This is a genomic window from Methylobacter tundripaludum SV96, from assembly GCF_000190755.2.
GTDB classification, from domain to species: domain Bacteria; phylum Pseudomonadota; class Gammaproteobacteria; order Methylococcales; family Methylomonadaceae; genus Methylobacter_A; species Methylobacter_A tundripaludum.
This window is the reverse complement of the sequence record NZ_JH109153.1, coordinates 1,088,148-1,145,818: the sequence shown is the minus strand read 5'-3', so window position 1 is coordinate 1,145,818 and position 57,671 is coordinate 1,088,148. Positions and strand designations below refer to the sequence as shown.

Here is a 57,671-nt window from a genome sequence, read left to right as displayed (position 1 = left end):
ACGAAGACTTTAAACGATCATTCAAAACCTGTATGCGTCAGCGCGGCCATACACTGGTCAACTAAACGGGCCATAGGCTGAAATAACTGGGGTCAGAGAAATAACTGGGGTCAGAGTAAAATTAAATGCCTAACATGGCACTCAACCGGAGCGCGGTTATAAATCTGTAAGGCGGTTTCGCGCCAGCAAACCGCCATACTCACGCAACGCCGATAACAATCTGTCGAAGTTGTGGCGGATTGCCTGGCGGCGAATCCGTCCTACAGTGCTTAACGGGAAAATATTCGAGACTACTTGATATGGATATTGCAATGTCCGTACAAACGGCGCACAATTAATCCTAATTGGTTTAGGAGATTCCCAATGAGTGCAACAACCGTAAAAGAAAATCGTCTCAACATACGATGCGATAATCACGCCAGACAAATGCTTAATAAGGCTGCCGCCTATGCGCATGTCAGCGTTTCAGAATTTATACTTTCTCATGCTTTGGCTTCAGCGGAACAAGTGATTCAGGCGCATGAATCGATCACTTTAGATCCGGCAGATTTTGAAGCTTTTCTTGCCGCTCTCGATAAACCTGCACAAGCCAATGCGGCTTTAAGCCGCGCATTCGATCGCCATAGTGATCAGGTTGAGCGTTGACGGCCTATATAATCCGGGCTCACGATGGCAAGATCGATACAAAGTCGTTTAGTTGCGGACAATCCGCACTTGATGATTATATTCGTCGCTATGCTTCACAGGATGTAAAGCGTGATCTTGCAAGAGTCTTTGTTGCTACGCCTGCGGATGATTCAGGCTGCTTGGCCGGGTTTTTCACGTTAAGTGCAGGCAGTGTCAATTGCTCTGATTTACCCGAAAAACTGGCGCATAAACTGCCGCGATACCCTGTGCCGGTGGCTTTAATAGGTCGTTTAGCTGTCGATCAAGCCTTTCAAGGCAAAGGGCTGGGTTCAATTTTGTTGGCCGATGCTTGCCAAAAGGTAAGACGGGCAAGAGATACTTTAGCGGTGGTTGGTATCATCGTTGATGCGAAGGATGATTCAGCCGCTGCATTTTATCGACATTTCGGATTTATTGAACTTTCGGGTAAACCTGATCGTCTATTGCTGCCTGCTGCGGTTTTTTGTTCATGAAAATCGGATAGGGCTAAGGCGCGCGCAGCACGCCCTACGAATGATCGACAAAACTTGTCTGGCTAGCCTGCTGATCTATGAAGCGTCCACCAACGCCCGCAAAGCCAAGGCATTAAAAGGCGCGGCGCATTCGGCGTCATTGTCGAAATAAACATGCACGTCCTTACCCTGTTTATTCCATTGGGCGATGCGCTCGGCCCAATAGGCCAGTTCAGGTTTGCTGTAGGATGAGGTGTAAGTCCATGCGTGTCCATGCAGGCGGATATAAACCAGGTTTGAGGTGACGCGATCCCACATCGGCCATGCTTCGGCGTCCGACAGGCAAACGGCAATATTGGCTTGAGCCAGGCAATCCGCTGTTTCATCATCGAACCAGGATGGGTGCCGGAATTCTATGCTGTGGCGCGTTTCAGGCCATTGTTGCAGGGCGTCGATAAAGCCTTGCAGCCGGGACAAATCCTTTTTTAACAGGCCGGGCAGCTGCCATAACACTACGGCTAGTTTTTCGCCCAGCGCTTCGGCATGGGTTTTCTCGATTAGTACCGACGGCTTGGGATCAAGCAGTTTTTTGTTATGCGTTAAGTAGCGATTGGCTTTGATTACGAACTTGAATGTTGGCGGGGTTTCGTCAAACCATTTTTTAAAAGTGGCGGGGCTTTGCAGGCGATAAAAAGTGCCGTTAACTTCCACCGCAGAAAAGCGTTCTGCGTAGAATTTAAGCCAGTTTTTTTGGGCGACGCCGCTGTAAAAACGGTCTTGCCAGTGTTGGTAGCTCCAGCCGCTGGTACCGATGGAAATCACTGGCTTATACTCAGCCCGGATTCAGACAGGGGATGCCGCTGTCTATGCTCATGGATAGCTCGAAGTTTGCCATCCATGGCTACTGGATCCCGGCAATCCCTGCCGGGATGACGAGCTGCGTAGGTGCTTATGCGCTTAAAGCTGGGTACTGCTTTAATCTTTCGTCTTGAGCCTTTAGCCTTTGACACAAATCACCGGCTCCAGTTTGGCGACTTTTCGAGCTAATCCGGCCCGGTCGGCAATATCCACCACCGCACTGACATCTTTATAAGCCGAGGGCGCTTCTTCGGCGACACCGCGCATCGATGGGCTGCGGATAATGATGCCTCGCTCGGCCAGTTCTTCGACCAGCGTTCTGCCTTGCCATTGCTTGCTGGCTTGGGTGCGACTCATCGCCCGCCCTGCGCCATGACAGGCCGAGCTGAATGCTCGCTGTTCGCTCTCTTGGGTGCCGCACAGCACATAAGAACTGGTACCCATGGAACCGCCGATCAGCACCGGCTGGCCGGTCTTTTTGAATACGTCCGGCAAATCGGGATGACCGGGGCCAAAAGCGCGGGTTGCGCCTTTCCGGTGTACGTACAGGGCTTTCTTTTGCCCGTCAATCATGTGATGTTCCAGCTTGCAGGTGTTGTGCGAGACATCGTAGAGCAGGCCGAGATGGATGCCGGGAAACACCGTCGCGACAGCCTGACGGGTCAAATGAGTGATAATCTGGCGATTGGCCAGTGCGCAGTTGATGCCCGCCCGCATTGCGCCCAGGTATTTTTTTCCTAACGGTGAGTTTAACGGCGCACAGGCCAGTTCGCGGTCCGGCAACACGATCCGGTACTGGGCCGCCGACATCGCCATTTCTTTCAGGAATTCGGTGCCGATCTGGTGGCCCAGACCTCGGGAGCCGCAATGAATAGTGATAACCACATCATCGATATGCAAGCCGAAGATCTTGGCGACAACCGGGTCGAAAATCTCCGCGACCCGCTGCACTTCCAGATAATGATTGCCGGAACCCAGAGTGCCCATTTCATCTTTTTGCCGTTCCCTGGCTCGGGGAGAAACATAGTGTGCTTCAGCACCGGCCATGCAGCCGTGTTCTTCAATGCGATCCAGATCCTGCGCTTCGCCATAACCCTGTTCGAGCGCCCATTTTGCGCCGCCTGTTAACATGCCGTGCATGCGATCATGATTCAAGTGTATCTTGCCCCGGCTGCCGACACCGGCTGGAACGGTGCGGCATAACGCATCGGCCAGCGCCTGTTTGTGCGGCTGCAACTCGGCGATATTAAGGCCGGTATGCAAAGTGCGGACGCCGCAGGAAATATCGAAACCGACGCCGCCTGCCGAGACCACTCCGCCTTGTTCAGGATCGAAAGCGGCGACGCCGCCGATCGGAAAACCGTAACCCCAGTGCGCGTCAGGCATCGCATAGGCGGCCTCAACAATACCCGGCAAGGTCGCGACATTGGTGAGTTGGTCGTAAACTTTCTGGTCCATATCCTCCAGCAATTGTGCGTCGGCATAAATAATCGCCGGAACGCGCATGTTCCCGTAAGGTTTTATTTCCCAGCAGGTTTCGTCGCGTTGTATGAATTGACGGGTATCCATTGATTCTCTCCTGTAATTTAAAAACAGCAATGGGTCCACGAAAAAACACGAAAAGCATGTAAATTCAAGCGGGGCGAGGATTGCAACCTCGCTCCTATCGTTTCTGCGATGCCTAAGAGGCGCGCGAAATAACGTGAGCAAGTTGCCAATAGCCGGAGTGCAGGCTTCGCCTGCAAACGCAAGCAAAGCTTGCACTCCCGCTACAAACGGTTGTTCAAATTATTTCATTTTCGGACGAGGCAACATGCCCGGACCGATTAAGTGTTGCTTTTTTTCGTGCTTTTCGTGTTTTTCGTGGACAAATCTCTGTATTAAGGTCGAAACGCTTTCTGTATTTAAACGTCGACAACGCATTGGGCAACCCACGCGTCATCGGCTTGTTGATAGACACGCAGCTCGGTAAACGTAGCGCCCTTGATTTCCACGGCGGGTTGGTGTTTTTGCCGGTCAACGGCTTCGCCAAAGGCGGTTGCCGATAATGTGCCGTTATCGATAACGACCTCATAGCGATTGAACAGCAAGCCGTGTGCAGACATTTCATAAATCAGCTCATTGAGCCAGCTGACTAAGAGCAGTTCGTTGTCGGGCGCTTCGCAATAAATGCAGACGACTTTCGATGCCGAAACCAGCTCAAGCGGGGTGACCACCGCCGTCATGGCGACCGCGGCTTGTTCGAAGGCCTGCTCAAGCGTGGGCGCAATGCCGCGTATGCCGATGTCCGCATCGTGTTCAAAATGTTCCCAGTGGGGGATTATCGAGTTACTGTTCAAGGGTCGGCCTCGCTCTATGAAATGTGTCAGACAGGTTTTAATAGTAAATACAGGCCAATTCCCATCATCGTCAAGCCGCTGATTAATTTGAGCCAGCGGCCTTCCTTTTCCTGAAGCCGTCGTTGACTCAGCGTGATGATGCCAATGGCTAAAATAATAATGTCATCGAACATATAGGCCAAGTTGTACAGCAGCAAATAGCCGTAATAGCTCATCGAGCTTAGCTGTTTCAGCGTCAGAATCCGCGTGTACAGCGCCGGAAAACCGGAGGTACACATGAATTCGACAATCTGTACCAAAATAGCCAGCAGTACCGCCCCGATCAGCGCGCCTCCAAGGTTCCTTGCCTGGAGAATTTGCCGAATACGGGTATAAATACCGGGTTTGGCAGTATCCGGAATCGATAATGACATGCCTTGGCCGTAAAACCGGAAATCCTTGAGATTAACCAGTCCGGCCAGCAAGGCGATGGCGGCAATGATGATTTCCGAAAGCCGGGACAGACCGATCAGCAGGAACAGGTTGAGCCAGGCCGCCATGAAAATGAAATAAACCAGGCCTTCCACGGCGACGAAGGTACCGGCGATGGCGAACATCCGTATCCGGTCATTCATCGACGTGAGCAACGAGATCATCAGCATTAATACCCAGAGTGAGCAGGGATTGAAGCCGTCCAGCAGGCCCATTGCCAGCGTGAACAGGGGTAAACCCAGTTCGTCCAACGACAGGCTGTGACCGAGAAAAACGATGTGTTGCGCCGCCTCACAGGGCAAGGCTCCCTGTATTTCGCAACTGCCCGAACTGTCCTGGATTTTGGGTGTTTGGACTTTAGTGAGCGCGTTACGGATAAGCTGATCGGTGCCTGCTTCCTTTGAATAACCGAAGATTAACTGCCCGCCCACCTGAAAAGCAGGCACTCTTATTGCCTTTATGCCCTGATTCCTGGCGAGGATCTGTAATCGTTCCAGTACGGAGGGTTCCTGAATGACGTCATGAATAATGACGCTAAGCGTGGGCTGTTCGTGTTTGAGAGCCTGTAAAAAAGCCTCCGCGTCAGCGCAGTGCGGGCAACCTTGTTGCACGAACACCTCAATATCGGCAGACTCATCGGCTTTGGTCGGCAAAGCGGGTGTTGTTCCGGCGAACGTAATCGAGCACAAGCCAAAGGTTGATAGCCAGACGAAAACAAAAAACCATCGGGTCATAAACAAGCCGGTTATCGATTTCAAGGCTACCCTCCTCAAGCGTTCTATTAAGCAATATTATGAAGTCGGCAAAAATGATTAGATCGAGAGCGGTAGCGGGATACTGAGAATATACTATCAATGAGTCGAAGCAAATACGTAGTTTAACTTATTGAAACGCAATGAAATCAATCTATTATGCTTGTATCGGTTTACCCGAAAATCCATAGTCGACAAATTAACGTAACCTCTCATTGGACTTCATCGTCAATGTGAATATCATCAAAAGAGGAGAACGCCATGAGAAGAATCTATTTTTTAGTCCCCAATATTGCAATCACCCATAAAATCGTCGAAGAGCTTCAGGCTGAGGGCATAGAAGAGCGCCATATTCATATCCTGGCGAAAAGGGACACGCCGCTTGAAGGACTGCCCGAAGCCGGGATCTCGATAAAAACCGACTTTCTGCCCGCAGTTGAACGAGGCGTTGCATTAGGCGGCTCCACGGGATTGTTGGCCGGCTTAATTGGTTTGCGGTTTGCGGGGTTTGCCATCGCGGGCGGGCCGCTTTTGGGGATCATTATGGCAAGTGCAACCATCGGCTCTCTGATGGGGGGGTTGGCGGGAATGAATTCGGGCAATTCAAGGTTAAAACAGTTTGAAGAGGCCATCGAAAAGGGCGAACTTCTGGTTCTGATTGATATTCCCAAGGACCGCATAGAGGCCGTCAGGAAATTGGTAATAAAACATCATCCTGAGGCGGAGTTTGAGGGCATCGAGCCGATTCTTCCGCCGTCTTATTAATTGATGTTACGCATTACGCAAAAAGGTGGTTTGGTAATAGATAACGTGTCCTAATTGAATGGTCGTACAGATGAGCCGACAGTGAGTAGGGCGTGCCGTGCGCGCCTTAGACACCAAGGCGCGCACGGCACGCCCTACGGCGGATACTCCTCTGTGGTCTATCTTTTTCGCAGCTGTAATCGGCAGTGCGTAACATCAGTTTTTAATTAACCATTACGCCTATTATTGCCCCACGGCCTGAATATTTTTTGTAAGGTTTATCGTTCTCCTGACGACTTACGAGTAATATCGTAGACCGACAAAGGAGAACTGCAATGATTACAAGCGTCTTATTCATTACCGTGTGTTTTCTGGCCTATGCCAACGGCGCCAACGACAACTTTAAAGGTGTCGCGACCTTATTCGGCAGCGGCACGGCGAATTACCGGCTGGCTTTAAGTTGGGCAACGCTGACGACGCTGGCCGGTTCGATTTGCGCAGTGTTTCTGGCGCAAACCCTGATGGTCAAATTTTCCGGCAAAGGCCTGGCGCCTGATGAGCTGATTCAATCGCTGCCGTTCATGATTGCGGTAGCCGGTGGCGCGGGGATGACAGTGATTCTGGCGACCCGCTTCGGTTTCCCAATTTCAACCACGCACGCCTTGTTGGGTGCGATGGTGGGCAGCACGCTGTTGGCAACAGCGGGCGAGATGAATCCTGCGCCGTTGCTAAACAATTTCGTCTTACCTCTGCTATTAAGTCCGCTTGTCGCGCTGTTGCTGGCGGCGCTGCTGTATCGGCTTCAACATAAACTGTCTGTGTTTAACCAACCCTTATGCTTATGCGTGGAGGAACCTGACAGCCTTGTGCTTGTAGATTCCTCCAATGCAGCAATGGCATTATCGGTTGATTCATCGTCCACACTCATCATAGCCCCGCAAACGGCTTGCGCCGAGCGTGTCCTTGGCGTCGTATTGGGTTTTGACGCTCGGCGCATACTCGACAGCCTGCATTTTTGCAGTGCCGGGGCGGTATGTTTTGCCCGCGGCCTCAACGACACGCCTAAAATGGCGGCATTATTGTTGCTCGCGCCCGGTTTTAGTTTGCAATGGATAATTGTGGTGATTGCTATGGCGATGCTGTTGGGCGGACTATTCAACGCCCGGCGGGTAGCGGAAACCATGAGCCATAAAATCACCCCGATTACCCCGGTCCAAGGTCTATCAGCCAATCTGACTACCGCATTACTGGTGATTTTTGCCAGTAAACTCGGCATGCCGGTATCCACTACCCATGTTTCGGTCGGCGCCTTGTTCGGTATCGGCCTGACCGGCGGCAAGGCAAATAACGATATAATCGCCTCGATTGCATTATCCTGGCTGCTAACGCTACCCTGCGCGGCATTATGCTCAGCCGTTATTTACGCCGTTAGTACCCGTTTTTAACCTGAAATACGAGAGAATAATAATATGACGACCACCAGCATCGAAATCAACGAATCCGTCCGCCATTATTACGGCCAGGTACTGCAATCCAGTAACGACCTGAAAACCAGCGCCTGTTGCAGCATCGACGCAATGCCCGGTTACTTGAAAGCCTTGCTGGCCGGACTGCACCCGGAAGTGCTGGAACGCTTTTACGGCTGCGGCTCGCCGCTGCCGCCGGTGTTAACCGGCAAGACCGTGCTGGATTTGGGCTGCGGTTCGGGGCGCGACTGCTATTTGTTGTCGAAACTGGTCGGTCCTACCGGTCGGGTGATCGGCGTCGATATGACGCCGGAGCAACTGGAAGTCGCGGTGCGGCACCGCGACTGGCATGCCGAGCGCTTCGGCTACGCCAATGTCGAATTCCTGCACGGCCATATCGAAAACCTGGCGGCTATCGGAATCGACGACAACAGCATCGACGTGGTGGTCTCCAATTGCGTGATCAACCTGTCGCCGGAAAAACCACGGGTGCTGGCGGAAATATTCCGGGTGCTGAAGCCGGGCGGCGAACTGTATTTTTCCGATGTCTTCGCCGACCGCCGTATCCCGACCGCCTTGCGCCAAGACCCGGTTTTGCTGGGCGAATGCCTGGGCGGCGCTTTGTATTGGGAAGACTTCCGGCGGATTTTGCAGGCGCTGGATTGTCCCGACGTGCGCGTCGTCAAACAGAATTCCATCAGTCTCGGCGATCCCGACGTTGCCGCCAAAATCGGCATGGTCAAGTTTCAGTCGGTCACCGTCCGCGCCTTCAAGCTGCCGCTGGAAGACCGCTGCGAGGATTACGGCCAGGTGGCCTGTTATCTCGGCAGCATCCCGGAACATCCTCACGCCTTCGACCTGGACGATCATCATTATTTTGAAACCGGCCGCCCGCTACGGGTGTGCGGCAACACCGCCGACATGCTGGCCGCCAGCCGCTATGCCGAACATTTTCAGGTGTTGGGCGATCAATCCCGTCACTTCGGCTTGTTCGACTGCACGCCGGGGCCGCAGGGCGAATCGGCGGCATCCGGCGGTTCGTGCTGTTGATCGGTTCCCTAGCGATGACAGACACCTTATTGACCGAACAGACGCTGGCCGCACAACGGCCGGTGCTGTTTCGCTACGCGCTGCTGCAATTGCGCGACAGCGAGTTGGCCGACGATGCGGTACAGGAGACGCTGCTGGCCGCCTGGCAATCGGCAGCGGGATTTGAAGGCAAGGCAGGCCTGCGCACTTGGCTGATCGGCATTCTTAAGCATAAAATCGCCGACCATTGGCGGCGTAGCGCCCGTGAAGCCGTCGCCCCGATCTTTGGCCGAACCGACGAAGACGATGGCGAAGCGGAAGTAGACGATTATTTCATGAGCAGCGGCCACTGGAACGGCGGCCCTAAAGTCTGGGCCGATCCCGAAGCGGCATTAAAGCAGCAGGAATTCTGGACGATCTACGAGGTCTGTCAAAACAACCTGCCGCCGAAAATGGCTAACGTGTTCATGCTGCGCGAGCTGGTCGGCCTGGACGCCGACGAAGTGTGCCGGGAAGCCGGGCTCAGCGATGCCAATTACTGGGTCACCATGCACCGGGCGCGGCTCAGGTTGCGCGAATGCCTGGAAATACGCTGGTTTAACAATACAAAACAGGAGAAAAACCATGCGTAGCTGTCGGGCCATTTCCGCCCTGGTTTCCCAGGGGCTGGATAAAGAATTGAGTTTGCGCGAGCGTTTTTCAGTGTGGCTGCATGTGATGATGTGTACCCGTTGCCGCAATTTCCAAACCCAGAGCCGGTTTATCCGCAAGGCGGCGCGTCGTTATACCGACGAGTTGCAAAGCCGGTTAAGCAATAAACCGTAAATTAAGGAGCGCCATGAGCAATGTCATTTTGGAATCCACACTGGTTTGCCCGGAGTGCGGTTTCAGCAAAACCGAACAAATGCCCACCGATGCCTGTCTATGGTTCTACGAATGCCAGGGCTGTCATAGTCTGCTAAAACCCAAAACCGGCGATTGCTGCGTATTCTGTTCCTATGGCAGCGTCGCCTGTCCTCCGATTCAGTTGCATGGCAAACATTCGGGCTGTTGCGGCTGACGAGTCGTTCAGGCAGCTCGCCATATCGGCGCAAATCAACCGTTGCTCCGCCGACCAGCGGCTGATTGTTTTCTTTCCTGTGCCATTGCACAAAAAAGTGTGTAAGGAATGCGGATCAGTCTACGACTGATAAGGTAGGAAGGCTTTACGGCATTTGTTGTTAAGACTCTCCTGGCAATTCATCAATCACTTTTGGAGTATTCAATATGAACAAAAAAACTATAACTTTGACCTTGGGCGGCGCGATTGCATCTTCTTTGTTAAGCATGTCTCCCGCCATTCAGGCCGGTGAAAACCCGTTTGCGATGTCCGCTGTCAGCACCTCGCAACAGCTGGCGGCAGCCGACGAAAAACTGAAGGAGGGCGAAGCTAAATGTGGCGCAGACAAAACCAAAGACAAGGCAGGAGAGCACAGCGCCAGCAAAATAAAAGAGGGTAAATGCGGCGAAGGCAAATGCGGTGCGGACAAAACGAAAGGCAATGCCGGCGCTGAAAAAAAATAAGCAGGCGCTGACCGCCGATGACCCTGTTCAATGCGATTGGCATTGCGGATTCCGGTCTTGGTTTGCAACACACGCTTTTGTCTGCGTTGCAAACCGAGGGCTGACTGCATTGATTTTTTGAAGTGTCGCCGAAAAATTAAAAACATATCCACTATGAAAGATTATTCTTTACCCGATGACTGCGCTACTTGCGCTATGTCCTCGAAGATTAATAACCTGTGCGCTTGTCCCGGCAAGCTGTCCCGGTGGTTCGACAGCAACGCGCAAGGCATGGCCCCGCTATTTCCAAGGTTGCTGCTGGCCTATGAATTCGGCGAAGCCGGGCTGGAAAAACTTAACGGCGACAACTGGTTTACCGACTTGAGCTTTCCGTTTCCGCTGAACCTGTTGCCTGCCGATGTCAGTTGGACCTTGGCTACCGGCCTGGAAATTATTGCGCCGGTGGCGTTGGTCTTAGGTTTGGCAACCCGGTTTTTCAGTGTGGCATTAATGCTGTTGACCGTGGTGGCGATTGCCGCCGTACACTGGCCCGCCGAATGGCACAGTCTTGCCGAACTGTGGAAAGGCTATGCCATTACCGATCAGGGCTACGGCAATTACAAACTGCCATTGATGTATTTGCTGATGTTGAGTTCGCTGCTGCTGAGCGGCAGCGGCCGGTTAAGCGTCGATTTTTGGCTTAAGTCGCTGTCAATCGCCGACAAAACCATTCACAATCAACGTTAAACGTCTGAGGGGGAAATATGCGCAAAAAGTACCTGATCTGGCTGTTGCCGATAGCGGTAGCCGCCTTCTTTCTGTTCGACGGCCCGCAACTGTTAAGCCTGGACAACATCCGCGAGCATCGGCAGGCATTGGCGGATTTTACCGACCGGCATTACCTGTTGATGCTGATCGCTTGCGGCATCGGTTACAGCCTGTCCACCGCATTAAGCCTGCCGGGCGGTACGGTGTTGTCGCTGTTGCTGGGTTTGCTGTTCGGGCGCTGGATGGGCACTTTGTTGATCGTGATTTCCGCAACATTGGGAGCAACGGCATTGTTCTGGCTGGCGCGTTACCTGTTGTCGGACTGGGCCGAACAGCGTTTGCGCAGTAACACGCTCGCGAAAAAACTGCTCGACGGCTTTCAGGCCGATGCTTTTAATTACCTGCTGTTTCTACGGCTGGTGCCTGCGTTTCCGTTCTGGCTGGTGAATCTGGCTCCGGCGTTTACACCGGTATCGTTGCGGATTTATGTGATGACTACGTTTATCGGCATCATACCCGGCAGTTTCGTGTTCGCCAATCTGGGCCAATCTCTGGGCAGTATTCAGCGCCTGGATCAATTGCTGTCAACGCAAACCTTGTTGGCTTTTAGCCTGCTGGGGGTATTGTCGTTATTGCCGGTATGGCTGAAATATAGGACTAACGACTGAGTCGGGAATCGGCATGAGAAGGCTGTTCATTGTATTATTGACAGTTTTAGCGGCACAGAATTTGGCTGCCGAACCGACGCTGATGCTTGGCGAATTCAGCCGCAACCGGCTCGACGGCTGGGAGCGCAAAGATTTTAAAGGCGAAACCCGTTACCGGTTGCAAACCCTGGACGGTATCGAGGTGCTGAAAGCCGACAGCCATGCCGCAGCTTCAGGGTTGTTTAAGGAGCAACGCATTAATCTCGAACAGACGCCGTTCCTGAATTGGTCGTGGCGCATTGCCGACCGCTTGAGCGGGTTGAATGAACAAAGCAAGGCCGGCGACGATTACGCCGCCCGCATTTATGTGGTAGTCAAAGGCGGGCTGGCGTTTTGGCAGACCAAAGCGATTAATTATGTCTGGGTGGGCAACACCGCCAAAGACACGGTCTGGCCCAATGCTTTTGGCGGCGATCATGCGATGATGATGGCACTGCGCGGCCCTGAGGCGGTGCTGAACGTCTGGTACACAGAAAAGCGCAATGTCCGCGCCGACCTGCAAAAACTGTTCGGCGAAGATTTGCGCGCTATCGATGCGGTGGCGCTGATGACCGATACCGATAACAGCGGCGGACACGTTTTGGCCTATTATGGCGACATTTGGTTTTCCAAGGATTAACAACGATGCATGATACCCAACCGCTACTGGCAGGCAGCGATTTCCCCGCCATTTTCCGCAAACCGCTGGAAATTTTGCAAGTCAATCTAGGCTATCTCTGCAACCTGAGTTGCGTGCATTGCCATGTCAACGCCGGGCCAAAGCGCACCGAGCTGATGAGCTTGGCAACGCTGGAACAGGTGTTGGCGGTTGCCGAAGCTGCAAGTATTCATACCCTGGATTTAACCGGCGGCGCTCCGGAAATGCATCCGCATTTTCAGTATTTGGTAACACAAGCGCGCAGCCGGGGCATCAGCGTCATCGACCGCTGCAATTTGACCATCTTGGAAGATCGGCGCTATGCCGGGATGGCGGAATTCCTGGCCGAGCAGCAGGTCGAAATCGTCGCTTCGCTGCCATGCTATCTTGAGGAAAACGTCGATAAACAGCGTGGCAAAGGCGTATTCAAGGACAGCTTGGCGGCATTGCAACGCCTGAACCGCTTGGGTTACGGTGGGCAGGACAGTCCGTTGCAGCTTAATCTGGTTTATAACCCGCAGGATGCCGTATTGCCGCCGGACCAACACAACCTGGAACAGGCCTACAAACAGCATTTGCAGCAACATTACGGTATCGTTTTTAACCGCCTGTATGCGATCGCCAACATGCCGATCCAGCGGTTCGGCAGCATGCTGGTCAGCCAGGGCCGATTCGATGCTTACCTGGAATTGTTGCGCGGCAGCTTCAAAAAGGACAATCTCGACCGTCTGATGTGCCTGAACACAGTGAGCATCGATTGGCAGGGCACTGTTTACGATTGCGACTTTAACCAGATGCTGGATATGCCGCTCGGTGCGGCGGCAGGGCGTATTCATATCGGCGATTTGTTGCCGCAGATACTCAATGGGGCAAGCATTGCCACCGCCGCGCATTGTTACGGTTGCACGGCGGGGCAGGGCAGTAGTTGCGGCGGGGCATTGGGGACAAGTCGGTCGTGAAATGTTTTTGGTTTTACTCACCACGAAGACACGAAGGAAAGCATAAGCTTCGTGTTCTTCGTGGTGGATAATTAATTCATGGCAGGCCGGCGCGATGTGCAGGTCTGGCTCTGCGCGGCCTCTATCTTGCCCTGAATCACCCCCGCCAGGTATTGCGCATCCTCGGCGATCCCCAGAAAGCGGCCGGAACCCCAGGTGTTGAGCCAGGGCAAACCGATAAAATAGAGCCCCTCTTCGTTGGTTATTCCGCGCTGGAATTGCGGATGACCCTGAACATCGAAAGCCGGTAGCTCTATCCAGCTGTAATCCGGCCGAAAACCGATCGCCCACACGATGGAGGTGATGCCCGCGGCATCGGCATCCACAGTCAATGGATCGAATTCGGGTTCCCAGACTTTCCTGAACGGCGGTTCCTCCGGCGCATCGATGCCGTTCTCCGCAATATAGCGGTCAATATCCTTGCGTATACGCACATACACGTCGTCGGCCTCGTCCAGATTTTGGGTTAAGTCCGCTTTGAATTCCAGCGTGGCGCCTTGGATATTGGCCATGCTGCCGTACAGACTGACGCCTTCCAGCGCAAACTTGCGCAGATCGATTTCATGGCCGCCGTCACGCCCGGTCAGATAGTGGTTGGTCTTGTGACGAACCGCATCGCCCATTGGGTGATTATCCAAAGTCAGTCGGTAAAAGCCCAGATCGTACAGCCATTCCGTCGTTTCCCGTCCGCGATACAGGCGCGGCGAACGGGGGGCGTTGCCGACTGCCAAATGCACTTTACGACCCGCCAAATGCAGGTCTTCCATCAGCTGTACGCCGGATTGTCCGGTGCCCACGACCAGCACCTCACCGGCAGGAAGGGATTGCGGGTTGCGGTATTGCACGGAATGGATCTGGGTAATATGGTCGGGAAGATTTTGGGCATAATCCGGGATAATCGGAATATCGTAGCCGCCGGTTGCCACGACCAGGTGATCGGCGGTGAACTCACCGGCGCTCGTCGTTACCTCAAGCCAGCCTTGATTGCCCCGACGGACACGCATTACGGTCACGCCTTCGCTCAGCGGTGCGTTGATCTTTTGGGCAAAAGCTTCGACATACTCGACAATCTGGTCCTTGAGCATGAAGCCTTGCGGGTCGTCGCCTTGATAGGGGAAATCCGGCAACCGGCATTGCCAGTTCGGGGTCACCAGGCAAAAACTGTCCCAGCGATCATTTCGCCAGGAATGGGCGACCCGGTTTTTTTCAAAGACGATGTGGCTGATGTCCAGCTTTTGCAGGTGATAGCTCACCGACAAACCGGCCTGGCCGCCGCCGACGATGATGACTTGATAATGCGGGTGTGGATTGTTTTGTTGATTATTCATGGGGTTCTCTCTTTGTTGTTGTGTGGCGGTTTGTGATTCCTGAGTGCCGGGCCGGAAGCTCACCCTGTTTTTGCTCTCGTTCCCACGCGCTGCGCTCATCGTTATACACATCTCGACGTAGGCCGGAATAAGGCCGCCCAAGCGTAGCGCGAGGTGGCGTTTCCGGCTTGCCGCACAGTTTCGCCGGAAACACCCGCCCTTGCTTACGCCGGGCAGGCTTATTCCGGCCTATGTCCGAGGCGGTTATTCCAGCGTTTATGGCGAAATGACGATATGCTGGTTCCCAAGCTCCAGCTTGGGAACCCAGATAACGAAGCTCCAGCTTCGCGAGACGGGAAGCTGGAGCTTCCCCCACTGAATTCCCAAGCTGGAGCTTGGGAACTAGCATAAGCGCCTGGGTCGTCTTGGCTCTCGTTCCAACGCGCTACGTGGGAACGAGACATTCGATTTTTCTTTACCCAATCTCCTCCTTCTGGAGAGGGCTTAAGTCAACGGTATTGGTCATAAGGCCTTGTTTTGGATGTGGTTACTCTATGAACGCTTCCACCAAAACCTTCGGGTTTTCAGTGTCCGAAAAACGCGCGGCGATAGTTTCAATCTCGGCCAGCTGACTCATTGCGCTGGAACAGGTGTAACCATACTTTTGGCGAACCCGCTCGCTGGCGATTTGCAGGGCTGCACGGCTACGGGCGAGAAAATCCTCCAGCTCGTAGGTTTCGCCCGGATTGAAAAAATCCTTGATCACCTGCGATGGCGAATAGCAAAGGGTGGCGGATTGGTCCGGCCAACGGACGCGAAAACGCATTTCAGGCATGGGTAATACCTCTTACCGTAAAAGTTGCAAAGCGGTTAGCTTAGTAGGGTACGCTGTGCGTACCTTTGTAATCTTCATAAAAATCAATGTGGAAGGTACGCGCAGCGTACCCTACTGCTTGAGTTCCATGCTGCAGCCGGTCAACGGTTCTGCATGCAAGTCCCATAGCAGTTCCTCGCTGTCCGCATCGGCAAGGCGCAGGCGGCCGGAAGCATCGGTTTCGCCGATCACCGCGCAGGCAATGCCGCGCCGCGAGAAGAGTTCAATAATGGCTTCGGTATGTTCGTCTTCCGCGCTCAGCACGAAGCCGTAACTGGGAAAACAGCAAAGCCAGCGCTCCAATGGGATGCCGGGCGGGCAGGGTATGGAGGCCATGTCGATCGTACCGCCCAAGCCGGAGCATTCCAGCAGCATCAGCATTGTGCCGATCATGCCGGCCATGCTGATGTCTTTTGCGGCGGCGCACAGCCCGGTTTCTGCGAGTAGCGGCAATAGTTCCAGATCCTCGCGCAATCTTTCGGGCGGCGAATCGGTGCTGGCATCCCACCAGGCATAGGGTTCGCGAAAATGTCCGCGCAAATCGACCGCCGCCAGCAGCTTTTGCCCGGCTTTTGCTTCGAAGCTGCTGAGCAGTCTGTTGGCGCGGCCGAGAATCGCCACCGACAGCTGCGGCCGGTCGTTGCGAAGATTGCTGTGCCCGCCGACGATAGGCACGCCATAAATTTCGGAGGCGGCAATCATGCCTTCCAGTACCGGCCGGGCTTTTTGTTCGCCGTCGCTCCAGATCGCATCGACCACTGCTACGGGACGGCCGCCCATCGCGTAAATGTCGCTGACGTTGACCATCACGCCGCAGTAACCGGCAAACCAGGGCTGGGCGGCGACAAAGTCGTTCAGGAAACCTTCCGTCGCCAACAACAAAAAACCGTCCTGGTCGGGTATGGCGGCGCAGTCGTCACCCAGCGGAACTGCGCTGTCATGAAACGGTGTTCGCTTGGCAAGCATGTCCGCTACGGCGGCGATGTCGCGCTTGTGCGCCAGGCCGATGCTTTGTTTTATGTGTTGAGTCAGTCGGCTTAAATCGCTCATGCGGCAATCCTGCCGGTAGCAATAAAACCGGTCGCGCCATCGGCATAGGCCGGATAGAAACCCAGATCAGCCTGCATCAGATGATGCGGCCGACCGTGCAGTTCAATTTCCTGTAGCGAACGCCAGTGCAGACGGCGAAACAACGGTACATTGCGGCTTTGCACCTGTGCCAGAAAAGTGTGGCAGTCTTGGGCATGGGCGGTGGTGACCGCCAGACGGATCAGCGCGGCACCCAGGTTGCCCTGTTTACGGTAGTCGGCCGCCACCGCCAGTCGCGAGCCCCACCAGATTCCGGGTTCGGCCTGGTGAATGCGGACGGTTCCGACCACTTCATCGGGCAGTCCGCCGACGCAGGCGATAGCGACAATGGGGGTGGCGATCCGGTCGATGTCATCACGGTCATCGCCCTGAAAAACGCCTTGCTCCTCGCAAAATACCGCCTGCCGCAAGCGCAGCATTTGCTCGCGTTCCCAGTCCTGGGTCACCCATTTGACCAGGTACTCGGTTGGGACAAAATGGTTGCTAGATTCGTTCAGCATGTCAGGCCTCGTAACTGGAAAGGGCCGAGCAAGCGCCGCATTTGGCGCAGCCCGCTTTCATGTCGGCGGAGCGGAGTCCGGCTTGTTTCAGCATAGCGCCCAACGGTTGCAGAATATCCTGCATGAAACGCGGATCGGGAGACGGGTAGTGTGCGAGAGGCGTGCCGGTAATCGGTATGAAAGGCACCACGAACGGATACACGCCTTTGTCTATCAGCTGTTTGGAAACGGACAGGATCGCCTCCACGGTATCGCCAAGCCCGGCCAGTATGTAAGTGCTGACTTCGCCCCGACCGAACACTGAGACGGCCGCATCGAAAGCATCCATGTAACGTTCCAGCGGCACACCGGCCTTGCCGGGCATGATGCGGTTACGGACTTCCGGGGTGACGGCTTCCAGATGCATGCCCAGGCTGTCGATGCCCGCGGCTTTCATGCGTTTGAACCAAACATCATCGTCAGGCGGCTCGCATTGGCCCTGAATCGGCAAGTCAACGGCGGCTTTCACCGCAAGCGCGCTTTCGCACAGAATCGCGGCCCCGCGATCGGTCAGGTTGGGTGTGCCGGTGGTGATCACCATGTGCTTTACGCCGTCCAACTCTACTGCGGCACGGGCGACTTCGGCCAATTGCTCCGGCGTTTTGCGGAGGATGGTGCGGCCTGCGTCCAGCGATTGGCCGATCGCGCAAAACTGGCAGGATTTTTTGCGGTTGCTGTAGCGTATGCAGGACTGCAACACCGTGGTGGCCAGCACATCCGCGGCATGCAGCGTGGCGATATGGGAGTAGGGCACGCCGTCCGCAGTTTGCAAACCGTAAAAACGCGGTTGGCGAGGGAACGCGATGGAAGCTATGTTTTTGCCATTAAGACGAATAACGCTGCCCCCTTGAGTATCCGGGTGGTCTGCGACGAACGGCGAATTGATCGCTCCGGCGGTGGCGATCGGCACCATGATGGTCTTGCCGCCGATAGTAACGGCTTTGTGGTCGGAAGGACCGGCACCGCCGCGACGAACGCCAATACCGGATTCGGCGTCCTCCAGCCGCAATCCCAACGATTGCAGTTCGGTGATCAGCTGTGACGAAATGGCTTCGGCTTTATTCATGGCTGGGTTGCTCGTTGCTGTGGATGGGCGGAAAAGACAGTTCGGCAGTCGATTCCTCGCTGAACATCGGTGCCGCAGGTCTGTCATTGATCCTCAGGCTCAACAGTTCGGGACGGGCATAGTGGCCGACCGAGTCCATCATGCGTTTGCGTTTGGTGATCAGCGACATATCCAGGTCGGCGATGACCATGCCTTCGCCGGAGCGCAAGGGTTCTGCCAGATGCTGGCCTTCGGGCGAGATAATTGCCGTGCAACAACCGCCGCGCAGGGCTTTTTGCAAGCCGGGATCGGGCGTTACCGATTCGATCTGCTGATCGCTCAACCAGCCGGTCGCGTTGATGACGAAGCACCCGGATTCCAGGGCGTGGTGGCGAATGGTGACTTCGATCTGCTCGGCGAAAATCGGCCCGACCAAGGAGCCGGGAAACTGGCTGCAATGGATTTCCTCATGCTGAGCCATCAATGCGTAACGGGCCAATGGGTTGTAATGTTCCCAGCAGGCCAGCGCGCCGATGCGGCCGATGCCGGTCTCGACTACCTTAAGGCCGGAAGCGTCGCCTTGGCCCCAGATCATGCGTTCATGGAAAGTCGGGGTGATCTTGCGCCGCTTCAGCACCAGACTGCCGGTCTCATCGAAAATCAGTTGGGTGTTGTAAAGGCTGCCGTGGTCGCGCTCATTGACGCCCAGCACCACGACCACGCCCAGCGAGCGGGCTTGGGCGGCAACGGCGTCGGTGACCGGTCCCGGCACCACGACGGCATGTTCGTAAAGCTTAAGATGCGCGCCGCCGGACGCGACCGGCGGCAGCACGAACGAAAAATACGGGTAGTACGGCACAAAGGTTTCCGGAAATACCACCAATTGCGCGCCTTCCTTGGCTGCGTCGCTGATGGCCTGACAAACCTTGTCGACGGTGCCGAAGGCCGAATCGAACACCGGTGCAATCTGTACCGCTGCCGCCCTGACGATTTTTTTCGATGTCACAATCTGTACTCCTGTTGCTGATTATTCTGGGAAAAGCAGTGGGTCCACGAAAAGCACAAAAAGCACGAAAATATTAACGGTAGATGTACGCGGTTTATTTCGTGTTTTTTGTGTCTTTCGTGGACCAAACCGCCGTTTTTAGTGTTTCGAATGATTTACATCGTCCAGGTGTCCAGGATGAAAGCGTTCTCGCGGCGATGGATCAGCACGATGTCCAATACATCCAGCGGGCTGACCGGACGGATGCCTTCGATCAGGCTGGGTTCGCCGTGTCCGTACAAGGCTTGCAGCGCGAACCGGCAGGCATAGACTTTGCCGCCTTCGGCCATGAACTTGTTGATTTGTGTGGTGTAGTTCTGGTGTCCCGGAAAAGCCTCGTCGCCCAAGCGCGGAAAGCCGCGTTGAATGCCCAGAGTTACGCCCGGCCCGTACAACAGGATCGAGGTTTCAAAGCCTTTGCGTTGCAAGCGGGTCGCCTGCAACAGATTCACGAAGCCGATGGAACCTTCAAAGGCGACGGTGTGGAATTTCACCAGGGCTTTTTCGCCGGGTTGAGCTTTTACGTCCTCGAATACTTTCTCTTCGTAATCCACAAAAAAATCGCCGTTGACGTGGGCTGGTTTTTGAACTACTGGCATGGAATGCTCCTTGTTATGAGTAAAAAACCCTGCATCAATGGCGCGATGCAGGGAGAGTTATGGCTGTCAATCAATGAGGGGGATTGACGGAAGATAGTTTACGAGCGAGGCAGTATTGCTGACAGATTCAGGAAAAAATGATTTTTAGGGTACAGATTGCGGTTTGAATGATCTGTTCTGCTTAATAAAGCGGATAACTGTTATGGATAAACCGGATTTATCTAATACTTACTGCATTCCCACGCGCTGCGTGGGAATGCAGTTAAAGGCGCGCTGCGCCGCGAGTCACGGGCAGCAGATAGAAGTACATATCGTATAAATATAGGACGCAGCGCGTCCGGCATTGCGTTCCCACGCAGCGCGTGGGAACGAGGGATATGAGAGGGACTGGAGCGATAGAGCGACCCAAAGCCGGACGGGGCATGTTGCCCCGTTCGAAACGTTTGGCGCCTGTTACGTGTTACCACATAGTTTAGATATTGAAAAAACGTTAGGGACGGGGTTGCAAACCCCGTCCCGCTTGGAGGAGGGGCTGGAGCGATAGAGGGAGCGACACAATAGAAAAATTGCGCTAGTTCCCAAGCTCCAGCTTGGGAATTCGGTGTGGGAAGCTCCAGCTTCCCTTCTCGCGAAGCTGGAGCTTCGTTATCTGGGTTCCCAAGCCGGAGCTTGGGAACCAGCGTATTTCTCAACTTAACGGGTCAGTGACGCAGTGCATGGGAACGATGGATACGATGAGCGAGCTGGAGCGATACAATATAAAAAAATTAAATAACTAAGCGGTACAGCTGTGCTAAATTTGCCGGGCAGACAACCCGCAGAGACCTAAAACCGATGAAACATCTTTATGAAACCGTAGCGGAGAATATCCTCGCCCATATCGAACAGGGCGTTTACCGTTCAGGCGAGCGCTTGCCGGGCATCCGTCGTTTAAGCCAACAATTGAACGTGAGCGTGTCGACCGCACTTGAAGCCTACCGGCTACTGGAGGATCAGGGGCGAATCCAGGCGCGTGCGCGTTCCGGCTACTACGTCAGCACCGTTCACCGACTAGCCATCACCGAACCGGATATGTCCGATCCGTCAGCGATACCTTCCAGAGTGACGGGCCAGTCCCTGACTCGGCAGATTTTGCTGGCGGCTAAAGATCCTTACCAGATCAATCTGGGCTCTTCCGTACCTTCACCTGCATTTTTACCGACGCGGGTTCTGCAACAGGCAACCCAAAAAGTGGTGCGCCTGTTTGAAAAACGCTGTTTCGATACCGACGAATTGCTTGGCAATCAGGAGCTTCGCCGCCAGATTGCCAAGCGCATGGTCGAGTTGAACTGCGCCGTCAATCCCGACGATATAGTCATCACCCATGGCGCCAGGGATGCGGTCCGGCTCGCGTTGATGGCGATCTGCAAGCCGGGCGATGTAATCGCTATCGAATCGCCGACATTTTACGGATTGTTGCAGGTCATCGAATCCTGCGGCATGGAAGCGCTGGAAATCCCGACTCATCCGCGCGAGGGCGTTTCCCTGGAAGCGCTGCAAATGGCTATCGAACAGTGGCCGATCAAAGCCTGCCTGTTGATTTCCAACTATAACAACCCGCTCGGTTCCAGCATGTCGGACGAGCGGAAGAAAACCCTGGTGGCATTATTGGAAAAAAACGGCATTCCGCTGGTCGAGGATGACGTGTATGGTGATTTGGGCTTCGGGTTAAGGCGGCCTTCCGTCGCCAAGGCTTGGAGCCAACAAGGTGAGGTGCTGTATTGCTCGTCTTTTGCAAAAACCTTATCGCCGGGCTTGCGCGTCGGCTGGCTGGTTCCGGGCCGTCACATGAAAAAAGTGGAAAATCTCAAATACATGCTGCATCAGGCCACGCCGACGCTAAATCAACTGATCGTTGCCCATTTGCTGGAGCAAGGCGGTTATGACCGCTACCTGCGACATGTCCGGCAGGAATATGCCCAGAGCGTGACGCGCATGGTGAAGGCTGTGAGCCTGTTTTTTCCTGCGGGCACTAAGGTGACCCAGCCGGAGGGCGGTTTCGCGTTGTGGGTCGAACTGCCGGAAAGCGTCGATGCCATGGAGCTACATCGCTGCGCGAGTCTGGAAGGCATCATCATCGCTCCCGGGCCGCTGTTTTCCGCTACGCAAAAAAAATACGGCAATTTCATCCGGCTTAGTTGCGCCGTTCCTTGGAATGATAGGCTGGAACGGGCGTTGAAAAAACTGGGGGATATGGCTGGCGATTTAATGGAGGGATAAAGCAATTAGTCAAAATGTCGGGTAACGAAAAGAGGGTACTCAACCTATCGAACTGATTTTATCGCGTATTTCATCTCAGGATTTCGCAAAAATAATTTTCGCTTATGGGATTCCCTTACTCTGCGTGGTAACCCAGTCAGGGACGCTCCAGCGTCCCGAACCGCGAAGCGGTTCAAGCTGCGCTCGCCGTTATACACAAGTCTCTATTCCGGCAGTCCTGGATATGGCGTTAGGCAGACCTTCCAGGTTTTTAAAACCTGGAAGGTCTAACTGGCCGCATTCTTAACAGGCGGGACAGGGTAATCCTATCCCAATCGTTTAATAACCTGTGTATACCGTTTTGTCCATACCGGTAAGACGGCTCCGAAATACACTTGTGTATAACGACGAGCGAGGAGGGCGGGAACGATGAAAAAAATAATGGCTCGTATTGGGTTTTGAGGACATATGTGCTTTAGGTCAGCACTTGACGACGTCTTCACGCAACAGTTTCGCGCTGTTATTCATAACCCTAAATCGCTCAAACCGGCGTGATCGTCGGGGCGGCGGCCTAGCGGCCAGTGGAACAGGCGTTGTTCCTGCCGGATCGGCAGATCGTTGATGCTGGCAAAGCGCCGTTGCATGAAGCCTTGCCGGTTAAACTCCCAATTTTCGTTGCCGTAACTGCGGAACCATTGACCGGAATCGTCATGCCACTCGTAAGCAAAACGCACGGCGATGCGGTTGTCGGTAAAGGCCCATAGCTCCTTGATTAAGCGGTAATCCACTTCCTTGGCCCATTTGCGTTGCAAAAATTGCCGCACTTGCTCGCGGCCTTGCGGAAATTCGGCGCGGTTGCGCCAGAGGGTGTTTTCGGTATAGACCAGCGCGACGCGATCAGGATCGCGAGAGTTCCAGGCGTCTTCGGCCATGCGCACTTTCTGCGCTGCGGTTTCGGCGGTAAAGGGCGGGACGGGTGCTTTGATTTCTTCGGTCATGATGTTTCTCCGTTATTGAAGGGTGAGTGAGTTACGCCTGCCACAAGCCCGGCATCGGAACATAACCGGGCAAGGCGCTGATGCGTTGAAACCAGGCAACGATATTGGCATACGCGCCAATGTCGATACCGCCTTCCGGCGCCAGCGCCAAGTAGGGATAGATCGCCAAATCGGCAAGCGACACGCTGTCGCTGACAAGCCAATCCCGGCTTGCTAACTGACGGTCGACAATGTCCAGCACCTTGGCGGTGATTTGCTGGGCTCTGGCGATGTCGATGTCGCGGCCGAATTTATGGTGAACTCGCAACAAGGCCGGCCCATTGGCAATTTCATTGGCGGCGGTCGATAGCCAGGCCGCAATTTGCGCCAAGCGGTAGGCATCGTCCGGCCACCATTGTTCGCCGCCGTAGCGTTTGGCCAGATAGACCAAAATGGCTTGGCTGTCGCGGATGATCAGGCCGTCGTCATCCAGCACCGGCACTTGGCCGAACGGGTTGATTTGCAAATAGTCCGAGCTGCGCTGTTCGCCGCCGAGCAAATCCACCGGACGCGCTTGGTAGGGCAACGCCAGTAAGCTTAGCAATAATCGGATTTTGTGGCAGTTGCCGGATAGCGGCATGTCGTATAGCGTTATCATCCTGTTCTCCTTCGGTTAAATAAAACTTTCAAATTGCACCCGCTGTTCGGCGATGCCGAACCGGCGGGCGGTTTGGCGCACGGTGTCGATCAGGCGGGTTGGGCCGCAAACGTAAATGACGGTATCGGCTGATGCGTTACCGAGCAGCGCCGATACGTCCAGCCGGGTTGGGGCTTGCGCCTGGCTGAAATAAAACCGGCACCGATTGGGCAAATGCCGCCGCAAGTCGTTGACAAAGGCCATTTCTTGCGGAGCACGACCGCTGTAATGCAGTTGAAAATCCGCACCCCGCGAGGCCAATGCTTCGGCCATTGCTTTTAACGGAGTTAAGTAGTTACGCAAAAGTTATTTGGAATTTTTTACCGACGTCACTCAGGATTTCCAACACCCACTTTTTCAAGTGTCCGTAACTTTGATAGGCATCAAGCGGCAACCATTCGTACTTAACTTTACGCCAGAGTATTTCGATCAGGTTCAGCTCCGGGCTGTAAGGCGGAAGAAAATGTAAGCACACACCACGTTGTTGCCAGCCCGCCAGCTTTTCTTTGAATACGCCGCTACGATGAATGGAAGCATTATCCAACACCACACAGCACGGCACTTTAGTTTCTTCGTACTTGCCTGCATACGTTTCGACAAACGCATCAAAGGCATTGACAACCGTATCCGTTGTCACCGATTGTTCGGAGCTGTGGAAAAACAGATCATTGCTGCGACTCAAAAAACCTAACACATTCATGCGCTTGCTACGATAGCAGGGTATTTGTCGGGTCTCGCCAATCCGTTGCCATCCATAGGGTACACAGGGTGTCGTGCTAAATCCGGATTCGTCAAAGTAGTAAAGCTTCAATTCCCCATCATCCTCTTGCTGTTTCAAGGCCTTCAGATATGCCTTATCACGTTGGAAATCTGCTTCATTACGCTTTCCCTTCACTGATTGCCGACAACGTTTCCAGGCATAGGCACTTTTTTTAAAATTCGTTTAAAGGTGTCAAGGCTGGCTTCCTTGCCCGTCTCCTCCAGCAATCGTGCTGCGGCGGCCTTGGGTTGGTGTGGGTTTTTGTCAATATAGCCCAGAAAAACGGCTTGTTCCTCAACCGTGAAGCGCACAGGCCTACCGCTTCGTGGACAATCGTAAAGCCCTATTAATCCCTCTGTTTCCCATTTGTCTAACCATGAGCTGACAGTCTCATGCTGGGACTCAAACAATTCGCTCAGCCGTGCAATTACATACCTTCTATTATTCAATAAGATAGCATGTGCCCGTTGTCTAACCCGGAATAATGGGTGGTTACGATAGGCTTCGGTTAACGTTACTTCCTCTTCCGGGGTCAGTTTGGCGATGAATTTCAGGTGGACTCCTAATTTTTGTCTGTTATTGCAATCGTTTCCAGTTTGACACAATAAATTTACTTCCTAATAACTTTCGCATTACTACTTATGCCGATGCCGCCGGCGATCAGCAATGCCGGGCGGCCGTCATCGTGCAGCGGGAAATAGTTGTCCGGCGCATCGACGTTGATGCGGGTTCCCAGTTGCCAGCCGTCGTGCAATGCCGACGATCCGCCTTCGCCATCGTCCATTCTCAACACTGCAATACGGTAGCAATCCGGATCGTCCGGCGCGTCGGTCAGCGAATAAGCGCGGCTGGTGACGTCGCCGTTGGTCAGCGCAATCGGCACGCGGAGATGCGCCCCGGCCCGATAGCCAGGCAGTGGCTCGCCGTCGGCATGGCGCAGTTCGTAAGCGCGAATGTGCGGCGTCAATTGGCGAATCCCTGCAATGGTTAATGGCAGTGCGCCGCTACCCAAAACGCCGGGCGCTTGCCGTGCCGCCGCCGGTTGTTGGCGAGATTGCGCCAGCAGCGCTTCGACTTCGTTTCGGCTGTAGCGCGGCGTGATGTACTTGGGGCAATTCCAGTCGAAGGCTTCGACTTGGATAACGATGCCGCGCTCGACCGGAGCGCGAAAGTCGGGCGATTCCAGTTTCGCCAGCAATGTCGGCTCGGTGCGTTCGTCCACCGCTTTCGCCCGACCCCAGATTTTCAAGCGCCGCCGCTGCGGATAGTCCATCAGCAGCAAACTAACGCGGTCGTCGCCGCGTAAATTGCCTACCGAAATGTATTGGCGGTTGCCGCTAAAATCGGCGTAACCGATGGTACGGTCATCCAACACTTTCAAGAACCCCACCGGCCCGCCGCGATGCTGCACATAGGGCCAGCCGGTTTGACTCACCGTGGCTTGATAAAAGCTGTCGCGCTCGGCAATAAACGCTTGCTCGGCAGCGCCCAGCGCCATCTCCTCGGCCTCGCCGAGCTCGGCCGCCCGATACGCCATGCGGCTGCCCATTTCGGTTTGCACCGCTTGCACATTGGGCGTGAAACTGATTTTAGCAAAAGCTCGGGCCATGATCTTGCTCCTGATTGGGATTGAAACATTGGCGTTTACTGTGACACAGCCGCCAGCCGCGTTGAATAGCCATAATCTGCAATAGTTTATTCCATTCAGCGCAAGAATCCGGGCGCAAGTCTGAACTTGGACTTGGCCCGGTTCAATATAAAAACCTAATCATAACTATTCAGCGCGAAGCGCCTTCCCCCTCTCCTGCTGGAGAGGGGGCGATCCAGCTGAAATTCGCGGGCTGTTGCGCTGGTTCCCAAGCTCCGGAGACTGTGAAAATATTCAAAATCCAAGCGATTCTCAAGTCGTCAGGCGTGGCATTTTTTTGAAAAAACAGATTTTGTCTCATATGGTCGCTCATTTTTATCCCAAAAAAAGCCAAAATCCGTTATCTTTTACGCATATCCCACGTTTCTTAACCTATTTTCCGGTCTTCGGGCGCAATAATCCCTTAGCGCGTCAGCACCGAGAATATTCAATATGCGAGTGAAGTTGTAGCCCAATACCATCAGGCTAAATTCGCCGCAACACTTTGCCAAGCCGCGCATTAAAAAGTGGTTCATCCCGGCACGATGCTTGAGAACGCCGAAGGGATGTTCCGCCAGTGCGCCGCGTTTTTTCATGATGCCCGGCTTTTGACCCATCCGCTGTTGGTGGCGTTCGATGACGGCTTCGTGCTCCCAGCGCTGGATTTGTTTGATGGCGGCTTTTTCGCTCAAACATTGCTCACGTAACGGGCACTGGCTACAATCCGCCGCCTTGCTTTTATAGGCTTTGAACCATTTGCCGTTTTTCTGGTGCGCTTTGCCGCTGGCGGTCAACGGGTTTCCTTGCGGACAACGATAGCAATCCTGTTCTGGGTCATAGCTGAACTGCTCCCGAGTCAATCGGCCCTTTGCGGCGATGGCTTTCGACTTGTCGGGAATGGCGACGTAAACCGTGATGTATTGGTCTTCGCAGGTTTTAAGCTGGTTGCCTTCGTAATAACCGCTATCGGCAAGCCCGGTCAGGTTTTCGGATTGTAAGATGTCTTGCGCCTTTGCCAACATCGGCGCCAACTGATGAACATCATTGCCGTCTTGAGTGACTTCTTCGGCCACAATCAGTTTGTGTTTGTCGTCCACCACGATTTGCACGTTGTAGCCCGCAACGGTTTGACCGCGCTTGGTCAGCAGTCTGGCGTCCTGGTCAACGGTGGATACTTGTTTGTCGCCACTGTCTTTGAACTGTTGCAGCAAGGCTTTTTTCTCGGCTTGTTTGTTGCGCAACCGTTCAAGCTTTTGTTGCAACTGCTCGTCTTCAACCAAGCTGCCTTGGCTTGCCCGGTCATCGGCGGCGTCTTGTTCGGCAAGGGCTTGTTGGTAGTCGGCGATTTTCTGGTCTAAATCTTCAAGCTGTTTGTTGAGTTTGTCTTCGGTGTAAATTCCGGTTTTACTGGCGTCGGCTTTGAAAAAGCTGCCATCCACAGCCACTTGTTCGCCACCGAACAGCGCAAGTTCCTTACATAGTAGCAGGAAATCGTGGTTCGCCGCCTTTAATGCTGCGCCATTGACTTTGCGAAAGTCGGCGATGGTTTTATAGGTCGGGCGCAAGCCCTCGACCAACCACATAACCTCCAGGTTCCGCCTGGCCTCGCGTTCCAGCTTCCGGCTGCTACGGATGCCTTGTAAATAGCCGTACAAATACAATTTCAACAACGCCGCCGGATCATAAGCCGGTTGTCCGGCACTCATGACAGGTTGGCTGTTTGCAAATCCAAAAGCCTGTAAATCCAAGGTATCGACATAGGCATCAATGGCTCGTACCGGATTGTTCTGGCTGACGTATTCATCGACACAAGGCGGGAGCAACATTTCTTGCTGACGGTTTAATACGGGTTGATAGCGGCGTGATGACATGAGTGTTTGTTAACTGGCGGTTACCGGATGATGCGCATATTATAAAGTATGGTGCGAGAGAATACTTTCACAGTCTCTTGAGCTTGGGAACTAGTGAAATGTTGGGCTACGAAAAGATGTTGTCCAACCACCCCAACTGTGTATCATCGAAATTTGTATGTTATCCAGACCCAAAAAATAACTTATTCAGATACTAAAGGAATCACATGTCACAAACACTAATAGGCATAATAATCGGCGGAGTATTGTCTGGCCTCGGAACTTGGTTAACTATTGGCATTCAGCACAAACGATGGATTTTAGAAAATAAGATTACAAGACTCAGCACAAAGCGAGAAAAGCTCGAAATCGCTTATGAAAAAACCCTAATTAATCTAAACGAGGGAATGAAGAATAACGACTACTCGTCCAATATGATGAGCGATATCGAAATCTTATTTCCAGAAAACGTATCTAAAACGTTTGAAGAATTAATGTCGAAAGAAGAGCGTAGTGAGCAGGAATTAAGAGAATTCTATTACAGAATCGCCTTAGCCATGAAAACATCGCTCAAAAATATCGATGACCAAATTGACTCACTTATACTCTGAAAAACAGATAACGCTGATCGTTCTGAGATGACTGAATTACGGCTAGTTAACGAAATATACATTATTCGAAACCAAAACCACTAACCCATGCTAGCCACACTCGTCCGCTTCTCCATCCGTTTCTACGGCATCGTTATCGCGCTTGCGATATTAATCCTGCTCTACGGCAGCTATCGTTTCGCCACGGCGGGTCTGGATATTTTTCCTGAATTCTCCCCGAAACAGGTCATCATCCAAACCGAATCGCCCGGCCTTTCTTCGGAGCAGGTGGAAGTGCTGGTGACCCAGCAAATCGAAACCTCGATCAGTGGCTTGATCGGCATGAAGTCGGTGCGCTCGGAATCCATCCAGGGCCTGTCGATTATTATCGCGACCTTTGTCGAAAACAGCGATGTGTATCGTAATCGCCAGCTGATCAGTGAGCGCTTGACCACGCTATCGGGCCTGCTGCCGCAGGGCATTACGCCGGTTGCGATACCGCTGTCCTCGTCTTCCGCAACGGTTTTAACGATCGGTTTAAACAAGGACGACCAAACCGATTTGATGGCGTTGCGCAGTCTGGTCGACTGGACGATAGTGCCGCGCTTGAAGGCTGTTCCGGGCGTTGCCGATGTTAACGTGTTCGGCGGCGATATTCAGCAATTGCAAATCCAGGTCGACCCGCTGCAACTGCATCGCTTTAGCCTGACGCTGGAGGATATTATTTTGGCCGCCTCAAAGGCCGGAAATATTCAGGGCGGCGGTTTTATCGAAAACGACAACCAGCGTTTCACTTTGCAGGTGACGGGGCAGCCCGCCACGCCGGAACAATTCGCCAAGATTATCGTCAAGCGGGATCAGGGGCGCAATGTTACGTTGGGCGAAGTCACTACGATTGGCTATGCGCCGGAACCGCCGATCGGTGCGGCGCAAATCATGGGCAAACCCGGCATCGTGATGATGGTGATCGGCCAATACGGGGCCAATACCTTGTCGGTGTCTCGGCAAGTCGAGCAGACGTTGCACGAGTTCGAGCCTATTTTCAACAAGCAGGCGATTAATTTTTACTCGCACTTGTTTCGTCCCGCCGATTATATCGAACGCTCGCTGAGCAATTTGTCCGGGCATTTGCTGATCGGCGGCTTGTTCGTGCTGATTATCCTGTACCTGTTTTTGTTTAATTTTCGTACCGCGTTTATTTCCGCGCTGGCCATTCCGGTGTCGTTGGTTGGTGCAGTGATTGTGCTGCTGGAAAGCGGAGTTAATCTCAATATCATGGTGTTGGGTGGCTTGGCTATCGCGTTGGGCGAGGTGGTTGACGATGCGATTATCGATACCGAAAACATTTTCCGGCGCTTGCGGGAGAACCGTCTGTTAGCCAAGCCGCTGCCGGTAGCCGATGTGGTTTATAGGGCATCGCTGGAGGTGCGCAGCTCCGTGGTTTACGCCAGCTTTATCGTCGCGCTGGTTTTTGTGCCGTTGTTGACCTTGAACGGCGTTGCCGGGCGCTTGTTTGCGCCGTTGGGATATTCCTACATTCTGGCGATTTTAATGTCGCTGCTGGTGGCGCTGACCTTAACACCGGCGCTGTGCTATGCGTTGCTGGGTAAGGCCGATCTTGCCAATGACGATCCGCCGCTGATCAGGCGCATCAAGCCGCATTACAAGGATTTGTTGGGCACGGTTTCCAGACATTTTAAACCGGTGGTTATCGGCAGCGTTATTGTTTGCCTGTCAGGCTTGCTGGCCTTTTTCAGCCTCGACAGCAAGTTCCTGCCCGAATTGCGCGAAGGGCATTATATCGTCCACACCACCAGCATTCCCGGCACTTCGTTGCAGGAATCGATCAGAATCGGCAGCAAGTTGACCGAACAGTTTATGACTATTCCCGGCATACAATCGGTATCGCAATGGGCAGGGCGGGCGGAACGGGGCGCCGATACTTACGGCAGCCATTACAGCGAGTATGAAGTGCGGCTGGAGCCGATGTCGGGCGCGGAGCAGCAGCAGATTAAGGACAGGCTGCGGGCGATTCTGGTCGGTTTCCCCGGTATTTTGTTTGAAGCCAACACTTTTTTGACGGAGCGGGTCGATGAGACTATTTCCGGCTACACCTCGCCGGTGGTGGTTAATATTTACGGCAATGACCTGAATAAGCTGGACGCCAAAGCGCAGGTGGTTGCTGAAATCATGCGCGATATAGACGGCGCTACCGATGTGCAGTTGCGCTCGCCGCCCGGCACGCCGTTGCTGCAAATCAACCTGAATCTCGACCAGCTCAGCTTCTGGGGCGTGTTGCCTGCCCAGGTTGTCGATACTTTGCAGGCCGCTTACGAAACCCGGGTGGTCGGCAAGAACATTCAGGGCAATAAAATCTATAACGTCGCGGTGACCTTGATGCCGGAGCTGAGACAGCAGCCTGAATCGATAGCCAAGTTGCCGATCAGGACCCTGGACGGCGCGGTGATTACGCTGGACCAGGTCGCGGAAATCAGGCACTCGGCCAGCCGCTACAACATCCTCCATCAAGGCTCGCAGCGGCGGCAAACCGTGACCGGCAATGTGATCGACCGGGATCTGGATGCTTTTGTCGAGGAGCTTAAAGCGCGGGTATTAAAGGAGATTCCGTTCTCGGCGGATATTTATCCCGAGTTCACCGGTGCGGCAATTGAACAGGCGCAGGCGCGGAAAGAGTTAATCTTGCATTCGCTGCTGGCCGGAGCCGGGGTGCTGATTTTTATTTATATCGCGATCGGCAGTATCCGGCACATGTTGCTGACCCTCGCCAATCTTCCATTTGCGCTGATCGGCGGGGTTGCCGCCGTGGTGTTGACCGGGGCCACCTTGTCGGTCGGCTCGGTCGTGGGCTTTGTGACGCTGTTCGGCATTACCGTGCGCAACAGCATCATGCTGCTGTCGCATTATCGCTATCTGGTCGAAGTCGAAGGCAAGAGCTGGAATTTGGACACCGCCGTACTGGGTGCGCAGGAACGCTTGCCGTCGATCCTGATGACGGCGCTGGTCACCGCGTTGGCGATGTTCCCGATCGCGTTCAACAGCGATAATCCGGGGCGCGAGATCATGGGGCCGATGGCGGCGATCATTATCGGCGGCTTGGCCTCTTCAACGTTGCTGAACTTATTATTGCTGCCCGCCATTTTGCTGCGTTATGGAAAATTTAAAAGCTAAACTGAAACCGATAGATAAGGGCTCGGAGGCGATTATTCTGCTGCACGGTCTGTCCAGAACCAGCCGCAGCATGAATAAAGCGGCCAAGCTGCTGGCGGCTTACGGCTATAAAATCATCAATGTCGATTATCCTTCGCGCAGCGCAGACATCAGTTCATTGGCGCAAAAATACATAGCTCAGGCATTGAAACAATGCGAGTCGGAAGGCATTAAAAAAATCCATTTCCTGACCCATTCGATGGGCGGCATTCTGCTGCGAGCTTACTTGGCGGACCAAAGTATCGATAAACTGGGTCGAGCAGTGATGCTGGCGCCGCCCAATCAAGGCACCGAAGTCATGGATAAACTGGGAGGTTGGCGGCTGTTTTATTATTTAAGCGGTCCGGCCGTATTGCAGCTGGGCACCGATAACAACAGCGTGCCGAACCGGCTGGGGCCGGTGAATTTTCAGCTTGGGGTTATTGCCGGCGATAAAACCGTCAATCCTTTGTTTTCACGGCTGATTCCCGACGTCAACGACGGCATCGTGTCGATAAGCCGGGCGCAAGTGGCGGGCATGAAGGATTTTATGGTGATGCCTTATTCGCATTCATTCATCATGCAACGTGAGGCTGTTATAGAACAGGCGTTGCATTTTATTCAACAGGGTTATTTTGCGAGATGAGTCGCGTGTTAAGCTGATGTAGAGGTGTTAGCCCTGCTTTCTGCTTGGGCTGTTGGACATTAACTCGGCTTGAAGAAGCTCGCACATTTTTATCGCCGAATCACGTTCATTTTCGATTTTTTTAAGCTCGTCCTTAGCTATTAAAACTTCAAATTCCAGTTTGATGGAACGCCTGAACCACTCGTCGCCTGATGATTTAAGCGCCTTGTTTTTTTGCATTAACTCAAAAATTCGTTTGTTTGAAAGGTCTAAATGCGCCGCTACGGCTTGCAGTTGGTTTTGAACGGCGTAAAGCGATTCAACGCATTTTTTTACACCTTCAGCCATTATGGATTGGGCCTTGCAGCTTTGGTTTAATTCATCTGTTTTTTGGGATAATTCGTCCTCAAGCCGTTCGATTTTTATTATCGCGGCATCGTACTTTTCGCTTATTCCGGCGGTTTTTTTATTCGCATCGGCCAGCGCATCGCTGTATTTTTTAGTGAAATTGAACATAGTCGGGCATTTATTTTCACGAAGACGAAATACATTAATCTAAAAAATCGGTTGGCGTTGTACAGAGGTCTTTAGGATAGAGAATTCAACGTGTCCAATCAATAAGTGCAGTTACCTATCGGGTTAAATCCGCTATTGAGCTGAACGTCTTGCATAATTGAAGGATCAGGTATGTATTAATCCCGGATGGGTATTAATAACAAGGCCGGAATCACTGCCGGTAAAGCAGGCGCTTTAGGTGGTTCGGAGGAGGGAGCGTGACTGCCCTGAGCTTTTCGAAGGGCGCATCGTTTGAAATATGGATGCGCTTCACTGTATGAAGCGCATCCAATAAGCCGGGTAATGTGTTTAACTAAAACTCTTCCCATTCATCGCTGGAAGACTGCTGTATTGGTTGATGACGGGCTGCTGCCGGTTTTTGGGTTGCCACTGTTCTTGACGCTTGTACCGTTTCTTTGCGTAGCGGTGTTGCATGAAAAGACGTGGCTTGAGACACGGCTCCGTGGGCATTGCGAGAGTAACCGTCCACTTTGAATTGCGCTACCGTATCCGACAGGTTTTGAGCCTGTTCTTCCAGTGATTCCGCTGCGGCGGCGGCTTGCTCTACCAGTGCGGCATTCTGTTGGGTTACATCGTCCATCTGGGTGATGGCCTGGTTGACCTGCTCAATACCGGCCGTCTGTTCCGTTGAGGCGGCGCTGATTTCAGACATCATGACGGTAACGCCGCGAATGGAATTGACGATTTCTTCCATGGTTTGACCGGCTTGCGTGACCAATTGACTGCCGCTGGAGACTTTAATGACCGAATCGTCAATCAGGGTTTTGATCTCTCCGGCAGCCGTGGCGGCGCGTTGCGCAAGGTTGCGCACTTCGACGGCGACCACGGCAAAGCCCCGGCCTTGATCCCCGGCGCGCGCCGCTTCGACGGCGGCGTTGAGGGCAAGGATGTTGGTTTGGAACGCAATGTCGTCGATGACCGAAATAATATCGCCGATCTTGCGCGACGAATCGTTAATGTCGTCCATGGTTCGAACCACCTGGCCGACCACTTCGACGCCTTTACCGGCGATATCGGATGCGTCAACGGCAAGTTGGTTGGCTTGGCTGGCGTTGGCGGCATTATGCTGCACGGTGGAGGTCAGCTGTTCCATGCTGGCCGCAGTTTCTTCCAGGCTGGCGGCTTGCTCCTCGGTGCGATGCGACAAGTCATTATTGCCCGAGGCGATTTCTTTAGAGCCGGTGTTAATGCTGTCGGTCGCTTCCTTGATTTGACTGATGATTTCCTTGAGTTTTTCCACCGTGGTATTGGCGTCGTCCTTGAGTTGCCCGAAACTTCCGGCATAGTTGCTGGTGATGGTTTGGGTCAAGTCGCTGCGGGACAGTGCGTCCAGTACGCGCACCACATCATTGATGCCGCTCTCGGTGGTTTCCAGCAGTTCGTTAAGCCCTTCGCCCAGTTGCTTAAAGAAATCCTTTTTACCTTGCATTTCAATGCGCCGGGTGAAATCGCCCATGACTGCGGCGTGGACAATGGCGGCCACTTCCTGTTCTACCTCGACTTCGGCGGTGCGATCCAGCCATTGCGTTACCCGGCCCAGCGAGTTGCCGCTTTCGCCAATGATGGGGCGGGCGGCCAGACGGAGGTGATGATCCTGAAAGAACAAGTCCACGTCTTCGCCGGTTTGTGCGGCGCGATCGAATTTGGCGGCAGCTTCCGGATTGTTGAACAGCTTGGAGAGGCTGTTGCCGTAGAGGCCTTCGACATTGAAATCGGGGCCGCCTATCGAAGCAAGAAGACTCTTGGCCGCCGGGGTCATGTGGATTAGCAGGGTATCGGTGCCGGATATGGTGATCGCGGACGTGGAGCTGTCCAGGCCGATTTTGATGCGTAAGCTTTCATCGGTAATGCGTTTGCTTTCCGCAACGTCGAAACCGAGTTTGATCTGCATGGATTTAAGCGCTTCCATCACCTTGCCGATTTCGTCATGGCGTTCAATAGCTATGGCGTTGTTATAGTTGCCTTGGGCGATGCGGCCAAAATCGCTGATAGCGGCATCAAGCGGACGCACAATGACACGAATCAGAAGAAAGCCCTGCCATAAGGCCAGCAGTGTGCCCATCGCGATCAAGCCGATGCCGATGTTACGGGTGCGGTCATAGCGGGATTGCGCCAATTCAAACTCCTGCCTGGCGACATCGACCTGCAATTGCATCAAAAGCTTGATATCTTCGTTAGCGGGTTTAAAAAGCGGGTTAATCTTGTCTACAGCAAGCTTGTTGGCGAGTTCGAGGTCATGGGCTTTCAGCGCAGCAAGGGTCGGTTTCAAACCTTCCTCTACAAACAGTTTTCTGTCTGCGGTGAACTGGTCGGCCAGCTTTTCTTCTTCGGCGGTTAGGTAGGTGGTCATGTAGGTCGTCCAAATCCTGCTGATTTCCGCGATGTTTTGTTCTACTTCACCGGTGTTGTTCCGGATCGCCTCGGGCGTTGGCGTAACCAAGGTAGCGGTAAGTCTCAGTTGGTTGGTCAGCATCAGTTCCTTGATAGTGGAAATCTGGTTCATCGGCACCGTGCGGTCCTCATACACCGTGCGCAAGCCGTCATTGGCCTTGTCCATGCCATGCAGGCCCATGCCGCCGATGATCATCATCAATATGCTCAGCAGGCCGATAACGGTTACCAAACGACTTTTGATCGTGGGGTTATTGAAGGGGTTGAATTTCCCCCAAAAAGTTGATTTGACGACTTTTCCGTCCTGGATTTTCAGATTGCCGGCTTTGCCTTCCTTAAACAGCCGGTAGGCGGCATCGGCTGCAGTGACTTGGTCCCGGCTGGGTTTGCTGCGTACCGACATGTAACCGGCCAGCTGATCGTTTTCATAAAAGGGTGTGGCATTGGCCAGCACCCAGTAGAAGTCGCCGTTTTTGCAGCGATTTTTTACCAGTCCGGTCCACGGGCGATTTTCTTTCAATGCCTTCCACATATCTGCAAACGCTTCCGGCGGCATGTCCGGATGCCTCACTATATTGTGCGGAAAGCCGATCAGCTCTGCTTTGGTAAATCCGCTAACCCGAAGAAAGTCCTCATTGATGTCGGTAATCATCCCTTTTAAGTCAGTCTTGGATACGATGGAGTCGCTCTCTTTAAGCGAATACTCTACATTGGTTACCGGCATATTGGTCTTCATGAACTGTCTCTTATTATTTTTGTTTGGAAGGGGGAAATTGTAAGATTGCCAATCAATGCCGTCGGGGTAAACGTGATTGAAAACCGATCATTTTAAAGCAATCCATTTAATTTTGTATGGTTAAATGGATTGGTTTCCGGTCTTCATTAGGGGATGCGGATGTGTTTTTGCTAAAAAAGCGGGAAAACGATGTTGTCGCCATGCAGTAGGTATTGAACGAGGCCATTTTAAACGGATACGGCGCTTAGTCCATAGCATCAAAGGGATATGTAACGCATTGGGCCTGCCGCTTGAATGGCTAGTCGGACTCTACTTTTCAGGAGCAAATTGAAAATTTGCAGCAATATACAGCAGCACTCAGCCAACGATTTGGAGATGGGTAGCAATAAACACTGTTTTAGGGCGATGTATGCCCGGCTTTATTAAAAAAAATAAAGTAAAATAGCGGTTTTTTAAAAATCTCACTCCGTAGATATTAAGCAGACAGCAAAGGTACATAATGAAGAATTATAAAATCGCAGTGTTAGCCGGTGACGGTATCGGTCCTGAAATTACTCGGGAAGCCATTAAAGTGCTCAAGCTTATCGAAGAGCGTAACGATGTTACTTTCGAACTGATGCCCGCAGCTTTCGGAGCCTGCGCCTATTTTGAATTCGGCGATGCCTTTCCGCAATCGACCATCGATATTTGCGACCAGGCCGATGCGATTCTTAAAGGCCCGATTGGTTTGAGCCATGAGCAATCCAAAACAATTCCCATTGATAAGCAACCCGAACGCGGTGCGTTGCTGCCGATGCGTCGCCGTTACAACACCTACGCAAACTTTCGGCCGGTTTTCCTGCCCAAAGCCTTGGCCCATTTCTCGCCGCTAAAACCTGAAATTATCGGCGAGGGCATCGATATTATTATGGTTCGGGAATTGGTCGGCGGCCTGTATTTCGGTAGCAAGGAAACCGGCATTAACGAGCAGGGCTTGCGTTATGTCAAAGAAACCCTGGAATACGATGAACACCAAATCAGCCAAATTTTGCACCAGGCGTTCAAGCTTGCCCAAAAACGCAAGAAAGTGCTGCACAACATTCATAAAAGCAATGTGCTGAAATCCAGTGTTTTGTGGAATGAAATACTCGATGAAGTGGCTAAGGAATACCCCGAAGTGGAGGTCATCCATCAACTGGTTGATTCGGCCGCGACCAATCTGTGCTTGAAGCCTACCCAGTTCGACGTGATGGTCATGGAAAACATGTTCGGCGATATACTCAGCGATCAGGGCGGCGGTATTCTGGGCTCACTGGGCTTGATGCCTTCCGCTTGTATAGGTGATGAAAAAGCCTACTACGAGCCGTCACATGGTTCGGCGCCCGACATCGCCGGGAAAAATATCGCCAATCCTTACTCAATGATCGGCTCGGTTGCGATGATGCTGGAAAACAGCTTCGATATGGCAGCAGAAGCCAAGAATGTCTGGGATGCGATGCAAGGCGTGTTTGGCGACGGTTACTCAACCGCCGATCTGTCCAAGCCGGGCAGCGGCGTTAAGATGATCAGCACCGAAGAGTTTGGTGATAAGGTTGTTGAAAAGCTGAGACAGATGCCAAGAGTGTAAGGCTGCAACTACTCGGCTATCAAAGGCAATGGAACGCTGATGACGCGGATGATTATGATCAACACCGATAACTCGAAAACGGCGATTAGCTGATTTTTCTGGATAATCGAAAAAATCTTATTTAATCATAAGTATCAGCGTCATCAGCGTTCTATTTTGGGCTGCCGGGTAGCAGGCGTTTCCAGTCTACAGTCCAATGTAGCTAATATAAGCCCGATAACCTGCAAAAACCGACAGCATCAGGAAGATAGTTCCGCTGATCCTGTGCAACAACACCAACGGGACTTTTTGCAAAATAGTGCGGCCTGCCAGAATTCCCAAGGCGGATGTTGAGGCCAGCGCGACTGTCGAACCGAGCCATACGGCAATAGGTGCAGCGGTACTGCTTAAACCGACAACAGCCAACTGGGTTTTGTCGCCGAACTCAGCCACGGTAATCAATAAAAAAGTGGTGAAAAAAATGCTGTGACCGCTTTTTTCCTTAATTTCCTCATTTTCATCTTCCATTTCTACGCGTAAGGAATGAATGCCGAAGGCGGCGAACAGGATCGCGACGATTGTCGCGACAATGTATGCCGGTAGCCAGCTGGCAATGGCGATGCCAAACATAACGGCCAGGGTGTTTAAAAAGGCAAAGGCGGCGATAGCGCCCAGCAAAACCGGCATGGCTCTGTGCCGGGATGCCAGCGTCATGCATACCAGCTGGCTTTTATCGCCAATTTCAGCCGCAGCAATCAGGGCAAAACTGGTTGCTGCCGTGGCTGATATTTCGCCAAAGTTGCCGTTGCTCAGCAACGATAAAAAATGCTGTAAAGAGCTTTGAAGATTTTCGACAATAGGTGCTGTGCTCAGTGAGGTTAGAAAATGTTGTAAATAGCTTTGAAGATGATCCATTTTGTTTCCGGGGAACGGTTTTTCCTGCATGCGCCGTTGTAAGGTGCGTACAGCTCACCCTGCAACGGCAGTATTTCGGTAAGGTATTAACCCAGCATATTGTCCAGAGTCATCATAATGATGAAGCCGATCATTAAGGCAAATGTAGCGTAGCGCGAACGACCGTTGGAATGGGTTTCGGGAATGATTTCTTCGCTGATCACAAAGAGCATGGCTCCGGCGGCAAAGCCCATGGCTATCGGCAGGATGGGTTGGAACAGGGTGACCATGGTGATGCCGAGCAAGCCGCCTACCGGCTCCACCAGACCTGTTAGCGTGGCAATGCCTACGGCTCGCCACTTATTGTAGCCCAGTCCGACCAAGGGCAGGGCGACGGCCAAGCCTTCGGGAATATTTTGCAGGGCTATCGCAATTGCCAGAACCACGCCGTTTTTCATCTCCCCGGAACCGAAACTGACGCCGACCGACATGCCTTCAGGAAAGTTATGGATGGTGATTGCAATGATGAACAGCCAGACTTTTTTTAGGGAGCTCAGGTGAGTATCGGAAACTGACTCAAAATGCACATGCGGCAATTGGCGGTCGGCGTAATGCAAAAACAGGGCGCCGATCAGCATGCCGAAAGATACGATATAAATACCTTTCCCCGGCGATACCAGGTTGCCGTATGCCATGCCGGGAACCAGCAGGGAAAATGCGGTTGCGGCCAGCATAACGCCGGCGGCAGCGCCGAGCATGCTGTTGAACAGGTTTTGGGAAATGTTTTTGAAAAACAGGGCGGGCAAGGCGCCAAGGCCTGTCGCCAGTCCGGCCAGGATGCTGGCAAAAAAACCGATAACAACAATCCGTCCGAAAATTAAATACAAAGCGCCGAACACCACCAACTGCGACAACAGGAATAATCCCGCGAGTGTCGCCCAGCGTTTTAGCGGCGGCATCGCCAGCAGTTTTTGATAGTTTTCGCTGGATTTTATGGCGTCTACCTGGTCTTCAAAATAGCGTTGCAATTTAGTTACAGTCTTTGTTGTTAAAGTCATAAGGTTTACCTGCATCAGCTTGTTTTGGAATGTGCGCCAAGCATTATAACCAAATACCCATAACTTGGGTTTGTTTGTGGTGGATTGCCTTGAGCCCCCTGTGTTCGCTTTTCAGTGATATAGGAATATTTCCTTTTGTCGGCCGCTGTCTAGTGCCTGAGTAAGGGTTTGGCTATGATGGCGGTATTATTTATCTGGAGCGAAGAATGAAAAAATTGACATGCACACTACTCGGGCTAAGCCTGACGGCGGCCGGTGCCGTGTCGGCCAAGGATAAGCCGCTGGATCTGGGCATCATAGACGTTGTCGGCGTTACGCCACTGCAAAGCAGCCAGGTTGCCGCTTCTAAAATACCGGCGAATATCCAAACCGTTTCTTCCGAACAGCTGGAAAAAGCCCAAAGCATCACCCTGGCGGATTATATCAACCGCTATCTGGGCAGCGTGCATGTCAATGAAGCGCAAAATAATCCGTTGCAGCCTGATATTTCTTATCGCGGTTTTGTCGCTTCACCGCTGTTGGGATTGCCGCAAGGGTTGTCGACCTATGTTAACGGCGTCCGGTTTAACGAACCGTTTGGCGATACGGTTAACTGGGATTTAATTCCTCAAGGGGCGATTGATTCGATGGCTTTATATCCGGGCTCCAACCCGGTTTACGGGCTGAACAGTTTAGGCGGCGCCATATCGATCAAGACCAAAACCGGGTTTTCGGCGCCCAAGCATGAGATTGAAGCTTACGGCGGCTCTTGGGGCAGGCATTCGGAAGAATTAAGCAGCGGTTGGAATAACGGGACCTGGGGCTATTTTTTAGACCTGCATCACTTTGAGGAAGACGGGTGGCGGGATTTTTCACCGACTAAAGCCGATCAGGCGTTCGGCACCTTGAGCTGGCGCGGCGATAAAGGTTCTTTAGACCTGACCTTGGGCGGCAACGATAACAATATGCGGGGTAACGGTGCTGCGCCGATCCAGTTGCAGCAGCAAGATCGGGCGGCGGTGTTCACCCATCCCGACCAGACTGTCACCCGGATGTTCTTTTCCGAATTGGCGGGCAGCTACGATCTGGCTGATGATATTGAAGTGAGCGGTAATGCTTATTTCAGGCAGAACCGGATCAGGACCTTTAATGGGGATAACAGTAATTATGATGACTGCACATTACCTGGAAATGCAGGCTTATTATGTCAGCATCCGGGTGTTGACGAACAAGTTGTTACAGATATTAATGGTTTGAATGTTGATGCTGTTGATGGTGTTAAAGGCGCGACCAACAATTCCAGCCAAACCAATATGCGCAGCCGTGGGGGTACGTTGCAGACGGCGTTTGCCCCGGACTTATTCAAGCACAAAAACAACCTGACTGTAGGTACAAGTTACGATTATGCCGAGGCGCATTTCGGTTCGGACACCGAGCTGGGTTCGCTGACCAACACGCGGGGAACAACGCAAAGCGGAGTTCTTGTCGATGAATCCAGAGTCCGGTTACATACCAATACCTCAACAGTAGGCGTATTCCTGACCGACAGTTTTTCCATTACCGATGACCTGACCGCGACCATCGCCGGGCGTTACAACTATAGTCACATCAACATGGAAGATAAATACATAAAGGATCCTTTAAAAACCCTGGACGGGTCGCATACCTTTGACAGGCTTAATCCTTCTGCCGGATTGACTTATCAAATCAGGGATAACCTGAATGTGTACGGCAGCTATAGCGAGTCTGCCCGTGCGCCGACGCCGATGGAGTTAAGCTGTGCCGATCCGACGGCTCCGTGTAAATTGCCCAACTCGTTTGTGGCTGATCCGCCGCTGGAGCAGGTGGTCGCCAAAACCTGGGAAGGCGGTTTCAGGGGAGACTTGGATGAGCTGTTAGGCAAGGGGGATTTGAAATGGAACCTGGGCTATTTCAACACCATCAACCACAATGACATTATTTTTCGCCGAGATGCCGCCAGCGGTCTTATCAGTCAAGGCTATTTCAGCAATGTAGGCAAGACCCGTCGCTACGGCATAGAAGCGGGAACGACCGTTAATTATCCGCAGCTGTTCAGCGGGATTGACGACTGGCATTTGTCGACCAACTATACCTATTTAAACGCCCGGTTTTTGGATGGCTTTGATATTCAGAACCCGCTGGATACGACCCAGGCGATGGCTGTTACCAAAGGCAACAGAATTCCGGGTATCCCCGAGCATATCTATAAGGCTAATGTAAGCGTCGATTTATGGCAGCGCGTGTCGTTGGGCATTGACGGCATCTACAGCGGCAATAAGTATTTCAGGGGCGACGAGGCCAATTCCACAGCGCCGTTAGCCGGTTACTGGCTGTTTAACGCCAAGGCGGAATACAAGGTGACCAAGAATTTTGCGGTATTCGGCAAGGTCGATAATATCTTCGACAAGAACTACAACTCTTTCGGTGTTTATGGGCAGGCCAATGAGATATTGCCGGGCTTTGACGATCGCCGGTTTGTGGCGCCCGGTGCGCCCAGAGCGGGTTGGATTGGGGTGCGCTTGACTATGTAAGGATTTGGTCGGAAATAAAACTTCCCGAAACTTGGACTTATCATTCCCACGCTTTGCGCTCGTCGTTATTCACAAGCATCTGCGGGATGTCGTTATTCCGGCAGTCCCTTACCTAGCGTTAGGCGAGAAGCAGGCCGACATGCGGACCTTCCAGGTTTTTAAAACCTGGAAGGTCTGACTTGCAAGGTTTCGAGCGGAGCGACATGTCCCATCCGGCTTGGTTTGAAAGTTACCTTTTCCTTCGGCTACTGCTGAGATGACGTGCTTTAAAAGCCGCTTTCCAGTCACATTTCTTCAGGCAATAAAAAGCCCGCATAAAGCGGGCGTGTTGAGTGCTGTTATTATTGTTATTTAGTTGTCGTTTGCAACTTGACCCAAGCAGTGTCACTTATTTTATTATTATTATCAGCTAGTCTAAAAGACTAAATTCCCCCTCTTAGTCGGTAATGAAACCGAGCTCAGTCCCTTAAGCTGGTGCGAATTTTATTCAAATGAACTCCCCTTGTCTATTTAAAAATGGGGATTCGCTGGAAAAATATGATCGCTCCTAAAAATTTAAATAAATACAGCTAGTTATGGAATTTTAGCTGCTGCTAATAAACAAAATGACAGGCAAGCAGTGCTTTTTGTTCAGGTAACGTTCAGGATTATCACCGATTGCGTCTGGCCTCTTCTTCCTCATTGGTAAAGAAGTTGAGTCGTTCATTAAGGATGGAAGATAGTTGAAAATTAAGGCCTTTTGATTTTTGAGCCAGTTTTATTTGCAGGATTGCATCTCTGGTTTGCCCCGTTGCATAGTAGTATTCCGCAAGATAACGATGAGATTCGGCGGGTTGGTTTAAGTCGCTATAAACTTGTGCCAATAGCTGCGAATAAATCGGTTGTTGCTGGGTTTTAGGCTTTAACAGAAGTAAGTTTTTCCGTGCCAGGTCGGCGTTACCGGCTTTTAGCAGGGAGGTAATGTATTCGAGCTTAATGGCCTCGTTATCGGGAAATTGCTCGGTCAGTTTTTTATAGCGAGCCAGCGCTGTGCTGTAGTTTTTCGAGTCCAGCGCAGTGCGGGCAAGCGCGGTTGCATATTGAGCCTGGTTTGGGTATTCCTTGCCGAGTTGCTGGAAAATTGTTTCCGCTTCATTGAATTTTTGCGAGTTAAGTGCGCACAGGCCAAGCCCGTAGCGGGCAACGGTGCGTTGTTCGATGGTGCCTTGAGTTGATCGGGCTTGAAAGTATTTAAGCGTCTCGGCATTGTCGGCGCCGGTTAACACCCGAATTTTTGCCTTGGCTAATTGGTAGCCGAGCGAATCTGGATATTGTTTGTAGGGATAGGTTTCCGCGCGGCCCCGGGTGTCGGAAATACGTGAGGCGGTAACCGGGTGGGTCCTTAGAAATTCAGGAATGTTCTGCCCGTAATAGCGGCTGGATTGCTGTAGACGCTCGAAAAAAGTGGGCATGCTGCGCGGGTCATATTGGGAGCCTGCCAAGGTTTGCATGCCGACCCGGTCAGCCTCCGCCTCGTTTTCGCGCGTAAAATCAATTTGAAACTGAACGTTACCGGCCTGGATAGCCACGATGGCGGCTTGTCCAAGAGCGGGGGATTGGGTGCCCAATAAAATGGCGGCCAGTGTCGCAGCGGCAGTAGGGATCGATAAGCGGCTGGAGGCCTCGTAAGCGCGGTACAAATGGCGTTGGGTAACGTGGGCAATTTCGTGCGCCATCACCGATGCCAATTCGCTTTCGGCTTCGGTGATTAAAATCAACCCGGAATTTACGCCAATATAGCCGCCAGGTCCCGCAAAAGCATTAATGTCATTTTCCATTACCACAAAGAAATGGAACGGGTTGCTCGGTGCATCGCTATTGGCTACCAGTCTTTCGCCGATAGTTTGAATGTATTGCTGAATTTCGGCATCCTGATTGATGGAAATTTGCGAGTGCAGGCTGCGGAAAAACGCTTCGCCAAACTCTTTTTCTTCGGCGGGCGTAATCAGGGTGCCGGAAGAGTCGCCCATGTCAGGCAATTCGATTTTGGTAATCTCAACGGCCTGTGGCGGGGCAGGGAAGAGGGCGAGGCTTAAAGCCAGTGTAATGGCGGATGGTTTGAATTTCATACGATGAGACTGAATAAAATTTAACTTGAGTTTAATCGGGTTGTTAGCGGCTCAATATCAGGTTCATGATCTTGAGTTTTATCCGGCAGGTCTGATCTATTGTTCCAGATATTCTTCGGTTTCGCAAAGCGGGAGGCAAATGCACCGGTTGCGACCTTTCAGTTTGGCTTGATAGAGTGCCGCGTCAGCTTTGTTTAACAGGTTGTCGTCGTTTTCCGGAATGCCGGTGCAAAGACCGACGCTAATCGTTATCTGATTGAATGGGCGGGATTTTATATGCGGCATTGCCAGATTAAAAACGGCGCTTCTTAATTTTTCGGCAAATTGTTCGGCGACTTTCTGGGGTAAATGCGGCATCACCAGAACGAATTCTTCTCCGCCATAACGTGCCACGATGTCGGTGGCGCGCGATAGTTGCGATTTTAACGCGCTCGCGACCTGCTTTATTGCATTATCGCCGGCTATATGTCCGTAATAATCGTTATAGGACTTAAAAAAATCAATATCGACCATGAAGATGGATAAGGGGTGTTTTTGCCGCTTTGCCTCGGCTACGGCCATTTCGTAATGCGCATCGAAGAATCGGCGGTTGCAGATGTCGGTCAAACTGTCCGTTGTCGCTTCTTTCTTCAGGATTTCCGAGTGTGAGCGCAGCATTTTTTCACGCTTGATTGAGGTGCTGGAATCCGTTATTTGAATGAGGCAGCATGATTCGTTCAGTTGCGACTGAATGGGCGTGATGGTGATCGATTGATACATCCTGGTTTGTTGTTGATTTGCTTCGCATCCATTGTACAGCGGCAGCGGCGTGCGGTGTAGAGCCGTCGACAAAACCACGGGCAGTCTGTGTGTCAGGGTGTTTTTGAGTGCGGTCAGGAATGCCGGTGACACAGACTCTGAAAACACGTTTTCAAATTGCCGGTTAAGGGCGTCGGTTTCTTTAATGTCGCTATGCTTGGCAATCCAGTTGTTCCAGAGCAATACTTTGCTATCGGCATCGACAACGCAGACCCCGAGGTTTAGTGAATTAAATATATCTTCCATATCAAAACGCTTTGCACTGAGGGTATTCATGAAATACTGCCAAGAAATTGATTAATATGGATAACAAGATTCGTCAGGGATGTGGAGCTTAACAGGAATACGAGATTGCCGGTCGTATGCCGCTTTTCGATGGCGAGATCGATATGTAATACCATCACATAGGGCTGATTGGAGTTTTCTTTGAGCCGATGTAATATTTCATCGGCTGATGCGACTCTGTAATTGGGTAAGGAGCTTTCCAGTGTGAAGTGGAGTATGTCAGCCATCGCGGACAGGCAAGCATTCAAAATGATGTTGCCCAATTCACACATCGCTTCGTGCTCAAATTCTGCAAGTTCTTCAAGACTCATCTGCGAGCCCATCATATCGCTGACGATTTTTAAGGCTTGCTCTTCGGTAAATAAAAGCACCGCCTCGGCATTAAACGGGCCGCTAAAGTACTGACTTACCGCACCGAATCGTCCACTGTTCAACGATAATGTTGTCGCATTGATGTCTTCTACGTTAATGACTTGCACAGAGGGGACGGAAATATGTACTTCGTCTCCGACAATCTCGCTAAGGCTTAATGCTGCGCGGCCTGCGCCGATACTAAATATCTCAGCCAAGGCATCAAGATGAAGTTCGCTGAGATTGCTCATTTGGAATTTGTAAAATAGTCTAGCGTCAGAGCAATTGATTTTTCTGTGACTGGTTTTGCAACTAATATGGACCCAAACGAACGGGCACGATTTTTGTGGGTTTCTTGAATGTTTGCCGAGAAAATAACCATTTTCATTAAAGGATATTTAGATAATATCCGCTCTGCGGCATCGGTTCCTGAAATGCCCGGCATGTTAATATCCATGGTGCAATAGTCTGGACGCTCATTATCGGCCAGTTCAATAGCGTCTTCGCCGCAGACAGCTTCAAAAATAACCCAGTCGGGGCGTTGGACAAGAATGTGTGTGCGGATTAACATTCTGGATACCTTGCTATCATCGACGATCAAAAGTTTTTTTATTGAACTGTCCACAGGCATGATTGATTTTTACTAAGGCTAAACTTCAAGCATTCTACATGAAAAGATAAAAGTCGCGAAGCTATTCTATGGCCTGGTTTGTAGGGGATAAACTTTACGTTTTTAATTGAATTGGGCAGTGTCGGCCACGACTACGGGTTGTCGCGAATGTGGCAGTGCTACGGACAATGTTTTTCTTGTTGAGGTCTGCAGTATTCCTTGTTTTGTAGATGAAAATGTAAATTTATCTGGAATTAGTTGTTAACTTTCATGGTGATATGGAACGACTTAAGGAAGCCAGTATAAGATGTATTTTATATGAATAAATACCATATGTTTTATGGTAGGGTATGGGCCTATAACAATAAAAACATAAGGGCGAAATATCGTGTCATACATTAATTCCTCCCAACAAAAACGCGCGCTTACCGCGAGCACGGTGGCATTCACCACCTGCTTTGCGGTGTGGACCATCTTTTCTATCATCGGCTTACAAATCCAGAAAGACCTGCATTTAAGCGAGACCGAATTCGGCTTGCTGGTCGGCACGCCGATACTTTCAGGTTCGTTAATCCGGCTGATGCTGGGCATCTGGAGCGACCAGTACGGCGGCCGTATCGTTTATGTGCTGGTTATGGTGACGGCGGCTATCGCTACCTTCTTGCTGACCACCGTTGAAACTTACACCATGTTTCTAGTAACCGCACTCGGCATCGGGGTTGCCGGCGGCTCGTTTGCCGTGGGCATTGCCTATGTTTCGCGTTGGTTCCCTAAAGAGAAGCAAGGCACGGCGTTAGGTATTTTCGGACTCGGCAATGTCGGGGCGGCGGTGACCAAATTCGTCGCACCTTTTGTGATGGTTGCATTCGGATGGCATGCGGTAGCGCAAATCTGGGCGGCAGCCCTGTTGTTGATGGCGGCAATCTTCTGGTTTGTGACCGATGACGAGCCGATGCTTAAACAACGTCGCGAGTCTGGCGTCAAACCTGAGTCATTCCTCAAACAACTGGAACCGCTCAAGGATATGCGGGTCTGGCGGTTTTCGCTTTATTACTTCTGCGTATTCGGCGCTTTTGTCGCATTAGCGTTGTGGTTGCCGCGCTATCTGGTTGGGGCTTACGGTTTCGATATTAAGTCGGCCGGTATGTTGGCTGCGGCGTATTCCATTTTCGCCAGTCTGTTTCGTGCGTTGGGCGGCTGGTTGTCCGACCGTTACGGGGCGCGGTTGTTGATGTACTGGACGTTTATTGTCGCCTCTATTTGTACATTTTTCCTGTCCTATCCCCCTACGGATTACATCGTTCACGGCAGCAAGGGCGACATTGCCTTTAGTCTGGCGATTCAACCGATGGGCTTTATTTTCCTGGTTTCGGTGCTGGGCCTGTTCATGTCATTCGGCAAGGCGGCGGTGTACAAACATATCCCGGTTTATTATCCCGATAATGTCGGTGCTGTCGGCGGCGCTGTGGGCATGGTCGGCGGGCTGGGCGGATTCTTGTTGCCGCTGACTTTCGGCATGTTGAACGATTTGACCGGCATTTGGAGCAGCTGCTTTATGCTGCTGTTCGTTTTGATGACGATCGCGCTGAGCTGGATGCATTTTTCCATTGTGAGGATGGAGCGTCGCGAAGTGCCTGAATTGGCCAAAATATCCAAAGACTTGCATGAGCTGAGCCATCCTGCTCCACTGGTGCTCACCGACTGGAATCCTGAAGACCAAGGCTTTTGGGAAACAACCGGCAAGCGTATCGCGACCCGTAACCTGTGGATCAGCATTCCCGCCTTGCTGTTGGCGTTTGCGGTGTGGATGGTGTGGAGCGTCGTGGTCATCAACCTGCCCAGCATCGGCTTTAAATACACCACCAACGAATTGTTCTGGTTGGCGGCATTGCCGGGTCTGTCGGGGGCGACTTTACGGATTTTCTATTCGTTCATGGTGCCTATTTTCGGCGGACGTCGCTGGACGACGATCAGCACCGCTTCATTGCTGTTGCCGTCCTTATGGATCGGTTTTGCAGTGCAAAATCCTGAAACGCCTTATGTGTTAATGGTGGTGTTGGCGTTGTTATGCGGTTTCGGCGGCGGCAACTTTGCCTCCAGCATGGCGAATATCAGCTTTTTTTATCCTCAATCCCAAAAAGGCACGGCGTTGGGCTTGAATGCCGGATTAGGCAACTTGGGCGTCAGTACCGTGCAATTTGTGGTGCCGCTGGTTATCGCCGCGGGCGTGTTCGGTTCGCTGGGCGGCGAGCCGCAAGAGTGGGTTAAGGGCGCGCTGACCAAATCCATCTGGCTGCAAAACGCCGGTTTTATCTGGGTGCCGTTTATCATCGCCACCAGTATTGCGGCGTGGTTCGGCATGAACGATATTGCCTCCGCTAAAGCTTCGTTCAAAGAACAGTCGATCATTTTCAAGCGCAAACATAACTGGCTGATGTGCTGGCTTTATACCGGAACATTCGGCTCGTTTATCGGCTATGCTGCGGGTTTTCCGATGCTGATCAAAATACTGTTTCCCGATATTAACCCGACTCAATACGCCTTTTTGGGGCCGCTGGTCGGTGCGTTAATTCGCCCCGTCGGAGGTTGGCTGGCTGATAAGTTGGGCGGGGCGCAGGTGACGTTGTGGAATTTCGTTATCATGATTTGTGCGGTATTCGGCGTGCTGCATTTTATGCCTTCGGCCGGAAATCCCGGCGATTTCTGGGGCTTCCTCGCGATGTTCATGCTGTTGTTTATCACCACCGGCATCGGCAACGGTTCCACCTTCCGCATGATTCCGGTTATCTTCATGACTGAACGGCTGTGTGCTGCAAAAGGGCAGGGCGAAGAAGCGATTGCCAAAGCCAAAAAAGATGCGGCAAAAGAAGCGGCGGCGGTGCTGGGTTTTAGCTCGGCGATTGCAGCTTACGGCGCGTTCTTTATCCCCAAGAGTTACGGTACGGCGATCAGCATGACCGGCACGCCCGATGCGGCATTGTATTGTTTCATATCTTTTTATCTGGTATGTATCGGCATTACCTGGTGGTTTTACGCGCGTAAAACTGCGACTATGCCTTGTTGATCGTTACAAAATAAAAGCTATCACCACGAAGACACGAAGGGCACGAAGTTTTTACTTTGGTTTTTCTTTGTGAACTTCGTGTCTTCGTGGTGACACATCAATTTGTTTAAGTTGATGTGTTGGGGATGAGGTACGAACCCCAAACAAACACCAAAACCCTAAAATATAGGTAAATCTTATGAGCCATTTCCTGGATCGCTTGCTCTTCTTCAAGAAAAAAGTAGATACCTTCTCCGGTGATCACGGCGTGGTGACCAATGAAGACCGAAGCTGGGAGAACAGCTACCGATCGCGCTGGCAACACGATAAAATCGTGCGTTCCACGCACGGCGTCAATTGCACGGGCTCTTGCAGCTGGAAGATATATGTTAAAAACGGGCTGGTGACCTGGGAAACCCAGCAAACCGATTACCCGCGCACCCGTCCCGATCTGCCCAACCACGAGCCGCGCGGCTGCTCGCGTGGTGCGAGTTATTCCTGGTATTTGTACAGCGCCAACCGCCTTAAATATCCGCTGATACGCGGACGCCTGATCAAGTTGTGGCGCGAGGCCAGACTGACTTTAGACCCGGTCGAAGCTTGGGCGTCGATAGTCGAAAATCCTGACAAAGCCTCTGAATATAAAGCCGTACGCGGCCTGGGCGGATTGGTTCGCGCCAATTGGGACGAAGTCAACGAAATCATCGCGGCGGCCAATATATACACCGCCAAAACCTTCGGCCCAGACCGTATTATCGGATTTTCGCCGATCCCCGCCATGTCGATGGTGTCTTATGCGGCCGGTAGCCGTTATCTGTCGTTGATCGGCGGCGTCAGCATGAGTTTTTACGATTGGTATTGCGATTTGCCGCCTGCATCGCCGCAAACCTGGGGCGAACAAACCGACGTGCCGGAATCGGCGGACTGGTATAACGCAGGATTTTTGATGCTGTGGGGATCGAACGTGCCGCAAACCCGCACACCCGACGCTCATTTCATGACTGAAGCGCGTTATAAAGGTGCGAAAGTCGTGGTCGTGAGTCCCGATTATTCGGAGGCCAGCAAGTTCGCCGACCTGTGGCTGCATCCCAAGCAAGGCACCGATGCCGCGCTGGCGATGGCGATAGGGCATGTGATCCTGAAGGAGTTTCATGTCGAGCGGCAAAGCCCGTATTTCAACCAGTATGTGCGCGAAAATACCGACTTGCCTTTTCTGGTCATGCTGAAAGAACAAGACGGCTACTATGTGCAGGACCGGTTCTTTAGAGCCTCGGACTTTTTAGGTGGCTTAAGTCAAAAAAACAACCCCGACTGGAAAACGGTGGCCTATGACGAAATCAACGGCCACATCGTCCCGCCTTGCGGCTCTATCGGTTTCCGCTGGGGCGAAAGCGGGCATTGGAACATCGAACAAAAAACCGTAGATAATCAGGAAGTGCGCTTGCGCTTGAGCTTGATTGATACCAAAGACGATGTTGCCAGCGTCGGCTTTCCTTATTTCGGCGGCTCCGAACATCCGCATTTTACCCATTCCGCCCATGACGTTATCCAAAAGCGCAATGTGCCGGTCAAGAAAATCACTCTGGCCGACGGCACTGAAGTCTTGGCGATCACGGTGTTCGATTTGCTGGTTGCGAACTACGGCATAGATCGTGGCTTAGGCGGCGGCAATGTCGCCAGTTCTTATGATGAAGATGTCCCGTACACTCCTGCGTGGCAGGAAAAAATCACCGGCGTTAGCCGGAAAAACGTGATTGCGGTGGCGCGGGAATTTGCGACCAACGCCGAAAAAACCAAAGGCCGCTCGATGGTCATTCTGGGTGCCGGTATCAACCACTGGTATCACATGGACATGAATTACCGCGGCATCATGAATATGCTGATGCTGTGCGGTTGCGTCGGGCAGTCCGGCGGCGGTTGGGCGCATTATGTCGGACAGGAAAAACTGCGTCCGCAAACCGGCTGGCTGCCGCTGGCGTTCGGCCTGGACTGGAAGCGTCCGCCAAGGCAAATGAACAGCACCTCGTTTTTCTACAGCCACACCAGCCAATGGCGTTATGAAAAGCTCAAAGTTCATGAGATTTTGTCGCCGCTGGCAAAGCCCGACGACTGGCAAGGCAGCTTGATCGATTTTAACGTCCGCTCCGAACGCATGGGCTGGCTGCCGTCCGCGCCGCAACTGCAAACCAACCCGCTGCAAGTGGTCAGGGATGCGGAAAAAGCCAAACAAGACCCGATTGAATATGTCGTCAAATCGCTGAAAAGCGGCAAGCTGAAGATGTCCTGCGAAGACCCCGATAATCCGCAAAATTTTCCGCGCAACATGTTTGTGTGGCGCTCCAATTTGCTGGGTTCTTCGGGCAAAGGCCATGAATATTTCCTGAAGTATTTACTGGGTACGCAACACGGCGTTCAGGGCAAAGACCTCGGCGATAGCGGCGATAAACCCTCGGAAGTCGAATGGCATGAAACCGCCGCGGAAGGCAAACTCGATTTGCTGGTCACGCTGGATTTTCGCCTGTCCACGACTTGCCTGTATTCGGACATTATTCTGCCGACCGCAACCTGGTACGAGAAAAACGACCTGAACACCTCGGATATGCACCCGTTCATCCATCCGTTGTCCAAGGCTGTCGATCCCGCCTGGGAGTCGCGTTCCGATTGGGATATTTACAAAGGCATCGCCAAGAAATTCTCGGAATTGACCATAGGTCATTTGGGACTGGAAAAAGACATAGTCGCCGTGCCGATCCTGCACGACACACCGGCAGAGCTGGCTCAGCCGTTCGACGTCAAGGACTGGAAAAAGAAGGAATGCGAGCCGATTCCGGGCAAAACCATGCCGACGCTGGTGGTGGTCGAGCGTGACTACCCGAACACCTATAAGATGTTCACTTCGCTGGGTCCGTTGATGAGCAAAGTCGGCAACGGCGGCAAAGGCATAGCGTGGAACACCGAGACCGAAGTCAAGCAACTGGGCGAACTGAACCGACTGGTGACCGACGAAGGCATCAGCAAAGGCCTGCCGCGCATCGAATCCGATATTGATGCGACCGAAGTCATTTTGATGCTGGCGCCTGAAACCAACGGTCATGTCGCAGTTAAAGCCTGGGAAGCCTTAAGCAAAATCACCGGGCGGGATCATACCCATCTGGCGTTGCCGCGCGAAGACGACAAAATCCGTTTCCGCGACGTACAGGCGCAGCCGCGCAAGATCATCTCGTCGCCGACCTGGAGCGGCCTGGAATCCGAACAAGTCTGCTACAACGCCTGTTATACCAATGTCCACGAGCGGATTCCCTGGCGCACGCTGACCGGCCGCCAGCAGTTTTATCAGGATCACAGCTGGATGCGGGCGTTCGGCGAGACCTTATGCGTCTACAAGCCGCCTGTTGATACCCGCTCCATTGCGCCGATTCTGGGTCAAAAGCCCAACGGCAATGATGAGATCGTGTTGAATTTCATCACGCCGCACCAGAAGTGGGGCATCCACAGCACCTATAACGATAACCTGCTGATGCTGACCTTGTCGCGAGGCGGTCCGATTGTGTGGATGGGTGAAGTCGATGCGGCGAAAGTCGGCATCAAGGACAACGACTGGGTAGAAGCCTATAACGTCAACGGCGCGCTGGTCGCCAGGGCGGTGGTCAGTCAGCGCGTCCCCGAAGGCATGTGCATGATGTATCACGCCCAGGAAAAAATCATCAACACGCCGGGATCGGAGACAACCGGCGGGCGCGGCGGCATCCATAACTCGGTTACCCGGGCGACGCTTAAACCGACGCACATGATCGGCGGTTACGCCCAGCTAAGTTACGGCTTTAACTATTACGGCACGGTCGGTTCCAATCGGGATGAGTTTGTGATTATCCGCAAGCTCAGCAACGTCGATTGGCTGGAAGAGCCCAGTCAAAATGCCAATCAGCAGGAGAAAGTAAAATGACTAATTTGTCTGGAACAAATTTGGACCACGAAGCGGGTTCAGAAGCAACGCGGTCAAAGAAAAGACCGCGTAATATTCGCGCACAAATAGGCATGGTGCTGAACCTGGACAAGTGTATCGGTTGCCACACCTGCTCCATTACCTGCAAGAACGTCTGGACCTCGCGTAAAGGAGTTGAATATGTGTGGTTCAATAATGTTGAAACCAAGCCAGGGGTGGGTTTTCCGCAGCAGTGGGAAAATCAGGACAAATGGAACGGCGGCTGGGTACGCAAAATCAACGGCAAGATAGAACCGCGCCAAGGCGGCAAGGTCAAGAGTTTGCGCAATATTTTCGGCAACCCGGATTTGCCTGCAATCGACGATTATTACGAGCCGTTCGATTTCGATTATCAGCATTTGCATAACGCCAAGGAATCCAAAACTCCGCCGACTGCGCGTCCCTATTCGTTGATTACCGGCGAGCGCATGGAAAAAATCGAAGGCGGCCCGAACTGGGAGGAAATCCTGGGCACCGAGTTTTCATCACGTTCGCGCGATGTCAATTTCGACAATATCCAAAAAGACATGTACGGTGAATTTGAAAACACCTTCATGATGTATTTGCCGCGTTTGTGCGAACACTGTCTTAACCCGACCTGCGTTGCAGCCTGCCCCAGCGGTTCGATTTACAAGCGCGAAGAAGACGGCATTGTGTTGATCGACCAGGACAAATGCCGCGGCTGGCGGATGTGTGTTTCCGCCTGTCCGTACAAAAAAATCTACTACAACTGGGAAACCGGAAAATCGGAAAAATGCACGTTCTGTTATCCGCGCATCGAAGCCGGGGAGCCTACGGTTTGTTCGGAAACCTGCGTCGGGCGGATTCGTTATTTGGGCGTGTTGCTGTACGACGCCGACCGTATCGAAGCGGCGGCCAGCTGTGAGAACGAGCAGGACTTGTACCAGCAGCAGCTGGATATTTTCCTCGATCCTAAGGATGAAGAAGTCATAGCGGAGGCGCGAGCGGCAGGCATCCCCGAATCATGGTTAATGGCCGCGCAAGAGTCGCCGGTTTATAAAATGGCGATAGACTGGAAAGTCGCGTTTCCGCTGCATCCGGAATTCCGCACCCTGCCGATGGTCTGGTATGTGCCGCCGTTATCGCCGATTCAGTCGGCGGCGGAAAACGACCAAATCGGCATGGATGGCGATATTCCCGACGTGCGTTCATTGCGTATTCCGGTGCAGTATCTGGCCAACTTACTGACAGCGGGTAAAGAAGAGCCTGTCGTGTTGAGCCTGGAGCGGATGCTGGCGATGCGTGCCTATATGCGCAGTCTTACCGTCGATGGCGTAGTCAATACCGAGGTGTTGGAGCGCGTCGGTTTGACCCAGTTGCAGGTTGAAGAAATGTACCGCTACATGGCGATTGCCAATTACGAAGACCGCTTTGTGATTCCAACCAGCCATCGCGAATACGCCAGCTCCACCTTCGATGCTTACGGCGAGCAAGGCGGCTGTGGATTCAGTTTCGGCAGCGGATGTTCCACGGGTAATAACGATACCAACCTGTTTGGCGGCAACAAGAAGCCGCAACGTAGCGGCGGCATTCCGATCAAGATTCCGATTAAAGTCGAACCGGCAAAATAAGGAATCATTATGCAAACACTAAAACTAGTTTTATCGTTCCCACAAGTACATCCTCGTTCCCACGCGCTGCGTGGGAATGCGGTTAAAGGCGCGCTGCGCCGCGAGTCACGGCCAGTATATAGAAACGCGCACCGTGCCAATACGGGACGCAGCGCGTGGGAACGAGGGTTTGCTAGTTCCCAAGCTCCAGCTTGGGAATTCAGTGCGGGAAGCTCCAGCTTCCCGTTTCGCGAAGCTGCGACTGCATGGATGCAGGAGGTAGAGCAACGCAGGGAGCAGTTGCCGAGAGCTTCGTTAACTGGGTTCCCAAGCAGGAGCTTGGGAACCAGCGTAACCCGCATAACGACAACACAGGAGCTAAAATGAGCATGCAAACCCTAAAAGTTCTATCGCTACTCCTGAGCTATCCCGAAGCCGAGATGCTTGAAGCAATAGACGAAATGGCGGAGGTCGTCGAGCAGGAAAATCTGCTGCTGGAAGACCATAAAAAATCCGTACTGGCGCTGATCGATTCATATCGCGGCGCAGACCTGATGGATAGCCAAGAGGATTATGTGGCGTTATTCGACCGGGGACGGTTTTTGTCGCTGCATATATTCGAGCATGTCCACGGCGAATCCCGAGACCGCGGGCAGGCCATGGTTAACCTGCTGCAAATGTACGAAGCGCACGGCTTTGAAATGTCCACGCATGAACTGCCGGACTACATCCCGTTATTTCTGGAGTTTCTCTCGCAGCAAGAACAGGCCGAAGCTATGCAGTTATTGCAAGACGCGATGCCCGTGTTAAGTTTGCTGGGTGCGCGTTTAACCGAACGCGGCAGCGAGTTTCGCGCAATTTTCGACGCACTGGCAGGTTTTGCCGGCGAACCCGATGAGTTGGAAGAAATCCGTCAGCAAGTCGCAACCGAAGGCGAGGATGAAACGGTAGTTTACATGGATGAAATTTGGGAAGATGAAGCCGTCAGTTTTATGGGGGCAGGGGATGCGTGTAAAAGCCAAACCCCCGCAGCCAGTCCGATCACAATCACGCCGCGCGAGCAGTTTTTAAAAGCGCAAAACCGTTCTCTTTAAGAAGGAGTCAATCGTGGATTATCTCAATACCTTACTATTCGGCTATTACCCTTATGTCGCCATCAGCGTATTTTTCATCGGCAGCCTGGCGCGTTACGACCGCGACCAATACACTTGGCGCACCGGTTCCAGCCAATTTTTGCGAGCCGACGAATTAAGGCTGGGCAGCAACTTATTCCATATCGGCATCCTGTTGCTGTTCGTCGGGCATTTCGTCGGCCTGTTGACGCCGCCTGCGGTTTATCATGCCTTGGGCTTGTCAACGTCTGGCAAACAAATGCTGGCCGTAGTTGCGGGCGGCATCTTCGGCGGCTTGTGTTTAAGAGGTATCATTATCCTGATACGCCGCCGCCTGACCGATGCCCGCATTCGCGCCACCAGCAGCCGCATGGATATTTTCATTTTGTTGCTGATCGGCGTACAGCTGGTGCTGGGCCTGATGACCTTGCCTATTTCCATTTATCATCATGACGGCGCTAACATGTTGCTGCTGTCGGAGTGGGCGCAACGCATCGTGACTTTCCGTAGCGGCGCGGCGGATCAAGTCAGTGAGATTGGCATTATCTTCAAATTGCATTTGTTTTTAGGGCAAACCTTGTTCCTGGTTTTTCCGTTTAGTCGCTTGGTGCATGTTTGGAGCGTTCCGCTGGGCTATGTCACGCGTCCTTATCAAGTCGTTCGCAGACGTTAATGGAATGGCTGAGCGTTAAGGCTCAAGCGCTGTATAATGCCATGAGGAGGCCGGTGCGCCCTGAAAATCATGATCATGGATAAAATAAATTGCAGCCCGTATCGTTCTAATGATGCATTCACTCAGAATTAAACTTTCATTAGCGCTTATTATCACCAGTATGAGTGCTGTCATCGTCGTCGGTGTCGTTGCCCAGTGGCGTGTATCGACAAGATTCGACCAAATGGCGATGGAGCGCTCTTTTGAAAATTTCCAGGCGGATGTTACGGCCTATATTGCCTCTTACGGGTCTTGGAATGAAGCACAACAGGTCGAACGGTTTGGCCAGTTTGTCAGACGCAGGCACATGCCGACAGACACACTTTCCGATGAACCGTTCTTTGCCGGGCCGAAAAGCCGGATAGGGCCTGCCGGGCGGCGATTGACGCCGCCGATACCGGATGAGCCTGAGTGGGCTCCGCCGTTCCTGTTCATATTGCTGGATCCGCAGGGCAAGGTGTTATTGGGGGGCGGAAAATATGAAAATGGAGAATTTGTGCCGGTGTCGGCCCGTTTGGGGGCGAGTCCTGTTATGCTGGAAAACCAGGTACTGGCATTGGCGATTCCGCAGGGTAAGCCCAATTTGTCCGCGATAGACCGGAATTATCTGGCGACAATCAGGGAAGCGCTGATATATGGATTTTTTATTGCCGGCATGCTGGCGATTTTTCTCGGTTTTCTGCTCAGTAAGCGGTTAAGCAGCTCGCTTCATGAGCTGACAATGGCTATCAGAGCCATGAACCAGGGCGAACTCCGGCAAAAAGTGACGGTGCATGGCAAGGACGAAACAGGCATCCTTGCGGAAGCGTTTAATCGCATGAGTGCGGATC

Annotated in this window: 52 protein-coding genes (2 of these 52 cut by a window edge); 26 read left to right on the top strand and 26 right to left on the bottom strand. The window is 52.6% G+C overall.

Annotation, left to right across the window (positions count from 1 at the left end; all coding sequences use genetic code 11):
• From METTU_RS17865 to METTU_RS17855, 3 genes are all read left to right on the top strand, one after another.
• Positions 1-65, top strand: partial view of a glycine zipper family protein gene (locus tag METTU_RS17865; RefSeq protein WP_006893297.1) — the 3' end only. Its footprint begins 325 nt before the window's first position; 65 of the gene's 390 nt are visible here — the last part of the coding sequence; its start codon lies off the left edge, out of view; the stop codon is at positions 63-65.
• 298 nt (positions 66-363) lie between these two features.
• The gene (locus METTU_RS17860) at positions 364-645 is read left to right on the top strand and encodes a type II toxin-antitoxin system TacA family antitoxin (protein ID WP_006893296.1); all 282 of its coding nucleotides are present in this window, start codon (positions 364-366) and stop codon (positions 643-645) included.
• The gene (locus tag METTU_RS17855; RefSeq protein ID WP_006893294.1) at positions 642-1,139 is read left to right on the top strand and encodes a GNAT family N-acetyltransferase; all 498 of its coding nucleotides are present in this window, start codon (positions 642-644) and stop codon (positions 1,137-1,139) included. Before METTU_RS17860 ends, METTU_RS17855 begins: the two co-directional genes overlap by 4 nt.
• A 75-nt stretch (positions 1,140-1,214) precedes the next feature.
• Here METTU_RS17855 and METTU_RS17850 read toward each other — a convergent pair whose 3' ends face one another.
• From METTU_RS17850 to METTU_RS17835, 4 genes are all read right to left on the bottom strand, one after another.
• Positions 1,215-1,940, bottom strand: coding sequence for a DUF72 domain-containing protein (locus tag METTU_RS17850; protein ID WP_006893293.1), 726 nt, complete (start codon positions 1,938-1,940; stop codon positions 1,215-1,217).
• A 174-nt stretch (positions 1,941-2,114) separates the two neighbouring features.
• Positions 2,115-3,545, bottom strand: coding sequence for an RtcB family protein (locus METTU_RS17845; RefSeq protein ID WP_006893289.1), 1,431 nt, complete (start codon positions 3,543-3,545; stop codon positions 2,115-2,117).
• A gap of 335 nt (positions 3,546-3,880) precedes the next feature.
• The gene (locus METTU_RS17840) at positions 3,881-4,315 is read right to left on the bottom strand and encodes an archease (protein WP_006893288.1); all 435 of its coding nucleotides are present in this window, start codon (positions 4,313-4,315) and stop codon (positions 3,881-3,883) included.
• Between the two features lie 26 nt (positions 4,316-4,341).
• Positions 4,342-5,544, bottom strand: a complete 1,203-nt coding sequence (locus METTU_RS17835; protein WP_006893287.1) for a glutaredoxin family protein — start codon at positions 5,542-5,544, stop codon at positions 4,342-4,344.
• A gap of 255 nt (positions 5,545-5,799) precedes the next feature.
• Here METTU_RS17835 and METTU_RS17830 point away from each other — a divergent pair, with 255 nt between their 5' ends.
• The 11 genes from METTU_RS17830 to arsS all read left to right on the top strand — a co-directional run bounded on the left by METTU_RS17830 (position 5,800) and on the right by arsS (position 13,390).
• On the top strand, positions 5,800-6,303 hold the full coding sequence (locus METTU_RS17830; protein WP_006893286.1) for a glycine zipper family protein: 504 nt from the start codon (positions 5,800-5,802) through the stop codon (positions 6,301-6,303).
• A 314-nt stretch (positions 6,304-6,617) separates the two neighbouring features.
• The gene (locus METTU_RS17825; protein WP_006893284.1) at positions 6,618-7,727 is read left to right on the top strand and encodes an inorganic phosphate transporter; all 1,110 of its coding nucleotides are present in this window, start codon (positions 6,618-6,620) and stop codon (positions 7,725-7,727) included.
• A 24-nt stretch (positions 7,728-7,751) separates the two neighbouring features.
• Entirely contained in the window at positions 7,752-8,798 is a 1,047-nt protein-coding gene (locus METTU_RS17820) for a methyltransferase domain-containing protein (protein ID WP_006893283.1), read from the top strand.
• Between the two features lie 14 nt (positions 8,799-8,812).
• On the top strand, positions 8,813-9,409 hold the full coding sequence (locus tag METTU_RS17815) for a sigma-70 family RNA polymerase sigma factor (protein WP_006893281.1): 597 nt from the start codon (positions 8,813-8,815) through the stop codon (positions 9,407-9,409).
• Positions 9,402-9,602, top strand: a complete 201-nt coding sequence (locus METTU_RS17810) for a zf-HC2 domain-containing protein (protein WP_006893277.1) — start codon at positions 9,402-9,404, stop codon at positions 9,600-9,602. The genes METTU_RS17815 and METTU_RS17810 overlap by 8 nt, the downstream gene beginning before the upstream one ends.
• A 13-nt stretch (positions 9,603-9,615) precedes the next feature.
• Positions 9,616-9,837 (top strand): GDCCVxC domain-containing (seleno)protein, encoded by a 222-nt coding sequence (locus tag METTU_RS17805; RefSeq protein WP_006893276.1) that lies wholly within the window; start codon positions 9,616-9,618, stop codon positions 9,835-9,837.
• Between the two features lie 206 nt (positions 9,838-10,043).
• The gene (locus METTU_RS17800; protein WP_006893274.1) at positions 10,044-10,340 is read left to right on the top strand and encodes an HvfA family oxazolone/thioamide-modified RiPP metallophore; all 297 of its coding nucleotides are present in this window, start codon (positions 10,044-10,046) and stop codon (positions 10,338-10,340) included.
• Positions 10,341-10,493: 153 nt separating this feature from the next.
• Entirely contained in the window at positions 10,494-11,066 is a 573-nt protein-coding gene (locus METTU_RS17795; RefSeq protein WP_006893273.1) for an HvfX family Cu-binding RiPP maturation protein, read from the top strand.
• A 17-nt stretch (positions 11,067-11,083) separates the two neighbouring features.
• A complete protein-coding gene (locus METTU_RS17790; protein WP_006893272.1) occupies positions 11,084-11,755 on the top strand; it encodes a TVP38/TMEM64 family protein in 672 nt (223 codons plus the stop codon).
• Positions 11,756-11,768: 13 nt separating this feature from the next.
• Positions 11,769-12,413, top strand: coding sequence for a DUF3047 domain-containing protein (locus METTU_RS17785; RefSeq protein ID WP_006893270.1), 645 nt, complete (start codon positions 11,769-11,771; stop codon positions 12,411-12,413).
• 5 nt (positions 12,414-12,418) lie between these two features.
• Positions 12,419-13,390, top strand: coding sequence for an arsenosugar biosynthesis radical SAM (seleno)protein ArsS (arsS, locus tag METTU_RS17780; RefSeq protein ID WP_006893269.1), 972 nt, complete (start codon positions 12,419-12,421; stop codon positions 13,388-13,390).
• Positions 13,391-13,461: 71 nt separating this feature from the next.
• On the opposite strand, the gene METTU_RS17775 is transcribed toward arsS, so the two are convergent.
• The 7 genes from METTU_RS17775 to METTU_RS17740 all read right to left on the bottom strand — a co-directional run bounded on the left by METTU_RS17775 (position 13,462) and on the right by METTU_RS17740 (position 19,927).
• A complete protein-coding gene (locus METTU_RS17775) occupies positions 13,462-14,757 on the bottom strand; it encodes an MSMEG_0569 family flavin-dependent oxidoreductase (protein WP_006893268.1) in 1,296 nt (431 codons plus the stop codon).
• Positions 14,758-15,283: 526 nt separating this feature from the next.
• Positions 15,284-15,571: an MSMEG_0570 family nitrogen starvation response protein gene (locus METTU_RS17765; protein ID WP_006893266.1), complete on the bottom strand. Its 288-nt coding sequence runs from the start codon at positions 15,569-15,571 to the stop codon at positions 15,284-15,286.
• A gap of 111 nt (positions 15,572-15,682) precedes the next feature.
• Complete coding sequence (locus METTU_RS17760) at positions 15,683-16,660, bottom strand: sll0787 family AIR synthase-like protein (protein ID WP_006893265.1); 978 nt, start codon at positions 16,658-16,660, stop codon at positions 15,683-15,685.
• Positions 16,657-17,199 (bottom strand): MSMEG_0567/Sll0786 family nitrogen starvation N-acetyltransferase, encoded by a 543-nt coding sequence (locus METTU_RS17755; RefSeq protein ID WP_006893264.1) that lies wholly within the window; start codon positions 17,197-17,199, stop codon positions 16,657-16,659. Before METTU_RS17755 ends, METTU_RS17760 begins: the two co-directional genes overlap by 4 nt.
• Before the next feature lies 1 nt (position 17,200).
• A complete protein-coding gene (locus METTU_RS17750; protein WP_006893263.1) occupies positions 17,201-18,304 on the bottom strand; it encodes an MSMEG_0568 family radical SAM protein in 1,104 nt (367 codons plus the stop codon).
• The gene (locus METTU_RS17745) at positions 18,297-19,289 is read right to left on the bottom strand and encodes a Nit6803 family nitrilase (protein ID WP_006893262.1); all 993 of its coding nucleotides are present in this window, start codon (positions 19,287-19,289) and stop codon (positions 18,297-18,299) included. Before METTU_RS17745 ends, METTU_RS17750 begins: the two co-directional genes overlap by 8 nt.
• Before the next feature lie 155 nt (positions 19,290-19,444).
• Positions 19,445-19,927, bottom strand: a complete 483-nt coding sequence (locus METTU_RS17740) for an MSMEG_0572/Sll0783 family nitrogen starvation response protein (protein WP_006893261.1) — start codon at positions 19,925-19,927, stop codon at positions 19,445-19,447.
• An 834-nt stretch (positions 19,928-20,761) separates the two neighbouring features.
• Between METTU_RS17740 and METTU_RS17735 the strand changes: the two genes are divergently transcribed.
• A complete protein-coding gene (locus METTU_RS17735) occupies positions 20,762-22,186 on the top strand; it encodes an aminotransferase-like domain-containing protein (protein WP_006893258.1) in 1,425 nt (474 codons plus the stop codon).
• Between the two features lie 503 nt (positions 22,187-22,689).
• Here METTU_RS17735 and METTU_RS17730 read toward each other — a convergent pair.
• The 7 genes from METTU_RS17730 to METTU_RS17700 all read right to left on the bottom strand — a co-directional run bounded on the left by METTU_RS17730 (position 22,690) and on the right by METTU_RS17700 (position 28,097).
• Positions 22,690-23,163, bottom strand: coding sequence for a nuclear transport factor 2 family protein (locus METTU_RS17730; RefSeq protein WP_006893257.1), 474 nt, complete (start codon positions 23,161-23,163; stop codon positions 22,690-22,692).
• 31 nt (positions 23,164-23,194) lie between these two features.
• Positions 23,195-23,800 carry a glutathione S-transferase family protein gene (locus METTU_RS17725; protein ID WP_006893255.1) on the bottom strand — a complete coding sequence of 202 codons (606 nt, stop codon included), beginning with the start codon at positions 23,798-23,800 and terminating at the stop codon, positions 23,195-23,197.
• Between the two features lie 15 nt (positions 23,801-23,815).
• Positions 23,816-24,142, bottom strand: a complete 327-nt coding sequence (locus tag METTU_RS17720) for a ferredoxin reductase domain-containing protein (protein ID WP_254258029.1) — start codon at positions 24,140-24,142, stop codon at positions 23,816-23,818.
• Complete coding sequence (locus tag METTU_RS24660; protein WP_006893919.1) at positions 24,135-24,734, bottom strand: IS630 family transposase; 600 nt, start codon at positions 24,732-24,734, stop codon at positions 24,135-24,137. The genes METTU_RS17720 and METTU_RS24660 overlap by 8 nt, the downstream gene beginning before the upstream one ends.
• A complete protein-coding gene (locus METTU_RS24655; RefSeq protein ID WP_006893918.1) occupies positions 24,731-25,204 on the bottom strand; it encodes a helix-turn-helix domain-containing protein in 474 nt (157 codons plus the stop codon). Before METTU_RS24655 ends, METTU_RS24660 begins: the two co-directional genes overlap by 4 nt.
• A gap of 5 nt (positions 25,205-25,209) precedes the next feature.
• Positions 25,210-26,208 carry a pyridoxamine 5'-phosphate oxidase family protein gene (locus METTU_RS17705; protein ID WP_254258027.1) on the bottom strand — a complete coding sequence of 333 codons (999 nt, stop codon included), beginning with the start codon at positions 26,206-26,208 and terminating at the stop codon, positions 25,210-25,212.
• Between the two features lie 386 nt (positions 26,209-26,594).
• Complete coding sequence (locus tag METTU_RS17700; protein ID WP_006893251.1) at positions 26,595-28,097, bottom strand: IS1182 family transposase; 1,503 nt, start codon at positions 28,095-28,097, stop codon at positions 26,595-26,597.
• Positions 28,098-28,303: 206 nt separating this feature from the next.
• Here METTU_RS17700 and METTU_RS17695 point away from each other — a divergent pair, with 206 nt between their 5' ends.
• The 3 genes from METTU_RS17695 to METTU_RS17685 all read left to right on the top strand — a co-directional run bounded on the left by METTU_RS17695 (position 28,304) and on the right by METTU_RS17685 (position 32,519).
• Positions 28,304-28,687, top strand: coding sequence for a hypothetical protein (locus METTU_RS17695; protein WP_006893247.1), 384 nt, complete (start codon positions 28,304-28,306; stop codon positions 28,685-28,687).
• An 87-nt stretch (positions 28,688-28,774) separates the two neighbouring features.
• Positions 28,775-31,855, top strand: coding sequence for an efflux RND transporter permease subunit (locus METTU_RS17690; RefSeq protein WP_006893246.1), 3,081 nt, complete (start codon positions 28,775-28,777; stop codon positions 31,853-31,855).
• Positions 31,836-32,519, top strand: coding sequence for an alpha/beta fold hydrolase (locus METTU_RS17685; RefSeq protein WP_006893245.1), 684 nt, complete (start codon positions 31,836-31,838; stop codon positions 32,517-32,519). Before METTU_RS17690 ends, METTU_RS17685 begins: the two co-directional genes overlap by 20 nt.
• 27 nt (positions 32,520-32,546) lie before the next feature.
• Here METTU_RS17685 and METTU_RS17680 read toward each other — a convergent pair whose 3' ends face one another.
• Positions 32,547-33,014 carry a hypothetical protein gene (locus METTU_RS17680; RefSeq protein ID WP_006893243.1) on the bottom strand — a complete coding sequence of 156 codons (468 nt, stop codon included), beginning with the start codon at positions 33,012-33,014 and terminating at the stop codon, positions 32,547-32,549.
• A 352-nt stretch (positions 33,015-33,366) separates the two neighbouring features.
• Positions 33,367-36,201, bottom strand: coding sequence for a methyl-accepting chemotaxis protein (locus METTU_RS24870; RefSeq protein WP_006893241.1), 2,835 nt, complete (start codon positions 36,199-36,201; stop codon positions 33,367-33,369).
• A 499-nt stretch (positions 36,202-36,700) separates the two neighbouring features.
• Between METTU_RS24870 and leuB the strand changes: the two genes are divergently transcribed.
• Entirely contained in the window at positions 36,701-37,807 is a 1,107-nt protein-coding gene (gene leuB, locus METTU_RS17670) for a 3-isopropylmalate dehydrogenase (RefSeq protein ID WP_006893239.1), read from the top strand.
• Between the two features lie 186 nt (positions 37,808-37,993).
• Here the strand turns inward: leuB and METTU_RS17665 are convergent, their stop codons facing one another.
• Both METTU_RS17665 and METTU_RS17660 read right to left on the bottom strand, forming a co-directional pair.
• Positions 37,994-38,701, bottom strand: a complete 708-nt coding sequence (locus METTU_RS17665; protein WP_006893238.1) for a TMEM165/GDT1 family protein — start codon at positions 38,699-38,701, stop codon at positions 37,994-37,996.
• Positions 38,702-38,787: 86 nt separating this feature from the next.
• On the bottom strand, positions 38,788-39,738 hold the full coding sequence (locus METTU_RS17660; RefSeq protein ID WP_006893237.1) for a ZIP family metal transporter: 951 nt from the start codon (positions 39,736-39,738) through the stop codon (positions 38,788-38,790).
• Between the two features lie 206 nt (positions 39,739-39,944).
• Here METTU_RS17660 and METTU_RS17655 point away from each other — a divergent pair, with 206 nt between their 5' ends.
• Positions 39,945-42,269, top strand: a complete 2,325-nt coding sequence (locus METTU_RS17655) for a TonB-dependent receptor (protein WP_006893233.1) — start codon at positions 39,945-39,947, stop codon at positions 42,267-42,269.
• Positions 42,270-42,919: 650 nt separating this feature from the next.
• On the opposite strand, the gene METTU_RS17650 is transcribed toward METTU_RS17655, so the two are convergent.
• From METTU_RS17650 to METTU_RS17635, 4 genes are all read right to left on the bottom strand, one after another.
• Positions 42,920-44,377, bottom strand: a complete 1,458-nt coding sequence (locus tag METTU_RS17650; protein WP_006893232.1) for a beta-barrel assembly-enhancing protease — start codon at positions 44,375-44,377, stop codon at positions 42,920-42,922.
• Between the two features lie 96 nt (positions 44,378-44,473).
• Positions 44,474-45,451: a sensor domain-containing diguanylate cyclase gene (locus METTU_RS17645; protein ID WP_006893231.1), complete on the bottom strand. Its 978-nt coding sequence runs from the start codon at positions 45,449-45,451 to the stop codon at positions 44,474-44,476.
• Positions 45,448-46,062 (bottom strand): chemotaxis protein CheX, encoded by a 615-nt coding sequence (locus METTU_RS17640; protein ID WP_006893230.1) that lies wholly within the window; start codon positions 46,060-46,062, stop codon positions 45,448-45,450. Before METTU_RS17640 ends, METTU_RS17645 begins: the two co-directional genes overlap by 4 nt.
• Positions 46,059-46,442, bottom strand: a complete 384-nt coding sequence (locus tag METTU_RS17635; protein WP_006893229.1) for a response regulator transcription factor — start codon at positions 46,440-46,442, stop codon at positions 46,059-46,061. The genes METTU_RS17640 and METTU_RS17635 overlap by 4 nt, the downstream gene beginning before the upstream one ends.
• A gap of 367 nt (positions 46,443-46,809) precedes the next feature.
• Between METTU_RS17635 and METTU_RS17630 the strand changes: the two genes are divergently transcribed.
• The 6 genes from METTU_RS17630 to METTU_RS17605 form a co-directional block, all read left to right on the top strand.
• Positions 46,810-49,485, top strand: a complete 2,676-nt coding sequence (locus tag METTU_RS17630) for a nitrate/nitrite transporter (RefSeq protein ID WP_006893226.1) — start codon at positions 46,810-46,812, stop codon at positions 49,483-49,485.
• 178 nt (positions 49,486-49,663) lie between these two features.
• Complete coding sequence (locus tag METTU_RS17625; RefSeq protein WP_006893225.1) at positions 49,664-53,407, top strand: nitrate reductase subunit alpha; 3,744 nt, start codon at positions 49,664-49,666, stop codon at positions 53,405-53,407.
• Positions 53,404-55,038 carry a nitrate reductase subunit beta gene (gene narH / locus METTU_RS17620; RefSeq protein WP_006893224.1) on the top strand — a complete coding sequence of 545 codons (1,635 nt, stop codon included), beginning with the start codon at positions 53,404-53,406 and terminating at the stop codon, positions 55,036-55,038. Before METTU_RS17625 ends, narH begins: the two co-directional genes overlap by 4 nt.
• Positions 55,039-55,400: 362 nt before the next feature.
• Positions 55,401-56,111 (top strand): nitrate reductase molybdenum cofactor assembly chaperone, encoded by a 711-nt coding sequence (gene narJ, locus METTU_RS17615; protein WP_006893223.1) that lies wholly within the window; start codon positions 55,401-55,403, stop codon positions 56,109-56,111.
• A gap of 13 nt (positions 56,112-56,124) precedes the next feature.
• Positions 56,125-56,802: a respiratory nitrate reductase subunit gamma gene (narI, locus tag METTU_RS17610; protein WP_006893222.1), complete on the top strand. Its 678-nt coding sequence runs from the start codon at positions 56,125-56,127 to the stop codon at positions 56,800-56,802.
• A gap of 109 nt (positions 56,803-56,911) precedes the next feature.
• On the top strand, positions 56,912-57,671 hold the 5' portion of the coding sequence (locus METTU_RS17605) for a GGDEF domain-containing protein (RefSeq protein WP_006893220.1). The gene runs 587 nt beyond the window's last position; the window shows 760 of its 1,347 coding nt (coding positions 1-760); it begins with the start codon at positions 56,912-56,914; its stop codon lies off the right edge, out of view.

Excerpts from the sequence above, each read along its gene's own strand:
- METTU_RS17860 (WP_006893296.1), top strand. The coding sequence starts at position 364 with ATGAGTGCAACAACCGTAAAAGAAAATCGTCTCAACATACGATGCGAT.
- METTU_RS17845 (WP_006893289.1), bottom strand. The coding sequence starts at position 3,545 with ATGGATACCCGTCAATTCATACAACGCGACGAAACCTGCTGGGAAATA.
- METTU_RS17830 (WP_006893286.1), top strand. The coding sequence starts at position 5,800 with ATGAGAAGAATCTATTTTTTAGTCCCCAATATTGCAATCACCCATAAA.
- METTU_RS17825 (WP_006893284.1), top strand. The coding sequence starts at position 6,618 with ATGATTACAAGCGTCTTATTCATTACCGTGTGTTTTCTGGCCTATGCC.
- METTU_RS17820 (WP_006893283.1), top strand. The coding sequence starts at position 7,752 with ATGACGACCACCAGCATCGAAATCAACGAATCCGTCCGCCATTATTAC.
- METTU_RS17815 (WP_006893281.1), top strand. The coding sequence starts at position 8,813 with ATGACAGACACCTTATTGACCGAACAGACGCTGGCCGCACAACGGCCG.
- METTU_RS17810 (WP_006893277.1), top strand. The coding sequence starts at position 9,402 with ATGCGTAGCTGTCGGGCCATTTCCGCCCTGGTTTCCCAGGGGCTGGAT.
- METTU_RS17805 (WP_006893276.1), top strand. The coding sequence starts at position 9,616 with ATGAGCAATGTCATTTTGGAATCCACACTGGTTTGCCCGGAGTGCGGT.
- METTU_RS17800 (WP_006893274.1), top strand. The coding sequence starts at position 10,044 with ATGAACAAAAAAACTATAACTTTGACCTTGGGCGGCGCGATTGCATCT.
- METTU_RS17795 (WP_006893273.1), top strand. The coding sequence starts at position 10,494 with ATGAAAGATTATTCTTTACCCGATGACTGCGCTACTTGCGCTATGTCC.
- METTU_RS17790 (WP_006893272.1), top strand. The coding sequence starts at position 11,084 with ATGCGCAAAAAGTACCTGATCTGGCTGTTGCCGATAGCGGTAGCCGCC.
- METTU_RS17785 (WP_006893270.1), top strand. The coding sequence starts at position 11,769 with ATGAGAAGGCTGTTCATTGTATTATTGACAGTTTTAGCGGCACAGAAT.
- arsS (WP_006893269.1), top strand. The coding sequence starts at position 12,419 with ATGCATGATACCCAACCGCTACTGGCAGGCAGCGATTTCCCCGCCATT.
- METTU_RS17775 (WP_006893268.1), bottom strand. The coding sequence starts at position 14,757 with ATGAATAATCAACAAAACAATCCACACCCGCATTATCAAGTCATCATC.
- METTU_RS17765 (WP_006893266.1), bottom strand. The coding sequence starts at position 15,571 with ATGCCTGAAATGCGTTTTCGCGTCCGTTGGCCGGACCAATCCGCCACC.
- METTU_RS17760 (WP_006893265.1), bottom strand. The coding sequence starts at position 16,660 with ATGAGCGATTTAAGCCGACTGACTCAACACATAAAACAAAGCATCGGC.
- METTU_RS17755 (WP_006893264.1), bottom strand. The coding sequence starts at position 17,199 with ATGCTGAACGAATCTAGCAACCATTTTGTCCCAACCGAGTACCTGGTC.
- METTU_RS17750 (WP_006893263.1), bottom strand. The coding sequence starts at position 18,304 with ATGAATAAAGCCGAAGCCATTTCGTCACAGCTGATCACCGAACTGCAA.
- METTU_RS17740 (WP_006893261.1), bottom strand. The coding sequence starts at position 19,927 with ATGCCAGTAGTTCAAAAACCAGCCCACGTCAACGGCGATTTTTTTGTG.
- METTU_RS17735 (WP_006893258.1), top strand. The coding sequence starts at position 20,762 with ATGAAACATCTTTATGAAACCGTAGCGGAGAATATCCTCGCCCATATC.
- METTU_RS17730 (WP_006893257.1), bottom strand. The coding sequence starts at position 23,163 with ATGACCGAAGAAATCAAAGCACCCGTCCCGCCCTTTACCGCCGAAACC.
- METTU_RS17725 (WP_006893255.1), bottom strand. The coding sequence starts at position 23,800 with ATGATAACGCTATACGACATGCCGCTATCCGGCAACTGCCACAAAATC.
- METTU_RS17705 (WP_254258027.1), bottom strand. The coding sequence starts at position 26,208 with ATGGCCCGAGCTTTTGCTAAAATCAGTTTCACGCCCAATGTGCAAGCG.
- METTU_RS17700 (WP_006893251.1), bottom strand. The coding sequence starts at position 28,097 with ATGTCATCACGCCGCTATCAACCCGTATTAAACCGTCAGCAAGAAATG.
- METTU_RS17695 (WP_006893247.1), top strand. The coding sequence starts at position 28,304 with ATGTCACAAACACTAATAGGCATAATAATCGGCGGAGTATTGTCTGGC.
- METTU_RS17690 (WP_006893246.1), top strand. The coding sequence starts at position 28,775 with ATGCTAGCCACACTCGTCCGCTTCTCCATCCGTTTCTACGGCATCGTT.
- METTU_RS17685 (WP_006893245.1), top strand. The coding sequence starts at position 31,836 with ATGGAAAATTTAAAAGCTAAACTGAAACCGATAGATAAGGGCTCGGAG.
- METTU_RS17680 (WP_006893243.1), bottom strand. The coding sequence starts at position 33,014 with ATGTTCAATTTCACTAAAAAATACAGCGATGCGCTGGCCGATGCGAAT.
- METTU_RS24870 (WP_006893241.1), bottom strand. The coding sequence starts at position 36,201 with ATGAAGACCAATATGCCGGTAACCAATGTAGAGTATTCGCTTAAAGAG.
- leuB (WP_006893239.1), top strand. The coding sequence starts at position 36,701 with ATGAAGAATTATAAAATCGCAGTGTTAGCCGGTGACGGTATCGGTCCT.
- METTU_RS17665 (WP_006893238.1), bottom strand. The coding sequence starts at position 38,701 with ATGGATCATCTTCAAAGCTATTTACAACATTTTCTAACCTCACTGAGC.
- METTU_RS17660 (WP_006893237.1), bottom strand. The coding sequence starts at position 39,738 with ATGACTTTAACAACAAAGACTGTAACTAAATTGCAACGCTATTTTGAA.
- METTU_RS17655 (WP_006893233.1), top strand. The coding sequence starts at position 39,945 with ATGAAAAAATTGACATGCACACTACTCGGGCTAAGCCTGACGGCGGCC.
- METTU_RS17650 (WP_006893232.1), bottom strand. The coding sequence starts at position 44,377 with ATGAAATTCAAACCATCCGCCATTACACTGGCTTTAAGCCTCGCCCTC.
- METTU_RS17645 (WP_006893231.1), bottom strand. The coding sequence starts at position 45,451 with ATGAATACCCTCAGTGCAAAGCGTTTTGATATGGAAGATATATTTAAT.
- METTU_RS17640 (WP_006893230.1), bottom strand. The coding sequence starts at position 46,062 with ATGAGCAATCTCAGCGAACTTCATCTTGATGCCTTGGCTGAGATATTT.
- METTU_RS17635 (WP_006893229.1), bottom strand. The coding sequence starts at position 46,442 with ATGCCTGTGGACAGTTCAATAAAAAAACTTTTGATCGTCGATGATAGC.
- METTU_RS17625 (WP_006893225.1), top strand. The coding sequence starts at position 49,664 with ATGAGCCATTTCCTGGATCGCTTGCTCTTCTTCAAGAAAAAAGTAGAT.
- narH (WP_006893224.1), top strand. The coding sequence starts at position 53,404 with ATGACTAATTTGTCTGGAACAAATTTGGACCACGAAGCGGGTTCAGAA.
- narJ (WP_006893223.1), top strand. The coding sequence starts at position 55,401 with ATGAGCATGCAAACCCTAAAAGTTCTATCGCTACTCCTGAGCTATCCC.